Source organism: Vibrio sp. 10N.261.54.E10, from assembly GCF_002877735.2.
In the GTDB taxonomy this organism is placed as follows: Bacteria; Pseudomonadota; Gammaproteobacteria; order Enterobacterales; family Vibrionaceae; genus Vibrio; species Vibrio crassostreae_C.
Window position 1 is genome coordinate 1,498,002 of sequence record NZ_MCXE02000001.1, and the last position, 57,671, is coordinate 1,555,672.

The 57,671-nt window shown below is 43.1% G+C and carries 52 protein-coding genes, 4 pseudogenes and 1 riboswitch (2 of these 57 cut by a window edge); of the genes and pseudogenes, 26 read left to right on the forward strand and 30 right to left on the reverse strand.

Going from position 1 to position 57,671, the window contains the following annotated elements:
• The 3 genes from BCU07_RS06620 to BCU07_RS06630 all read left to right on the forward strand — a co-directional run.
• Positions 1-263 carry the 3' portion of a tripartite tricarboxylate transporter permease gene (locus tag BCU07_RS06620; RefSeq protein ID WP_004733593.1) on the forward strand. 1,258 nt of this gene lie to the left of the window's left edge, so 263 of the gene's 1,521 nt are visible here — the last part of the coding sequence; the start codon falls outside the window, past its left edge; its stop codon occupies positions 261-263.
• 192 nt (positions 264-455) lie between these two features.
• Positions 456-1,214 carry a sulfite exporter TauE/SafE family protein gene (locus tag BCU07_RS06625; protein WP_102333369.1) on the forward strand — a complete coding sequence of 253 codons (759 nt, stop codon included), beginning with the start codon at positions 456-458 and terminating at the stop codon, positions 1,212-1,214.
• Positions 1,215-1,440: 226 nt separating this feature from the next.
• Positions 1,441-1,632 (forward strand): hypothetical protein, encoded by a 192-nt coding sequence (locus tag BCU07_RS06630; protein ID WP_102333370.1) that lies wholly within the window; start codon positions 1,441-1,443, stop codon positions 1,630-1,632.
• 132 nt (positions 1,633-1,764) lie between these two features.
• On the opposite strand, the gene BCU07_RS06635 is transcribed toward BCU07_RS06630, so the two are convergent.
• A complete protein-coding gene (locus BCU07_RS06635) occupies positions 1,765-2,178 on the reverse strand; it encodes a VF530 family DNA-binding protein (RefSeq protein ID WP_010438513.1) in 414 nt (137 codons plus the stop codon).
• 239 nt (positions 2,179-2,417) lie between these two features.
• Between BCU07_RS06635 and BCU07_RS06640 the strand changes: the two are divergent.
• Positions 2,418-2,624 (forward strand): annotated as a pseudogene (locus BCU07_RS06640) (metal-dependent phosphohydrolase); the annotation flags it as partial.
• Between the two features lie 138 nt (positions 2,625-2,762).
• Here BCU07_RS06640 and gnd read toward each other — a convergent pair.
• The 5 genes from gnd to BCU07_RS06665 form a co-directional block, all read right to left on the reverse strand.
• A complete protein-coding gene (gene gnd, locus BCU07_RS06645; protein ID WP_017059712.1) occupies positions 2,763-4,211 on the reverse strand; it encodes a decarboxylating NADP(+)-dependent phosphogluconate dehydrogenase in 1,449 nt (482 codons plus the stop codon).
• Between the two features lie 29 nt (positions 4,212-4,240).
• Positions 4,241-4,957 (reverse strand): 6-phosphogluconolactonase, encoded by a 717-nt coding sequence (pgl, locus tag BCU07_RS06650; protein WP_102428963.1) that lies wholly within the window; start codon positions 4,955-4,957, stop codon positions 4,241-4,243.
• Complete coding sequence (zwf, locus tag BCU07_RS06655) at positions 4,954-6,456, reverse strand: glucose-6-phosphate dehydrogenase (RefSeq protein ID WP_065583601.1); 1,503 nt, start codon at positions 6,454-6,456, stop codon at positions 4,954-4,956. The genes pgl and zwf overlap by 4 nt, the downstream gene beginning before the upstream one ends.
• A 410-nt stretch (positions 6,457-6,866) precedes the next feature.
• The gene (locus BCU07_RS06660; protein ID WP_017059715.1) at positions 6,867-7,562 is read right to left on the reverse strand and encodes a response regulator; all 696 of its coding nucleotides are present in this window, start codon (positions 7,560-7,562) and stop codon (positions 6,867-6,869) included.
• A 69-nt stretch (positions 7,563-7,631) separates the two neighbouring features.
• On the reverse strand, positions 7,632-9,284 hold the full coding sequence (locus BCU07_RS06665; RefSeq protein WP_102428965.1) for a sensor histidine kinase: 1,653 nt from the start codon (positions 9,282-9,284) through the stop codon (positions 7,632-7,634).
• A gap of 621 nt (positions 9,285-9,905) precedes the next feature.
• On the opposite strand from BCU07_RS06665, the gene BCU07_RS06670 reads away from it, so the two are divergent.
• From BCU07_RS06670 to BCU07_RS06695, 6 genes are all read left to right on the forward strand, one after another.
• Complete coding sequence (locus BCU07_RS06670) at positions 9,906-10,133, forward strand: hypothetical protein (RefSeq protein ID WP_009846577.1); 228 nt, start codon at positions 9,906-9,908, stop codon at positions 10,131-10,133.
• Positions 10,134-10,348: 215 nt separating this feature from the next.
• Positions 10,349-11,788, forward strand: a complete 1,440-nt coding sequence (locus BCU07_RS06675; RefSeq protein ID WP_017063805.1) for a TolC family protein — start codon at positions 10,349-10,351, stop codon at positions 11,786-11,788.
• 3 nt (positions 11,789-11,791) lie between these two features.
• Positions 11,792-12,766, forward strand: coding sequence for an HlyD family secretion protein (locus tag BCU07_RS06680; protein WP_102333372.1), 975 nt, complete (start codon positions 11,792-11,794; stop codon positions 12,764-12,766).
• A gap of 7 nt (positions 12,767-12,773) precedes the next feature.
• Entirely contained in the window at positions 12,774-14,093 is a 1,320-nt protein-coding gene (locus BCU07_RS06685; protein ID WP_102428966.1) for an ABC transporter permease, read from the forward strand.
• Entirely contained in the window at positions 14,090-15,262 is a 1,173-nt protein-coding gene (locus BCU07_RS06690; RefSeq protein ID WP_102428967.1) for an ABC transporter permease, read from the forward strand. The genes BCU07_RS06685 and BCU07_RS06690 overlap by 4 nt, the downstream gene beginning before the upstream one ends.
• Positions 15,263-15,835: 573 nt before the next feature.
• Positions 15,836-17,377, forward strand: coding sequence for an alanine/glycine:cation symporter family protein (locus BCU07_RS06695; protein ID WP_017059723.1), 1,542 nt, complete (start codon positions 15,836-15,838; stop codon positions 17,375-17,377).
• 143 nt (positions 17,378-17,520) lie between these two features.
• Here BCU07_RS06695 and BCU07_RS06700 read toward each other — a convergent pair.
• From BCU07_RS06700 to BCU07_RS06710, 3 genes and pseudogenes are all read right to left on the reverse strand, one after another.
• A pseudogene (locus BCU07_RS06700) lies at positions 17,521-17,700 on the reverse strand (hypothetical protein); the annotation flags it as partial.
• Positions 17,701-17,740: 40 nt separating this feature from the next.
• A protein-coding gene (locus BCU07_RS06705) for an IS3 family transposase (RefSeq protein ID WP_413286081.1) occupies positions 17,741-19,275 on the reverse strand; the annotation gives its coding sequence in 2 pieces (ribosomal slippage) (positions 17,741-18,822 and positions 18,822-19,275; 1,536 coding nt in all).
• 436 nt (positions 19,276-19,711) lie between these two features.
• A complete protein-coding gene (locus tag BCU07_RS06710) occupies positions 19,712-20,446 on the reverse strand; it encodes a chromosome segregation ATPase (protein ID WP_017066271.1) in 735 nt (244 codons plus the stop codon).
• A gap of 609 nt (positions 20,447-21,055) precedes the next feature.
• Positions 21,056-21,190: riboswitch (glycine riboswitch) on the forward strand.
• A gap of 128 nt (positions 21,191-21,318) precedes the next feature.
• Here BCU07_RS06710 and BCU07_RS06715 point away from each other — a divergent pair.
• The 4 genes from BCU07_RS06715 to BCU07_RS06730 all read left to right on the forward strand — a co-directional run bounded on the left by BCU07_RS06715 (position 21,319) and on the right by BCU07_RS06730 (position 26,380).
• Positions 21,319-22,689, forward strand: coding sequence for an alanine/glycine:cation symporter family protein (locus BCU07_RS06715; RefSeq protein WP_017059726.1), 1,371 nt, complete (start codon positions 21,319-21,321; stop codon positions 22,687-22,689).
• Positions 22,690-23,073: 384 nt separating this feature from the next.
• Positions 23,074-23,886, forward strand: a complete 813-nt coding sequence (locus tag BCU07_RS06720; protein ID WP_102429273.1) for a winged helix-turn-helix domain-containing protein — start codon at positions 23,074-23,076, stop codon at positions 23,884-23,886.
• Positions 23,883-24,344 (forward strand): hypothetical protein, encoded by a 462-nt coding sequence (locus BCU07_RS06725; protein ID WP_017059728.1) that lies wholly within the window; start codon positions 23,883-23,885, stop codon positions 24,342-24,344. Before BCU07_RS06720 ends, BCU07_RS06725 begins: the two co-directional genes overlap by 4 nt.
• 560 nt (positions 24,345-24,904) lie before the next feature.
• Positions 24,905-26,380, forward strand: a complete 1,476-nt coding sequence (locus BCU07_RS06730) for an aerolysin family beta-barrel pore-forming toxin (protein WP_102429272.1) — start codon at positions 24,905-24,907, stop codon at positions 26,378-26,380.
• A 106-nt stretch (positions 26,381-26,486) separates the two neighbouring features.
• Here BCU07_RS06730 and BCU07_RS06735 read toward each other — a convergent pair whose 3' ends face one another.
• Positions 26,487-27,122, reverse strand: a complete 636-nt coding sequence (locus BCU07_RS06735; RefSeq protein ID WP_102429271.1) for a LysE family translocator — start codon at positions 27,120-27,122, stop codon at positions 26,487-26,489.
• Positions 27,123-27,418: 296 nt separating this feature from the next.
• Between BCU07_RS06735 and BCU07_RS06740 the strand changes: the two genes are divergently transcribed.
• A complete protein-coding gene (locus tag BCU07_RS06740) occupies positions 27,419-28,891 on the forward strand; it encodes a carboxypeptidase M32 (RefSeq protein WP_102429270.1) in 1,473 nt (490 codons plus the stop codon).
• Positions 28,892-29,237: 346 nt separating this feature from the next.
• Here BCU07_RS06740 and BCU07_RS06745 read toward each other — a convergent pair whose 3' ends face one another.
• Both BCU07_RS06745 and BCU07_RS06750 read right to left on the reverse strand, forming a co-directional pair.
• A complete protein-coding gene (locus BCU07_RS06745) occupies positions 29,238-29,780 on the reverse strand; it encodes a hypothetical protein (RefSeq protein WP_102429269.1) in 543 nt (180 codons plus the stop codon).
• 556 nt (positions 29,781-30,336) lie between these two features.
• Positions 30,337-30,615: a hypothetical protein gene (locus BCU07_RS06750; RefSeq protein ID WP_017063787.1), complete on the reverse strand. Its 279-nt coding sequence runs from the start codon at positions 30,613-30,615 to the stop codon at positions 30,337-30,339.
• A 391-nt stretch (positions 30,616-31,006) separates the two neighbouring features.
• Here BCU07_RS06750 and BCU07_RS06755 point away from each other — a divergent pair.
• The 5 genes and pseudogenes from BCU07_RS06755 to BCU07_RS06775 all read left to right on the forward strand — a co-directional run.
• Positions 31,007-31,276, forward strand: a pseudogene (locus tag BCU07_RS06755) (carboxypeptidase M32); the annotation flags it as partial.
• A gap of 461 nt (positions 31,277-31,737) precedes the next feature.
• On the forward strand, positions 31,738-32,943 hold the full coding sequence (locus BCU07_RS06760; RefSeq protein ID WP_102429268.1) for a DUF1611 domain-containing protein: 1,206 nt from the start codon (positions 31,738-31,740) through the stop codon (positions 32,941-32,943).
• Positions 32,940-34,076: an alanine/ornithine racemase family PLP-dependent enzyme gene (locus tag BCU07_RS06765; RefSeq protein ID WP_102429267.1), complete on the forward strand. Its 1,137-nt coding sequence runs from the start codon at positions 32,940-32,942 to the stop codon at positions 34,074-34,076. Before BCU07_RS06760 ends, BCU07_RS06765 begins: the two co-directional genes overlap by 4 nt.
• A complete protein-coding gene (gene gspS2 / locus BCU07_RS06770; RefSeq protein ID WP_372035815.1) occupies positions 34,033-34,398 on the forward strand; it encodes a type II secretion system pilot lipoprotein GspS-beta in 366 nt (121 codons plus the stop codon). The genes BCU07_RS06765 and gspS2 overlap by 44 nt, the downstream gene beginning before the upstream one ends.
• Positions 34,399-34,629 (forward strand): hypothetical protein, encoded by a 231-nt coding sequence (locus BCU07_RS06775; protein ID WP_065584872.1) that lies wholly within the window; start codon positions 34,399-34,401, stop codon positions 34,627-34,629.
• 164 nt (positions 34,630-34,793) lie between these two features.
• Here the strand turns inward: BCU07_RS06775 and BCU07_RS06780 are convergent, their stop codons facing one another.
• The 4 genes from BCU07_RS06780 to BCU07_RS06795 all read right to left on the reverse strand — a co-directional run bounded on the left by BCU07_RS06780 (position 34,794) and on the right by BCU07_RS06795 (position 38,639).
• Positions 34,794-35,390, reverse strand: coding sequence for a tyrosine-type recombinase/integrase (locus BCU07_RS06780; protein WP_016792302.1), 597 nt, complete (start codon positions 35,388-35,390; stop codon positions 34,794-34,796).
• Positions 35,391-35,517: 127 nt separating this feature from the next.
• A complete protein-coding gene (locus BCU07_RS06785) occupies positions 35,518-36,255 on the reverse strand; it encodes a hypothetical protein (protein ID WP_102332665.1) in 738 nt (245 codons plus the stop codon).
• A 342-nt stretch (positions 36,256-36,597) separates the two neighbouring features.
• Positions 36,598-37,602 (reverse strand): metal-dependent hydrolase, encoded by a 1,005-nt coding sequence (locus BCU07_RS06790; RefSeq protein ID WP_102429252.1) that lies wholly within the window; start codon positions 37,600-37,602, stop codon positions 36,598-36,600.
• A 227-nt stretch (positions 37,603-37,829) separates the two neighbouring features.
• Entirely contained in the window at positions 37,830-38,639 is an 810-nt protein-coding gene (locus BCU07_RS06795) for a sulfite exporter TauE/SafE family protein (protein WP_017066225.1), read from the reverse strand.
• Between the two features lie 343 nt (positions 38,640-38,982).
• Between BCU07_RS06795 and BCU07_RS06800 the strand changes: the two genes are divergently transcribed.
• Positions 38,983-39,960 carry a DUF1852 domain-containing protein gene (locus BCU07_RS06800; protein WP_017064213.1) on the forward strand — a complete coding sequence of 326 codons (978 nt, stop codon included), beginning with the start codon at positions 38,983-38,985 and terminating at the stop codon, positions 39,958-39,960.
• A 45-nt stretch (positions 39,961-40,005) separates the two neighbouring features.
• Positions 40,006-41,034 carry a methionine synthase gene (locus tag BCU07_RS06805; RefSeq protein WP_017062410.1) on the forward strand — a complete coding sequence of 343 codons (1,029 nt, stop codon included), beginning with the start codon at positions 40,006-40,008 and terminating at the stop codon, positions 41,032-41,034.
• Positions 41,035-41,245: 211 nt separating this feature from the next.
• Here the strand turns inward: BCU07_RS06805 and BCU07_RS06810 are convergent, their stop codons facing one another.
• From BCU07_RS06810 to BCU07_RS06855, 10 genes are all read right to left on the reverse strand, one after another.
• Positions 41,246-41,647: a hypothetical protein gene (locus tag BCU07_RS06810; RefSeq protein ID WP_017062409.1), complete on the reverse strand. Its 402-nt coding sequence runs from the start codon at positions 41,645-41,647 to the stop codon at positions 41,246-41,248.
• Positions 41,640-42,089: a GNAT family N-acetyltransferase gene (locus tag BCU07_RS06815; protein WP_102429251.1), complete on the reverse strand. Its 450-nt coding sequence runs from the start codon at positions 42,087-42,089 to the stop codon at positions 41,640-41,642. Before BCU07_RS06815 ends, BCU07_RS06810 begins: the two co-directional genes overlap by 8 nt.
• 69 nt (positions 42,090-42,158) lie before the next feature.
• Complete coding sequence (locus BCU07_RS06820; RefSeq protein WP_017064207.1) at positions 42,159-42,659, reverse strand: hypothetical protein; 501 nt, start codon at positions 42,657-42,659, stop codon at positions 42,159-42,161.
• A 61-nt stretch (positions 42,660-42,720) separates the two neighbouring features.
• The gene (locus BCU07_RS06825; RefSeq protein WP_017062406.1) at positions 42,721-43,161 is read right to left on the reverse strand and encodes a hypothetical protein; all 441 of its coding nucleotides are present in this window, start codon (positions 43,159-43,161) and stop codon (positions 42,721-42,723) included.
• 199 nt (positions 43,162-43,360) lie between these two features.
• A complete protein-coding gene (locus BCU07_RS06830; protein WP_017062405.1) occupies positions 43,361-43,861 on the reverse strand; it encodes an opioid growth factor receptor-related protein in 501 nt (166 codons plus the stop codon).
• Positions 43,862-44,322: 461 nt separating this feature from the next.
• On the reverse strand, positions 44,323-44,796 hold the full coding sequence (locus BCU07_RS06835) for a response regulator (protein ID WP_017070648.1): 474 nt from the start codon (positions 44,794-44,796) through the stop codon (positions 44,323-44,325).
• Positions 44,783-46,138 carry an ATP-binding protein gene (locus tag BCU07_RS06840; RefSeq protein WP_102429250.1) on the reverse strand — a complete coding sequence of 452 codons (1,356 nt, stop codon included), beginning with the start codon at positions 46,136-46,138 and terminating at the stop codon, positions 44,783-44,785. The genes BCU07_RS06835 and BCU07_RS06840 overlap by 14 nt, the downstream gene beginning before the upstream one ends.
• 6 nt (positions 46,139-46,144) lie before the next feature.
• Positions 46,145-47,563 (reverse strand): SLC13 family permease, encoded by a 1,419-nt coding sequence (locus BCU07_RS06845; protein WP_102429249.1) that lies wholly within the window; start codon positions 47,561-47,563, stop codon positions 46,145-46,147.
• 426 nt (positions 47,564-47,989) lie between these two features.
• Positions 47,990-48,547 carry a cysteine hydrolase gene (locus BCU07_RS06850; protein ID WP_102429248.1) on the reverse strand — a complete coding sequence of 186 codons (558 nt, stop codon included), beginning with the start codon at positions 48,545-48,547 and terminating at the stop codon, positions 47,990-47,992.
• Positions 48,548-48,587: 40 nt separating this feature from the next.
• Positions 48,588-49,037, reverse strand: a complete 450-nt coding sequence (locus BCU07_RS06855) for a hypothetical protein (protein ID WP_102429247.1) — start codon at positions 49,035-49,037, stop codon at positions 48,588-48,590.
• A gap of 344 nt (positions 49,038-49,381) precedes the next feature.
• Here BCU07_RS06855 and BCU07_RS06860 point away from each other — a divergent pair, with 344 nt between their 5' ends.
• Positions 49,382-50,338, forward strand: a complete 957-nt coding sequence (locus tag BCU07_RS06860; RefSeq protein ID WP_206360870.1) for an IS110 family transposase — start codon at positions 49,382-49,384, stop codon at positions 50,336-50,338.
• A gap of 28 nt (positions 50,339-50,366) precedes the next feature.
• Here the strand turns inward: BCU07_RS06860 and BCU07_RS06865 are convergent, their stop codons facing one another.
• Positions 50,367-51,134, reverse strand: coding sequence for a hypothetical protein (locus BCU07_RS06865; RefSeq protein WP_102428449.1), 768 nt, complete (start codon positions 51,132-51,134; stop codon positions 50,367-50,369).
• 529 nt (positions 51,135-51,663) lie between these two features.
• Between BCU07_RS06865 and BCU07_RS06870 the strand changes: the two genes are divergently transcribed.
• Together BCU07_RS06870 and BCU07_RS06875 are read left to right on the forward strand one after the other, a co-directional pair.
• Positions 51,664-53,487: a M4 family metallopeptidase gene (locus BCU07_RS06870; RefSeq protein ID WP_102428448.1), complete on the forward strand. Its 1,824-nt coding sequence runs from the start codon at positions 51,664-51,666 to the stop codon at positions 53,485-53,487.
• A 324-nt stretch (positions 53,488-53,811) separates the two neighbouring features.
• Entirely contained in the window at positions 53,812-55,023 is a 1,212-nt protein-coding gene (locus tag BCU07_RS06875; protein WP_102428447.1) for a DUF3103 domain-containing protein, read from the forward strand.
• Between the two features lie 92 nt (positions 55,024-55,115).
• Here the strand turns inward: BCU07_RS06875 and BCU07_RS06880 are convergent, their stop codons facing one another.
• On the reverse strand, positions 55,116-55,433 hold the full coding sequence (locus tag BCU07_RS06880; RefSeq protein ID WP_009846539.1) for a Dabb family protein: 318 nt from the start codon (positions 55,431-55,433) through the stop codon (positions 55,116-55,118).
• Positions 55,434-55,647: 214 nt separating this feature from the next.
• Entirely contained in the window at positions 55,648-55,887 is a 240-nt protein-coding gene (locus BCU07_RS06885) for a hypothetical protein (protein WP_017081013.1), read from the reverse strand.
• An 83-nt stretch (positions 55,888-55,970) separates the two neighbouring features.
• On the opposite strand from BCU07_RS06885, the pseudogene BCU07_RS06890 reads away from it, so the two are divergent.
• Positions 55,971-56,081, forward strand: a pseudogene (locus BCU07_RS06890) (LysR family transcriptional regulator); the annotation flags it as partial.
• Between the two features lie 174 nt (positions 56,082-56,255).
• On the opposite strand, the gene tnaA reads toward BCU07_RS06890, so the two are convergent.
• Positions 56,256-57,671, reverse strand: the 3' portion of a protein-coding gene (gene tnaA, locus BCU07_RS06895) for a tryptophanase (protein ID WP_102428446.1). Its footprint extends 57 nt past the window's final position; only the last 1,416 of its 1,473 coding nucleotides appear in the window; its start codon lies beyond the right edge, outside the window; the stop codon is at positions 56,256-56,258.

Here is a 57,671-nt window from a genome sequence, read left to right on the forward strand (position 1 = left end):
TTGTAATGCTCATTGTTGCTATGGTTGCGATTGCGCTGAGGTTAGCTAACTTCCCACTTGCCCCATTACTCCTAGGTTTTATCCTTGGTGGATTAATGGAAGAGAACCTACGACGTGCATTGATGATCAGCGATGGCGAGCTGAGCTTCCTATGGGAACGACCAATCACGATGACGTTCACTATTCTGGCTGTGCTGGTACTATCTAGCCCAATCTTAGTAAAACTATTTAGAAGCTTTAAATCGAAGCCAGTAGAAGTGTAAAACTCTACCATTTCAACGAAACCTCAACGAAAGGAGCCATTGGCTCCTTTTTTCATTTAAAGCCTCAATTAAAACCAGCGGTTAAAGATGGTAGCAAACTCACAAACCTATCTTTACAACACACATGGCGCTGATATTCATAACAAATTCAAGTAAGGTAACCAGTTAGTTAACGTATTGGATTCTAAAACTATGGATTGGTTGATTCTATTCTTATCAGGGGTGGTTGGCGGTGTGCTTAACTCCATTGCGGGTGGCGGCAGCTTCATCACTTTCCCTGCTTTGTTATTTGCTGGCGTTCCACCAATAGCAGCCAACGCGACCAACACCTTTGCTTCATGCGCTGGTTACATCAGTGGTGCTTACGCACTGCGCCACGAAATTCAATCTGGTACCAAACAACTCAAGCTCGTTGTTGGGCTATGCGTAATTGGCGGCGGCATTGGTGCATTTTTACTACTACACACGCCAGAAGCGCTATTTACCCAATCCGTACCTTGGTTATTACTGTTCGCCGCTCTGCTTTTTACCTTTGGTGGCACTCTCAACAAATGGCTAAAGAAAGTAACCGCTAAACATAAGCACGCCACCAGCGCAGGGGCGTTCTTTTCCGCTGTATTGCTTTTGATCGTGTGTGTTTATGGTGGTTATTTTAATGCAGGCTTAGGCATTGTGACATTGAGCTACTTGGCGCTGGCTGGTTACACCAACATCAACGTGATGAATGGCATCAAACTGCTCGTGTCCGCGTGTGCTTCCCTCGCAGCGATCGTATTTTTTATCGTCAATGGTTCGATTGATTGGCCGTCTGGCATGGCTGTATTATTGGGTACATTGGTTGGTGGTTATTATTCAGCAAAAATCTCTCGCCGCATCCCTCAACACTATGTTCGAACCACAGTGATCATCGCGAGCTTTTTGATCACCGCTTACTTTTTCTATGCTAATTAGACGTTCGGTTTAATAAGACTTGCAACTGAAAAGATAAAGCCAAAAGACTCCACCCTGCTCATACCGATTTGGCTATTTTATTACTTATAAAATAGCCAAGCCAAAATGTGTGAGACGAGTCCTTCAATTAGCAAATTTGATAACAATTTAGACTGTTTTTTAGCCTTTATTTTGCCAAAGGTAGGATAATTCTCCTGTCGAAAGTGAGACTTCATTAGGAGGCGTTATGAACACTAAACTCGGTCATGTCATGTCATCAAGTCGACTCATTTGCTTTGTCGCTTTTCTTGCTGTCACATTCGCGTGGATCTTAAAAATGCCCGCTCTGTTTTCTGTGTCAGCGCTATTCTTACTGGTCAGTGCGATCGTTTATGTCACCGATCTTTGGAAGAATCAAAGAAAGAACCGCGAAGCTTAGCCAATTACGGTTTAATCGAACGAATTAAAAAAGGAGCTCATAGGCTCCTTTTGTGTTTTTCGCTTATCTAATTAGCCGTGCTAATCGCCGACGCCTTATTTAGCGACGGTTCTTTCTAGCGACGCCTTCTTATTAACGACGGAAGTTACGACCGTTACCGCCGCGGCGCTCTTTAAATGCAGACGCAGCTTTAGCTTGAGAAGCGTGGATAGACTCAACCGTTAGTTCCATTGGCTCACGAGGCTCTAGCCCATGGCGGAATGTACGTGAACGCGGAGGCATCTGATATTCGATGTCCGATGCTTTAGGCATGCGCTTGAAACGGTAAAGGTAGAAGTTTTCAACCTTCTCACGAGCCCATTCGGTTTTCTTCAGGTATTTAACTGCGCTTGCCACTGTAGGCTTAGTGTTAAAGCAGTTCATACGCATTGCCGCATCTAAAATTTCCCAACCATAGTGATCCACTAATTCAGTGATCATGGTTTCAAGCTTTAAGCCGTGTAGCGGGTTATTTTGTTGCAGTTCGATTCTTTCTTCTTCAGTCATAACATTACCTTTTTCAAGGCAACTAAAGGCCTTGAATTTACTCTAGAACACCGTCATCACTGACCATTTCTAGCTCAATCACTTGGGCATTACATCCATTGCCCTTATTTATCCCTTTATGATGGCATAAAGCATACTCGTTATCCTATTTATCTTTGAAATTAATTTTAAAATGGTTATTTAACGTCCAGATCATCATTAACAACACTTTAGTTAAGCAATAGCGCATACGCTATTAACTGGCAGACGTATTCGATGCGTTAATGAGTAAAAGAGCCTATAAACACGCTTGGTCACTGAATGAGGTGATGGCCTATATAGAAGCAAACACTGGTTCAATGTTTGACCCAGAGTGGGTTGAAGCGCCTAAACAAAACCTAGACAGCTTTATGGCCATTCGAGATCAATACAACGACGATGTACAACCACATATCATGACCGCCTAAGCGATAATTAGTTGTGTGTTTGAAGTGACCATCTAAAAATACGCAAACCAACAAAAAAGGATGCCAGTTGGCATCCTTTTGTTTTCTAGTTTACAGCTAATAAGAACAACAAGGTTCTTAACTGATTCTAACTAACGATTATACGTCGTAAGTTGTAGAAGCAGTATCGCCGCCTGTACCAGTCCAGTTTGTGTGGAAGAATTCACCACGTGGACGGTCAGTACGCTCGTAAGTGTGAGCACCGAAGTAGTCACGTTGAGCTTGAAGCAGGTTCGCTGGTAGACGTGCAGTTGTGTAACCGTCTAGGAAAGATAGCGCAGAAATCGTACATGGCATTGGGATACCAGACTCTAGAGATTTCGCTGCTACTTTACGCCATGCCACTAGGCTGCCTTGTAGGATGTTTTTGAAGTACTCGTCAGAACCTAGGAACGCGATGTCTGGGTTTGCTTCGTACGCATCACGTATGTTGCCTAGGAATGCAGAACGGATGATACAACCACCACGCCACATTAGCGCTACGTTACCGTAGTTTAGGTCCCAGCCGTTTTCGTTCGACGCTTCACGCATTAGCATGAAACCTTGAGCGTAAGAGATGATCTTAGAAGCCAGTAGAGCTTGACGTAGTGCATCAACCCACTCTTGCTTGTCGCCTTCAACTGGAGTGATTGTCTTCTCAAACAAAGCTTCAGCTTCAACACGTTGGTCTTTAAGAGCAGACAGGCAACGAGAGAATACAGACTCAGAGATCAGTGTTAGTGGGATACCTAGGTCTAGTGCGTTGATACCAGTCCACTTACCCGTACCTTTTTGGCCTGCAGTGTCTAGGATCTTCTCAACTAGCGCTTCACCGTCTTCATCTTTGTAGCCAAGGATGTCAGCAGTGATTTCAACTAGGTAGCTGTCTAGCTCAGTCTTGTTCCAGTCAGCGAATACTGCTTGCATCTCGTCAGCAGACATACCTAGGCCATCTTTCATGAACTGGTATGCTTCAGTGATAAGCTGCATGTCACCGTATTCGATGCCGTTGTGTACCATCTTAACGAAGTGACCAGCACCGTCGTTACCAACCCAGTCACAGCAAGGCTCACCAGCGTCAGTTTTTGCCGAGATACCTTGGAAGATTGGCTTAACCGCTTCCCAAGCTTCAGCCGCACCACCTGGCATGATTGAAGGACCGAAACGAGCACCTTCTTCACCACCAGATACACCAGTACCGATGAAGTGGATGCCTTTCTCACGACAATGCGCTACACGACGGTTAGTGTCTGGGTAGTTAGTGTTACCACCATCAATGATGATGTCGCCTTCGTCTAGAAGTGGGATTAGGTTTTCGATGAACGTGTCTACAACGTCACCAGCACGAACCATAAGCATCACTTTACGTGGCGCTTCTAGCTTCTCAACTAGCTCTTCTAGAGAGTAAGCACCAACAATGTTAGTACCTTTAGCTGGGCCTTCTAGGAACTCGTCTACTTTAGCAGCAGTACGGTTATGAGCCACAACTTTGAAGCCGTGGTCGTTCATGTTTAGGATAAGGTTCTGACCCATTACTGCTAGGCCAATTACACCGATATCACCTTTCATTATTTATATCTCCTTGCGGCTAGTCGCACTTATGCGATAGCACTTGCTGCATTTGAATCTAGGAACCACTCTGTTTCGCCAGTTTTAGACTGGATTTTCGCTGCCGGGTAAGGCAGCTCTGAAGCAGGAGTTGTATGAATTTCTTTAACGATCTCAACTTTACCTGCACCTAGTACTAGGTAGCTGATTCGTTTTGCTGCTTCTAAAACTTTCGCTGTTTTAGAAACACGGATTTGACCAGACTCCGGATGAGAAGCGAGTACAGACAGGTTCTCATCTTGGTAATTGGTTGCACCCGGGAATAGTGAAGCTGTGTGGCCGTCTGCGCCAACACCCAGCAGAATCCAATCGAAAACTGGCGTGCCGTTTTCTGTTGGGATTACGTCTGCCATCTCTTTTGCGAAACGCTCTGCTTCTGCTTTAGGCTCATCTTCACCACGGATGCGGTGGATGTTCTCTGCTGGAAGGTTCACGTTTGAGAAAAGTAACGTATTCGCTTCACCGAAGTTGCTTTCAGCGTCGTCTGGTGCAACGCAACGTTCGTCGCCCCACCAAAAGTGAAGGTTATTCCATTGAATACCTTCTGCGTATGGTGCTTGAGCTAAAAGCTTGAAAAGCATTTTTGGCGTGCTGCCACCAGACAATGAAATGTGAACAGGTTTACCCTGCTCGCTGTACACTTTCATTTCGTTTGCTAGGTTTTCAACGACCAATTCTGGCGTTGCAAAGATCTTGTGATTGATCATAGTTCGCAGTAATCCGTGTCTGTTAAGTTTTTGCATGGGAAACGCCATGCGCGGCCATCACGTTGCAGAAGTTCATCCGCTTCCTGTGGGCCCCAAGTACCACAAGCATAGCCAAACAGCGCTTGAGGATCTTGCTTGAAGTCTAAGATTGGTTGAACGTACTTCCAACAAGCTTCTACTGCATCGGTACGAGCAAACAAAGTTGCATCACCGTTTAGTGCATCAAGAAGAAGACGCTCGTAAGCCGTTAGCATTTGAGTTTCAGGCAAGTCAGAGTAAGAGAAGTTCATTTTCACTTCTTTTGCTTTGAAGCCTGCGCCCGGCTCTTTCAAACCAAAGCTCATCTGAATTCCTTCATCCGGTTGGATACGGATAATCAGTTTGTTCTCTGGTGCATCTTGACCAAATACTGGGTGTGGCGTGTTCTTAAAGTGAATCACGATTTCAGTCACACGTGTTGGTAAGCGTTTACCTGTACGTACGTAGAAAGGAACACCATTCCAACGCCAGTTATTGATGTGAGCTTTCAAGCCGATGTAAGTCTCGGTACGAGAATCATCCGCTACACCGTGCTCTTCACGGTAACCGAGCAAATGCTGGCCGCGAACATCAGACGCTGTGTATTGACCTAAGACTAGATCTTTACGCAGGTATTCTTCCTCAAGAGGCTTAAGACACTGAAGCACTTTAACCACTTCATCACGAATAGAATCAGCGTTAATTTGTGCAGGCGGCTCCATGCCCACCATTGCTAGCACTTGTAGCAGGTGGTTTTGGAACATGTCACGAACAGCGCCAGAACCGTCGTAGTATCCGCCACGCTCTTCAACGCCAAGGAACTCAGCACCTGTGATTTCAACGTATTCAATGAAGTTACGGTTCCACAGTGGTTCAAACATCGCGTTTGAGAAACGAAGCACTAGAAGGTTTTGTACCGTTTCTTTACCAAGGTAGTGGTCAATACGGTAGATCTGGTGTTCTTGGAAGTGATGATGGATCTCTTCATCCAACGCTTGAGCTGATGCTAAGTCGTAACCAAATGGCTTCTCGATGATCAGACGACGCCAGCCGTTCGTTTCATCGTTCAGGCCATGCGCAGCAAGGTTTGCTGGAATAACACCGTATAGGCTTGGCGGGGTTGCCAAGTAGAACAGTGTGTTATGGTTTTCAAATTGGTAGTCTTGCTCAAGCTTATCTAGACGTTGTGCTAAACGAGCGTAGTCGTTTACATCTGAAGTGTTGATCGCTTGGTAATGCAGATGTTCAATAAATGCATTCAGCGTCTCTGGCTCAGTTTTTTCCATTTCCTGAAGAGACTTCTTCAGCTTCTCACGGTAAGACTCATCGCTGTACTCAGTACGGCTCACTCCAAGAATCGCAAAGGATTCTGGTAGTTGATTGCTAGCATACAGGTGGTACAAAGCAGGAATTAACTTACGGTAAGTTAGATCTCCCGACGCACCAAAAATAACGATGCTGCTGTTTTCAGGTATTACCATCATCTTTCCTATAAAAACAAGGTTTTTAGTATTCGCCAAAGGTATCAGCGACATACGAAAATAGATAATAGGTCTTAACTATTACATCAATAGTAAGCGCCTATTAAATTTGAGAATGCGTTTGGTAAACGAGGGTGAAAGCTATCACCTCTATTCGGGACAGTATTGTCTATGACTATTTGATTTACATCAACCACTGTGAAAGCAATCGATTAAATATTGACTCATTTCGAACAAATTCTAATCGATAGTTCCGTTCATTTGACTCGAGGGAGAAGCAAATCGGCATTCTCAAACAGTGTAGTCAAGAAAGAACGGTATCTGGTCGGTGGAGTGAGCAATAGGAAAGGGAGAAAAAGGTAAAACCAGCTTATTCAACTGGCTTTATATTTATTTTGATGGTGTCGTGTTTATCTTTGCGCTTTGTTGTAGCAGCGCTCCGGGCGACCTACGGTACCGTAATTTAAGTCTGCGACTAACTCACCAGTGGTAATCAAAAATTCTAAATAGCGTCTGGCGGTGGTTCGGCTAGCACCAATTCGTTCTCCGGCTTCATCGGCGGTAATATTAACGGCATCAGCTTGCTGAAAAATGGCTCTGATCTTATCCAACGTTACGCCATCAATCCCTTTTGGTAATGTTGACACTTTTCCTGAGTCCGCTTTGGCGTTGGCTTGCAGCATCTTATCGACCAAACCTTGGTTCAAATCAGACACACTTTCAAACTCTTGCAACTGCGATTGATATTTTTTCAGCGCCGCTTCCAAACGAGGGAACATTACTGGTTTCAATAGATAATCGACCACCCCACCACGCATTGCTTGCTGCAGCGTATCGACATCCCGAGCAGCAGTAATCAAGATAACGTCGCAGCCTTGATTGCTCCCTCTTACGTGATTAAGAATATCGAGCCCACACCCGTCCGGCAGATACACATCCAATAAAACCAAGTCAGGCTTTAATATGTCTAATTGCATTAACGCTTCAGACTGCGTGGTCGCTATCCCCACCACATCAAAGCCACCCATCTGTTCTAAATAACGATGGTGTAGCTCTGCAATCGCAATATCATCTTCAATGACCATGACTCTCGTGATTGCGTTCATTTATGTTCTTCCTTTAACCATGTTTTTTCCGTCACGATGATCTTCACAAGATCGCTTCGTGCTTAATTATTATTGTTCTTCTTTTGGCAAATAAACCGTCATTCGCGTGCCAAAATCTTGGTTGTCGACCATTTCAAGCTGCCCTTGATATCGGTCTGCCAGCTGCTTTATCAGATACAAACCCACACCACGATTTTGCTTCGCTTTGCTCGATACGCCTTTTTCGGTGAGTGCTTTGGTCGCCAACTCTTTCGGCAAACCGCACCCTTTGTCTTCTACTTCTACGATAATTTCATTACCAAAATCACTGATTGAAACTTCAATAACCCGACGCGCTGGCGCAATTTGACCCTCTTGCTTAATCGCCGTCATGGTGGCGTCAAAGGCGTTATCAATCAGGTTGCCAAGAATTGTGACAACGTCATCCGCGTTTAACCAGCTAGGCAGAGCTTCAAGCCTTGATCCCTCTTCCACTTTAAGCTCTAACCCAATCTCTCGAGCTCGCTCTGTTTTGCCTAAAAGCATGCCTGCAATAAGAGGGTCTTTCACCGTCTCTCTTAAGAACTCAATTAAGCTCTGGTAATGAGCGGTTTCTTGACCAATCAATTGTTGAACAGAGTCCAGCTCGCCCATCTGAATCAAGCCACTGATGGTGTTGAGCTTGTTTTGATGCTCGTGGGTTTGTGAACGCAATAGATCAGCATACTCTTTGGTTTGTGAGAGCTGGTCGGTTAAATCGTTGATTTCATTTCGTAATCGGAAACTCGATACCGCCCCGACCACCTCACCTGCCACTATAATCGGGCTACGGTTAGCAATGATTCGCTTATTGTTCAAATACAACTCTACATCGTGGTCGGTGTCGCCCGTTGATAGCAGTTGTTCTAAATCACTGCCTGGCAATACGTCAGAAAGGCGCTGTTGATTGAGTGCTTTATCCCTGTCTATCGATAAAATATCGCAGGCACTTTTATTAATAGAACGCAAAATGCCGTGCTTGTCGATGCTCAGAATGCCCTCTTTCACGGTACTCATGGTTACATCTAGCTCAACATAAAGTCGCCCTATCTCTTCAGGCTCAAAGCCTAAAATAGCGCGTTGAAAACGGCGAGATACATAACTCGAAATCAAAGCGTTGACCGCAACCACCAGCAACGCCATCACAATCAAAAAGGCTAAATAAGGTTCGATTCGATCTTGTAAAGAATCCAATAAGTAACCAACTGACACCACCCCAACAACGGTACCTTGAGTGTCTTTTACCGCGGATTTACCACGAACTGAAAAACCCAGCGATCCCTTGGCTGTCGACACATAAGACTCGCCCAATACCAATGCTTTTTGGTTATCGCCACCACGCATGGGTTTGCCGAGCCTGTCATCGTAAGGGTGAATCAGGCGGATACCTTTATCATCTCCAACAACGATAAACGCCGCGCCAATGAGCTGAGTAAGGTTACGAAATTTAACTTGGGTTTTTTCAGACAAAACGTAGGGAACGCCATCAGGGTCCAACGTTCCATTTTCTTGAATAATGCTGGTGACAAGTGGCGATTCAGATAGAAATTCAGCAACACCTAACGCTTTCAAACCCATCTCTTGTTCTTGAGATTGTTTGATGTAGTAAAAACCAGCCGCTGCAAGAATCAAAAGTTCAACGAGGCCAGTGACCGTCATGATAATCAGTAACCTTTTACGGAAACTGATACTGCTCCATTTCATATTCCACCGTCCCTAGTGTTAGACGATCAATGTTAACACCAAGTTAATCGCATGACCTTTCTAGGGACGTGAATTTGTGACTGCTACTCAACTAAATAATTGAGCAGATTGTTAATTGATAATCCTTTACGTTGTTCATCTCGATTAATCGTTCATTTTTAGGACTGATTAGCTTAAAAACCAAAATAAACGAATAAATATTGAGCTAGATCACTAAGCTTTTAGGTGTTTTTTAGGTTGTTTAAAATAAATACAATTATAATGGTTGCATATGAAGAAGTTTATTGTTGCTAAGCCATAGGTCATGATTTTCAGACCGCGCTTTGAATCGAAACTTCGATTAACAAAATAGCAACAACCCTTCGCTCGCTGGACGTATCTATAACTAAAAGTTGCACGCTCGCCGTTACGAATGATGAACAAACGGATTAAGTATTCTCCCCTATTCATCCATCGCTATTTCAAACTCGGCTAGCCAGACAACGAAGAGGTGACTGATAAAAGCATCACCCAATAATAAAACATTGATGAGCAGGAAGTATCGATCAGTCAGTGGCAACGTCCAATAGAAACAGGATAACAAACATAACGTATAAACATTGTTGAAAAGGAAACAAGGCAATGAAACGCGATAACTTTGGAATTTGTCTTACTAAGACTATGCTGTTCAAACACTTACAATCGACTTTTACTCACGTAAGAGCCTATGAGAAAGATGGCACCTCCCCTCTCGATCTCAAGGTATTGTTAGCATTCCCGCAAATGTCAGGTAGAGATTTATTACAAACAATGCAAGGTTCAAGACAATTGGTATGGCGCGCCGATCACCATTGTCCTAGCTTTAAATAAGCCACTTCATTTTGTAAAAACACTTCTATACTGAACTTAAAGAGCATGCTTATGCGTGCTTTTTAAGTTTCATTTATCTTTGATATTCACGTCACTCAATCTTATTTACACTTGATTAACGAGTTATGAGAATTTCTATTCATATGAGACAATCTATTCAAGACAAATGACTATCGCCCTGTTAACATTAGAGTTAATACTCTAATTGGTATTTAATGCAGATGACCAAACCAAAATTCCGATACCTTGCGATCGCCAGTATGCTTCTCGGCACTATGGCTTCGCCAGGCTATGCAGCTCCGCTCACTTTTTCTGAAGCGTGGCAAATTCTCCAAGAGAACAACAACTCTCTTGCGGCTCAACAAGCCAACGTTGAACGTTATCAACACCTTCAGAACTCAACAAGTAGCCTCAATCTTCCTTCTATTACCTTAGGGGCTAACTACACGCACCTTGATAGTGATGTGACGATTAATGGTGAACAGTTTTCAGATAGCTTGAGTGGAGTAAACCCTGCTATATCCGCGATTTTGCGCCCTCTAGTTGGTGGCGTTACCTCAACGATTACCGAACAAGACATCTTTAGCTCTTCCATTCGTGCTGTGTGGCCTATCTTCACTGGTGGTCGAATAACCGCTGCGCAAAATGCGGCTGAAGGTAAAAGCGAAGAAGCGCAAAGCCAACTGTTGATGGAGAAACAAGCTCGCTACGAAGACTTAAGTAAGTATTACTTCTCGGTGATCTTAGCGGAAGACGTGGTGAGAACGCGTCAAGCCGTTGAAGCAGGCTTAACTCAGCATCGTGATTTCGCCATCAAGCTTGAACAGCAAGGACAAATCGCCCGAGTAGAGCGCCTACAAGCCGATGCTTCTTTAGATAAAGCGATTGTAGAGCGCACGAAAGCTCAGAACGATCTTAAAATTGCGCAATTGGCGTTGACCCAAATCCTTGGTCAAAATGAAAGTGTAGAACCCTCTGAACAACTGTTTATCAATAAGAACCTGCCTCATATGGACGTGTTCATTGACCAGACACTCATGACCTACCCCGGCCTTAAGATTCTTGATGCAAAAGAGAAACAAGCAAGCAGCTTAATTAAAGCCGAGAAAGGTAAATACTACCCAGAGGTTTACCTTTATGGTGATTACAGCCTGTATGAAGATGACTCTCTAGCCAGTGAAATGAAACCCGATTGGTTGGTTGGCATTGGTGTGAATGTGCCACTGCTTGATACCTCTGGCCGTTCCGACAAAGTCGCTGCGGCTCACAGTGCCGTATCACAGGTTCAATTCCTTAAGTCACAAGCTAAGCAAGACTTAACCGTGTTGGTACAAAAGACTTACCTTGAAGCAAACCAAGCCATTGAAGAGGTTCAAGGCCTGAACTCGAGCTTGTCTTTAGCTCAGGAAAACCTATTACTTCGTAAAAAAGCCTTCACACAAGGGTTATCTAACTCATTAGAAGTGGTTGATGCCGAGCTTTATCTTGCGAGCATTAAAACCCAGCAATCTGCTGCTCGCTTCAAATACCTAATCTCTCTCAACAAGCTGTTAGCGCTAACCAGCGAAATGAATGCTTACTCCAGTTACTTAACCTCCTCTGTTCCGTCTGATTTCGACTCAAAAACAGACACCGTTAGCCAGTCAAAAGGATAATTCATGAAACCTATTAAGCCCCTTCTTCTATCTTTAGTTGGTATCGGCGTTATTGGCTGGGTCGGATACAGTTTCTATCAAGCTTATCAACCTCAGCCGGTTAAGCTTCAAGGTCAAATCGATGCGCAGCAATACAGCATCTCATCGAAAGTACCTGGCAGAATTGATGAAATATTCGTGCGCAAAGGCGATTCGGTTGAAAAAGGCGAATTGATCTTCTCTCTACTAAGCCCTGAGATTGATGCGAAGCTAGAGCAAGCAAAAGCTGGTCAGAAAGCCGCTGGTGCATTAGCACAAGAAGCAGAGAATGGCGCGCGTACTCAACAGATCCAAGCGGCTAAAGACCAATGGTTGAAAGCCAAAGCAGCTGCCGATCTGATGGACAAAACCTACCAACGTGTAAACAACCTTTACAACGATGGTGTGGTTGCCGAGCAGAAGCGTGATGAAGCCAAAACACAGTGGCAAGCGGCGAAGTACACCGAAAGCGCTGCATTCCAAATGTATCAATTAGCGCAAGAAGGTGCGCGTGACGAAACCAAAGTGGCCGCCACTCAAAAAGCGTTAATGGCAGCGGGTGCGGTAGCGGAAGTTGAAGCTTACGCAAAAGACACACAGATCCACAGCTGGTTTAATGGCGAAGTCTCTCAGGTTCTATTGAGCAGTGGAGAACTTGCACCACAAGGCTTCCCTGTTGTGACTGTTATCGACACCAAGGATGCTTGGGCTGTGCTCAATGTTCGTGAAGACATGCTTAAGCATTTCGAGAAAGGCAGCCAGTTTGAGGCGTACCTACCGGCTCTGGATAAATCATTAACTTTCCAAGTAACTCACATCGCCGTAATGGGTGATTTCGCAACTTGGCGCTCAACAGACGCAGCACAAGGCTTCGATTTACGTACTTTTGAAGTAGAAGCGCACCCTGTCGATACGAGCGAAACACTGCGTATGGGCATGAGCCTAGTGGTTGAGCTTTAGGTGACTTATGTCTGCTAACTCTCAATATACTGGATCGCAATCTAGAGGCTCGCAATCAACTGAGCATCATAGAGCGAAGAATACCTTGCTTCGGCAGTGGGCGATTGTCCGCAAAGACAAATGGTTGTTGTCTTGCCTAACTTGGATTCCTTTGCTGCTTGCTGCCAGTATCTGGCTGATTTTTTCACAAGGGATCGCTCGTGACTTACCGGTCGCAGTTGTCGACCTTGAGCACAGTCAAATCTCGCAACAGTTCACACGCCTTGTTGATGCGTCACCAACGCTGCAAGTCACTCAGAAATACAGCTCTGCGAGTGATGCGGCGAAAGCGATGATCGAACGTGATATCTATGGTTATGTTGTGATACCAAGGCACTTCGACCGAGACCTTCTGCTCGGCTTGAATCCGCAAGTGTCTGTATTCTATAACAGCCAATTTATCTTAATCGGTAAGCTGGTGAACTCTGCCTTGCTGCAGGCTCAAGGGACTTTTAACGCGCAACTTGAAGTCGTGAAACAGCTGTCACACGGTGATACCACGGTGCAATCCGCATTAGGCCAAGCAGTAACGGTACAAAGCCAGATCACGCCGCTGTTCAACAAGAACACCAGTTATGCACAGTTCTTGGTGTCTGCGGTTATTCCTGCACTGTGGCAGATCATGATTGTGGTGGGCACGATATTGGTTTTGACGGCGAACGTTAGAGCTCGTGGGCTTCACGCTTGGTTATCCAACGCCCCTATGAAGTCACTCGCATCAACATTAACGCCCTACCTTGTCTTGTTTTTGATGTTTGGTATCGCGTTTAGTTTTTGGTTCTATGTGCTCTTAGACTGGCCATTTAACGGCAGCTTTGTGGCATTGACTATTGCCCAACTGCTAACCGTGATCAGTTGTATCATTATGGGTTGTTTGTTTTTCTTCTTAACACTTGATCCAGCAAGGGCGATGAGTTTCGCTGGCGCATTTACGGCACCAAGCTTTGCGTTCATGGGTATTACCTTTCCAGTAACAGACATGAACACAGCTGCTCAAATTTGGAGAAGCTTATTGCCCGTGAGTCATTACATCGAAGTACAAACGGCGCAGTCTAGTTATGGTGTGAGCGCAGCACAGTCTTTGATCAGCCTCTCTTCTATGTTGTGGTACGCGGTTCCTGCTTTGGTGGTAATGTTGCTAATTAAGAAACACTTGGCGCAATCAACTCTAACTGCACAAGCAGATCCATCTACAAAAGCAGGTCTATCAGCAAAAGCAGTTTTATCTGCAAAAACAACGCCGTCAACACAGCCAGAAGCATCAGCACAACAAGGAGTAAAACGATGAGCTTTACTCAACGGCTCAAGCAAGAACTCTTAGCGGTATTGCGCAACCCTGTCGTGCTTCTTACGGTATTTGGTGGTGTGGTCTTCTATTCCTTCTTGTATCCATTGCCTTACGCGAACCAAGTTCCTCAACAACTGAAAGCTTCGGTTGTGAACTTGGATAAGAGTCAAAGCAGCTATCAATTAGAGCGTATGGTGGATGCCACCTCTCAAATCGAATTGGTTCGTCGAGACTCCACCATCGCCGATGCGAAACAAGCCGTACTTAACCAAGAGATTGGTGGGTTCCTCGTCATTCCAGAAAACTTCTATAAAGACTTGCTGCTCGGTAAGAGCCCGACACTTTCTTACGCTGGTGATGCTTCTTACTTCTTGGTCTACGGAACCATTGTTGAAGGGCTTGCCAAGGCCGGTGGTACGTTAGCTGCGCAAGTTAAGGTCAGCCATTTGTTAGTCGAAGGTGTGCCTTTAGAATCGGCAGCCAAAGGTTACAGTGCATTCAGCTTGAACCTGAAACCAACGTTTAATAGTCACATGGGATACATCGATTACGTGGTTCCAGCCGTCTTTGTTTTGATCCTGCAACAAACCTTAGCCATGGCTTCTGGTTTAGTTGGCGCGACCCAAAATGCTCAATCGACATTTGGTTACTGGAGTAAGACCTCTCCAGCGAAATTGATGCTTGCCCGCTGTTGTACCTTAGTCGGCATTTATTACCTGTTGTCGATGTACTACTTCGGCGCTAGCTTTTCGATGTATGGGATAAACCAGATCGCCTCAACAACACAGATCTTAACCTTACTTCTGCCCTTCTTACTGGCCAGTTGTTTGATAGGGATTTTGATTGGTGAGTTAGTACCACGAAGAGAACTCGTCACGGTAGTAGTGTTAATCAGTTCAATGCCACTGATCTTCTCTTCAGGTTTTATCTGGCCAGTTGAAATGATGCCTGAATGGTTAGTTCTGTTATCACAGCTATTCCCAAGCACACCGGCTATCCAAGGCTTCTTAGCACTTAATCAGATGGGCGCATCTTGGCAAGAAGTGGCGTCTCAATGGACATTGCTATGGGGACAAGTTTTGCTGTGGGGTTCATTATTGGCACTTAAGCTCTACCACAAATCCAGTAAAGGCACAGTTGGCAATAGCAATAGTCATCGGGCCGTTTAGTTTTATGTGCTAGCGGAAAGTACTCATGCTTTCCGCTAGAACATAAAAGCTCTGATAAAGGGCTTTTTTAATATCCTCAGATCCAAAGACACCTTCAGCCTTCGAATGTTTAAACACCGCCAAAACATATCGAATACTCGAACTCTCCTACGTTCGCTCTATGTCCCCCTCTATGTCCCGACAGCCCATCACTCTGAATTATCCTTCACCCGCCCCTAAAACAACTACTGCATATACTTTTCTCTGCCTAAAAAGCATCGACTTATTCCCAAATGATGACAAAACCCGAACAATTGTAAATTTATTGTAAAAATCTCTTTGTTGGCATTATTTTTATGTATAGGATTATCAGTAGGGCTTAATATCCCGAATACCATAGTCTTATTGGTGCACATACCAAAAGGATATCCATACAAAGCAAGATCAGTACTTATATTTATTTCGTTTTTCGACCTAGCTACAGCCGTTTATGTTGCCGTCGAATGAAGTAGATAAACCACTGAGATATACAAATCAAATAGAAAACAAACACAACAGCAACAAACATAATTTATTAAAAAGACAGGGAAAACCATGAAAAACATACGTGAATTATTTTTTGGGTTTATATTATTGTTTAGTTCCAGTGCATTTGCAGAAGAAGGATCATTTAACCAAGCTATCAGCAACTTAAGTCAAAGTGTTGATGGTTTTTTCAACGAATACACAGGTTGGTTCGTTGGGCTGATATTTAAAAGCGTACCGATTGGTGAAGCTAACTTCCCAGTGATTGTTGGCTGGCTGTTGCTCGCTGCGATCATCTTCACTGTTTATTTTGGCTTTGTTCAATTTAAACGTGTCGGCATGGCGATAGACATTATCAAAGGTAAGTATACCGATCCTAACTCTAAAGAGGACGGCGAGGTTTCTCACTTTCAAGCGTTAACAACGGCGCTTTCTGGTACTGTCGGACTTGGTAACATTGCCGGTGTAGGTGCTGCACTTGCGATTGGTGGTCCTGGCGCGACATTCTGGATGATCTTGTGTGGCCTTCTGGGTATGGCTTCTAAGTTCTGTGAGTGTACTTTAGGTGTGAAATACCGAACTATCCTACCTTCAGGTGTTGTTTCGGGCGGTCCAATGTACTACCTAAGCCAAGGCCTGGGTGAAAGAGGTTTAGGTGGACTAGGTAAAGTGCTCGCTATTGGTTTCGCATTAATGTGTATTTTAGGCGCATTGGGCGGCGGTAACATGTTCCAAGCTAACCAAGCACACGCCATGTTAACTTACGCATTTGATGTACCAAGTGAATACGGTGTGATCACTGGCCTTGTACTTGCCTCTTTAGTTTTCTCTGTGATTGTTGGTGGTATGCCTTCTATCGCATCGGTAACAGAAAAAGTTGTTCCTTGGATGGCTGCTCTGTATATCGGTATGGCTCTGATTGTTATCGGTTCTAACCTTGATCAAGTTGGCCCTGCGTTCAGCGCAATCTTTACAGGTGCATTTACTGGTGAAGGTGTTGTTGGTGGATTTATTGGTGCGCTAATTCAAGGCTTGAAACGTGCAACATTCTCGAACGAAGCAGGTGTAGGTTCAGCAGCTATCGCTCACTCAGCGGTTAAAACAAAAGAACCAATCACCGAAGGTCTAGTATCACTATTAGAACCGTTCGTTGATACGGTAATCATTTGTACAATGACCGCATTGGTTATCACTATCGCTGGTTTAAACGTAGGTCCATTCGATGGCTCTGGTTTAACGGGTGTAACGCTGACTGCTGCATCGTTTACTGAAACGGCAGAAGTATTCAAATACACACTCGCTCTCGCAGTAATCATGTTTGCGTTTTCTACCATGATCTCTTGGTCGTACTACGGTCTTAAAGCTTGGACTTACCTATTTGGTGAAGGCAAAACAACAGAGCTGATTTTCAAAGTGATGTTCTGTGTGTTTGTTGTTATTGGTGCCACGATTCAATTTGGTGCGGTAATCGACTTCTCTGATGCGGCTATCTTTGCGATGTCTATCTTCAACATTCTTGGTCTGTACTTCTTGATGCCAGTTGTGAAGAAAGAACTGCAATCGTTTGTTGCTCGTGTGAAATCAGGCGAAATCAAAACGTATGAGAAATAACGTTTAGTGGAATGAGGTTTTGCTCTAGTAGCTAACTGCATTCTAAGAAACGACACAGCTCTAAAAACGAAACTGTTCTAAAAATTTTTGTAAGACCCTTTGCTTGAGAAAGCGAGAACAGGACTGCAACTTATCCAAAATCCCTACCAGCTTGGCTTGTGGGGATTTTTTATGTCTGAACGATTAGGCGAATAACTACCTTCAATGCCCTGCTCACTCTTTTCACCCTTTTCACTCTGTTCATCATCGTGTTCAACATCGACACAACGAACCAACTCTTCTACTTTGATCATCTCTTTTTGCGCTAATGGCGAGCGACAATCACGGTGTTTTTCAAGGTAGTTGTCATCATTTGCTTACTTATTAAGCAGCTTCTCTTTCTGGATTTAGGTGAACGTCACCAACAGGCGCACAGTTCCTGATATCACCAGACCACCGCTCAGGCTTTCGCTGTTTTGCAGCGAGCAATACCTCTACACGACGCTTCAAGATCTCTTTATCTTTTCCATTGTGACGCTCTGAAGGCGTGACGTAATTTAGCTGACTGTGCTTGTGCTCGGTGTTGTACCAGCGTACGAAGGCTTCAACCCAACTTTGGCTACTATCGATTGTTTCAAAGCCTTTCGTTGGCCAGCTTGGCATGTACTTTACCGTGCGGAACAATGACTCAACATACGGGTTATCATCACTGACTCTTGGGCGACTATACGATGAAGTAATACCTAACTCTTCCATTTTTGCTTTGAACGTCAACGACTTCATCGGCGCACCATTATCTGAGTGAAGAACCAGTGCTTGATTGAAGCACTGCTCTCGCATCAACGTTCGTTGCAGAAGTTGTGACGCTAGCTCACCGCATTCATGCTCATACACTTCATAACCAACAATTTTTCGACTGTAGATGTCCTCAATGACATACAGGTAATAGTGTTGGCCTCGAACCTTTGAAGGTAAGTAAGTGATATCCCACGTATAGACTTGGTTTGAGTCCGTCGCTGTGTAACTGGTTGGCTTCGCTTGCTTCTGTCTGCTCCGCTGACGACCTCGCTTGTGAAGTTGCCCCTGCGTACTCAGTACTCGATAGTAGCTCGACTCAGAGGCGATATACTCACCTCTATCAAGCAGTGTCGGGACGATTTGAGTTGGAGGCAAGCTTGCGAACTCAGAGCGGTTACACACCTCGACAATCGCATCACGCTCTTCCTGAGACAGCTTGTTAGCAGGCTCAGGTCTGGTGCATATTGGCCTTTTGTCAGCTTGAACTTCTCCTTGCTGATACCAGCGACGATAGGTTCTCAAGTCAATTTGAACTTCATGGCAAGCTAGCTGTAAACGGCATCCGCATTGCTTCGCTTCAAGGATTAGAGTCACTATGGTCTGCCTTTCATCGGTTGAGGTTAGTCGTCCTCTGGCTCTTCCCCGTAAAAGGCTCTCAGCTTTTTTCTTAGTACCAAGAGAGCGGCCGTTTCAGCGAGTGCTTTTTCTTTGAGTCGTAAATCTTTCTTCAACTCTTTGATTTCAAGTTTGTCAGCTTTAGCCTGCTTCTTTGCTTCAGCTTCCTGCTCTTTACTCGACTTAAACCCTTGCATACATTCGCTGCGCCAGCTTTGGATTTGCTCTGGAAAAAGACCTTTTTCACGACAATATTGGCTGAGTTCACTTTCTGTCATTGAGTAGGTTTCAGCGACAATGGCAAGTTTAGTTTGAGCTGACCACTGCTCTGATGAAGTGTTGCTATTTGGCACGGCGGCTCCTGAACGTCTGAGTTGCTGGCGCCAATTATACAGGGTCGCAGTGCTAATTCCTTCCTCTTCCGACACTTCTTTAACTGACATTGAATAGGGAGGTAATAGCTTCTTCAATATAGCTTCTTTTCTTTCTACTGAGATACGAGACACAATTACTCTTTATCGCCCAAACTGGTTAAATTTTAACAGTGACAACTACCCTGCCAGATAGGGATCATCGAAACAATAAGCTATGGTGCAGTTCTCACAAAGATACTCTGGCATCACTCCATCCCTTGTCGTCAAAGCAGCCAAATGCGAGCTTGCAATCGACTGCGTGTTCATCCTGAACAACACTATTATGCAGCGACTCTGAGCTGAAAATATGTATGCAAAGTCATTTAATAGACAACAAGTAACATATCATTGTGGATATACGTAACTATTCACAAATATCTAAGCAAACAATGAAAACACGCAAATAATCAATAATGAGAAAGCACCGGATCTATGCTCTCGACAAACGCAAAACGCCCACATCACGTGTGTGATGTGGGCGTTTCAATATTTAGTGCAAAACTAACGTTAGGTTGGTAAAGCCTTCGGCTTATAGACCCATCTCTTCAGTGAGAGTTTTGATCTGTTTGAGGTCCATGGTGTGGACTTCAATCATTTGTCTTATATCACTCAGTCGAGAGTTAGCGTTATCTTGCTTCTCACACGCGTCAGATTTCGCATCCCATGATGTGCCATCTAAGTAAACATCACACGCTTTCTTAAGAGAACCAAGATTCTGCTCGAGTTGATCTCTTTCTTTCTCAAGTTTTTCAAGTTCTTGAGAAATCTGTAATTCTTTTCGGAAAACTTCACGCGCACGCTCAAACAAAGTCGATTGCATGTCAGCCTGACGATTAAGTTTCTGGTTGTCTTGCTGAGTTTGCTCTAACGTTTGCTTCTGTTCGTTTAGCTGCTGCTCTAACGAGTAGTTCGCTTTCTCTAAAACCGAAGACTGCTTCGCTAGGTCTTGGAGCTCTTTTTGATGTTCTTCTGTTTGTTTTACTAGAGCTGCTTCTACTTTTGCATCGATTTCGGTATCGACTTTTGCCACTTTAGTTTCAACGGATGTCATCAACTGTGTTTTGCTGTCATGCAGTTCTTGATAACGAGTTTCGAGTACCTGATAAGTGGACTCCCACTTCGAAGCCGTGATTGTAGAACCGATCAAGCCACCTAACGCCAAACCTATAACCGCAGCAATGCCGATATAAAGCTGACTGCGCTTATCGCGTTCTTCAATAACAACCACTTCATCTTGTTCGCTTTGTCCAGATTGCTGGTTCACTAGCGGGTACTCCCAAAAATTTGTTTAACGTTACACGGTCACTGACACGAATGCCAACACTGATTGTGAAGGCTCATTTAAACCTATCGCTCAAGCCAGAAGCACTTGAGCTTTACTAACACATTCATCCCACCTGTTTACAGGCAGGCTTAACGAGTTAACTCCGAAATCATCAAGCTGGCAGTATACAAAAGGAAACTGCTAACGATAACTATCACTACCCATTTTTGCAGTTTTTCGTTTGTCCGGTAACGAAATAGTACAAATGCCAAAGCCAATAAAAAAACAATCGCTATTAGTCGAGTCATAACTCCTCCTTGTTTCTCTATTTTATACCATTTAAATAAGCAAGTTACGTTAGAGACTCGTTGTTTGATCATTTAGTTGAACAACATTTGTGCAAACAGATATTTTGTAGCTGACATCACATTTTATATGATCTAGGATACGCCTACAGATTACCTAATTATTTAGGTAATTGTTCCGATGAAGACTGCAGGAGAGTGGTTTTTAACTAAACATTAACATTTAGTTAGATTGACCCGCCGAAGAAGTAAATCTTTCAGGTGCTTTATGCTGGAGAAATCCAGAAAAGTGAGGACTGTCGTTGGAGGAACCTCTGGAGAGAACCGTACTACTTTTTTTGTAGCAAGCGGTCGCCGAAGGAGCAAGCTTAGTGCCCGTTACTTATCTATAAGTGATTCGCTAAGTGAAACTCTCAGGCAAAAGGACAGAGGAGTGGAAAGCAACAGCCTTAATTAACACAAGAATTCTATCTAGAAATCCGTATGTATTAAGTAGTGCCCCCGATCCCTGAGATCTGCACTGCCTTCCCTCTTCTCCTTAAATTTTTAATTTATTAAGGGGAATCTATGAACCACCTACAAGCTACACTACAAACCATCAACCAATTCGTTTGGGGACCACCACTGCTTATTCTGCTAGTGGGTACAGGTATCTACTTTACTTTTCGCTTAGGCTTACTCCAGTTTAGACACCTCCCAACTGCACTGAAAATGGTGTTCAGCAAAGACAAATCTGGTACGGGTGACGTATCGAGTTTCGCGGCTTTGTGTACTGCACTTTCAGCAACCATTGGTACAGGTAACATCGTTGGTGTAGCGACCGCAATCAAGATTGGTGGCCCTGGTGCCCTATTCTGGATGTGGCTTGCCGCTGTATTTGGTATGGCGACCAAGTACGCAGAATGTCTACTCGCCGTTAAATACCGCAGAACCGATAGCAATGGCGAAATGGTTGGCGGCCCAATGTACTACCTGCAATACGGTGTCGGCTCACGAATCTTAGCGGTAATGTTCGCTGTCTTCGCGCTCGGCGTTGCTTGCTTCGGTATCGGTACCTTCCCACAAGTCAACGCTATCTTGGACGCAACTCAAATCTCATTTGGCGCTTCGCGTGAGATGTCTGCTGTCGTTCTTACGATATTAGTGGCAGTGGTTACCCTTGGTGGTATCCAATCTATCGCTAAAGTGGCAGGGAAAGTTGTTCCTACTATGGCGGTTATGTACGTCGTCGCGTGTTTAAGCGTTCTGATTTCAAATGCCGACCAACTACTGAATGCCATTACCCTTGTTGTGACTTCTGCGTTTACCAACACAGCAGCAACCGGTGGTTTCTTTGGCGCGAGCATCATGCTTGCTATCCAATCAGGTATCGCTCGTGGTGTGTTCTCGAACGAATCTGGCCTAGGTAGCGCACCAATGGCTGCAGCAGCGGCTAAAACAGACTCATGTGTGAAACAAGGACTTGTCTCTATGACAGGTACCTTCTTCGACACCATCATCATCTGTACGATGACAGGTTTGGCGCTTATCTTAACGGGTGCTTGGCAGACTGATCTTTCAGGCGCTGCGATGACCACTCACGCATTCGCTGTTGGTCTGAATGCAGATACCCTTGGACCTATGTTGGTTTCTGTTGGCTTAATCTTCTTTGCGTTTACAACAATTTTAGGTTGGAACTACTACGGTGAGCGCTGTGTTGTGTTCTTGCTAGGTACCAAAGCTGTATTGCCTTACAAGATCATCTTCATTGCGTTGGTGGCTTCTGGTGCATTCTTAAAGCTCGACATGATCTGGATAATGGCTGATATCGTGAACGGCCTAATGGCAATTCCGAACCTAATCGGGCTTATCTTGCTGCGCCACGTTGTTATCGAAGAAACCAAGCTATTCTTCAAACCGTTGACGTCTTCAAATGATTGTGAAGCAGTTAAAGCGTAAACTGAAGTGATTGAATACCAAGCCCGCATTCAACTGCGGGCTTTTTTATTTTCATCACATAGCGAAACGTCTTAAATTATTATGCAGCACATATGCCCTTATAAATAACAAGAATATTAAATCGACCACTATGCGATTTAATAAAGAAGATAGAAGACTACTAAAAAGAACACTAATAAAACCAACACTTAATTAGATATTACTTATATTTAACAGATTGTGCGTAGGTGTCAGGCGTTTTGTAACAAACATATTAAATTTCTTTTCGTTTCAACGACACAAAAAACCAGAAGAATAAAACATGTGACTTTAATTCATATATTAGTCAGTTTATAGTCATCTACATTGTAGAGAGAATTATAATAAAAATAAAACGTTGGCTATATGATCAGATTCGACCCGATTAAAAACCGTATTTATAACGATGAACGTTCTATTAAAGTAGGATACCGTGAAACTCGGGTCCTGGAGTTATTACATAAAAACTCACCCGATATTGTTAACAAACAAGATATTATTAGCTTCGCTTGGGGAAACGAGTTCATAGGGGATACGTCACTAGCGAAAAGTATAAGTTTACTGCGCCAAGGGTTCGTTAGATTAGGCATCAAAGAAACCCCAATCGTCACCGTTCCTAAGGTGGGCTATCGCCTTATCGATGAGTGCGTGGTAATCGACTCCCCCATCAATTATGCAGCCACAACTCCCCTTGCTGATGCGAGCAACCTGATACCCGTCGGCAATAACGGTATTGCTATCGGTGCAGCTGTTGCAGTCGAACCTAAGCCTAACCCTAAACAAAGTTCGTCGGCTTACTTTCCCACTGCTGAAAACCGAAACAAGTTGTGCTACTTCACCACTGGCTGCTTACTGTTGGCATCAGCGTTATTGGCTTTTGCTAAGGTTAATGAGAGAAACCTCAGCGATATCAAACCCGTTAACCGGCTCAGCGAGCAATGGATAGGTCAAATACAAGTTTTCCAAGCCCCTGAAATGGCGATGACGCCAGAGCTAGAAAGCATTCTCTATCATTATCAATGTGATTGCGTGGCGTACATTAGCGAAGAAGCGGAATATTCTGAGCTCTCTATTCTGAACAAAGCCACACGCCAGTCCGTCAACATCTTTTACACGCCAACCCAACTAGATCAAGCCAGTACCGAACTGGCCCTATTCCTAGAAAGAGGTCAATTATGATGCCAATCGTTGCGCTCATTTCTGCATTCGTTTTATTGGTTGGCATATGGAGTATCCCTTCGCCCCAACCAAAAGAAGAGCATCGCTACCAGCATAGCGTGGTGGACCTGATAGTGAATGACAATGTATTACGTACCGACGGATTAACGAAAATAAGTAACAACAAGGTGCTGCACCTGATGTCCGTTCAAGACGACAACATGCCCGACCCACTTGTTCTGCGATTCAGAGGAACAGCCCGTCCTTCTCAATCACTTTTCTTTTCTATTTCTGGCACCATTGACTTAGTCTCTGTGCAAAAAATAAATAAAACAATGAATGACAGCCGATTGGCGCCTTACCTGTTAATCAACAATGACCCATTAACGGTAAAGATTGATATCTTAAGTTCGAATGATTTATTTGCCATCATTAAAACGTGTAATACAGGCCGAACGCAACTTCTGGCCAAACGATAATTAGAGATAGTTTAACCACTAGCAACAAGTGCCCTATTATCAAGTAGCAAGCTTTTCCGATATTACACATAAAAAACGGATGGTTATTTTCATTATTTTATCAGTAATACAATTATTACAGTCTTCCTTACTTTAAGTGTTTGCATTTTAAAACCGATAGCAAAGCAAAATATTCAAGTTAGATTTTTACTCTTTGTCACTCACTACCTGCCCACCTTAAAACTACGAGTATTGTGAATGGTTATACCTGTTCTTCTAATTAACCATTCATACAAACGCCAAAAATAACGTCAAATAATTTTGACGTCTAAGCCCGAATAATGGGCCTTCATTTTTCTAAAAACGGTTTGAGCCCCATCAAACAATTTACGTTCAGTTGCATACTCTTTCACCGTAAAAACACTAATGACAATACAAGTCATTGAATTAACTTGGTAATTTAATTCAACCCTTTTCAGTATCTATCTATTTATCAACATGAAAAAGTGAACTTGTCTTGTTAACTGCACGGCACACAAAACATTATCAAAATAGAAAAATTACAAATGAGGGAATTTTTAATGATCACAGTAAACAGAAGTCTCTTAGCAACCGCAGTGTTGTCTGTTCTATCAACCGGTGTAAATGCGAAGATTTACCCAGACCAAATAGTGTTTGACCAACTTGGTGAAGATGTCTGTCGCTCTGGTTATCGTCCTATAGACCGTTATGAAGCAGAAGAGCAGAAGAGTACTTTGGTCGCTCGCATGGGCACTTGGCAGATCACCGGGTTAAAAGGAAACTGGGTAATCATGGGGCCGGGTTATCATGCCGAAATTAAGCAATCAAGCAGTGGGTCAACGTTCTGTTACCCAAACAACGACCAATCTGAAATCCCTAACTATTCCGCCAAATCGGTTCAGGAAGGCAGCGAAATCGATGTTCAGTATGAATTAGTGAACAACCGTAACGACTTTGTACGCCCATTAAGCTACTTAGCCCACAACCTAGGTTACGCTTGGGTTGGCGGTAATAACAGTCAGTACGTGGGCGAAGACATGACGATAAAGCGCTCTGGCAACAGTTGGGTAATACAAGGAAATAACAATGGCTCTTGTAGCGGCTATCGCTGTGATGAAAAAACCAAAATCACCGTCGACAATTTTGCCTACACCGTTAACGACGACAACTTTTGGCATGGTGATGTTGTCGAGTCGGATCGTGAACTAGTGAAAACGGTTTACGCGACGGCAAGAAACAACAGCAACATCGCGCAACAAGTGGTGGTAGACCTAAAAGTAGACGAATCAACAAACTGGTCGAAAACGAACAGCTACGGATTCTCACAGAGCGTTCAAACAGAGAACACCTTCAAGTGGCCTTTGGTTGGCGAAACTAAGCTCACCGTTAAGTTCGAGGCTAACCAAAGCTTTGCTGAAACAAATGGCAACTCCACTAGCGAACAAGTAACACTTCAAGCTCGTCCTATGGTTCCTGCGAATTCGGAGCTACCGATTCGAGTTGAGCTGTATCGTTCAAGCATCTCTTACCCGTACCGATTCAACGCCGATATTAGCTACGATGTTGAATTCAACGGCTTCCTTCGTTGGGGTGGCAACGCGTGGCACTCTCATCCAGATAACCGCCCGTACAAGGCTCATACCTTCACCATGGGCCGTGGCAGCAGTGAATCTGCCGACATTCGCTACCAATGGGATCACCGTTACATCCCAGGTGAAACTAAATGGTGGGATTGGGGCTGGGCGATTAAAGAAGCTGGCTTATCAAGCATGCAATACGCGACTGGCGGAAGCTTACGCCCCTTCCACTCTTACGTGTCTGGAGATTTCTACGCTGAATCTCAATTTGCAGGTACTATCGAAATTGGACAAGCAACACCAATTACTAGCAATCTACGCAGCAAAAGAAGTACTGATTCCGTCAACGAATCTACTGAGCGCATTGGCGACATCGAAGTTACCACCAACTTTAACGCCGATGAGTTGAGTGACTTAGGTTTCGAAGGTGCTGAGATGAACATTAGCGTCGTTGAATAACTGCGCTGTAGAATAAGATCGGTACAAAGATCTACCAGTAATAAAGCACAAAGCCCACGACACATCGTGGGCTTTCATATATTCATGTTCAACTGAAAACGGTGAACTACACAGGCTCTTCCATCAGAAGCTTAACACCCAGCCCAACCAGCACCATGCCCATCACGCCTTCCATCCACTTCATAAAACTCGCGTTTTTGAGCAAATTTTTAGCCGAGTTAAGCGCGCCAGCCAAACCACATTGCCATACCATCGCAATCATAAAGTGTACCGAAGCCATCAACATAGATTGCAATAAAGGCGAACCTTCAGGGTTTACAAATTGAGGTAAAAAGGCCAGATAGAAAACTGCTGTTTTTGGGTTAAGAACGTTAGACAGAAAGCCTTCACGCAAAGAACGCTTTGCACTGTATGCCTGCTGAGCTTGTTCTCCGACCTTCAAACCGCCACCGTTTTTCATCAATGCTCGCAAACTGCTTAAGCCAAGCCAGATGAGGTAAACCGCACCTACCATCTTAACGGCTTGAAAGAGTTCAGCGGATTGGGCGAGGATTGCAGATATACCCACAGCAGAGAAAAACGCGTGTACATACAAGCCGCTACAAATACCAAAGCTCGTCATACAACCGTCAGCTAAGCCAGAGCGGCTAGTATTGCGAATCACCAAAGCCGTATCTAAGCCCGGCGTTAGCGTTAAAATAGTGATGGCAATTAGAAATGCCTCAAAGTTCAAAATATCCATATCATTGTCATTTTTGTTCAGAGATCTATCATCAATACCGTGTATCTGAACAATTCGCAAGCAACAATTGCCACCAGCTATACAACTCACTGATTTTGTGCACAATAGAACAGTTTGATTTGTTAAGAAATAGTAAATTCAAGGCATCGTACCGCCTCATGCTTTTCTCGCTATATCTTCGACTGCGAAGGTCGGCGTCATTAAAAAGCAAAGCCATAATCAAAGTACACGAGATGAACCTTAACGCTGACGCAGCCCTAAGGATCATTTAAAGAAACCAAATTAAGAGTAGTCAAATGAGCGCATTCAAAAAACTAGTCGAACACTCTCAAAAATGTTCACGCTTTCAACACCTAGCTTCTATTTGTGGTTGGGACCAAGCTTCAATGATGCCAGCAGGTGGTAACCAAGCTCGTAGTGAAGCGATGGCCGAGCTTTCTGTTCATATTCACGGCTTAATGACTCAACCACAGCTTGGCGATTGGATTGCAGACGCTGAAAATGAAGCGCTGAACACTGAGCAACAATCGTCACTTCGTGAAATAAAACGCCAGTGGCAACAAGCAAACCTACTTCCAAAAAAATTGGTTGAAGCGAAATCTCTATCGGGTTCAAAATGTGAACATGCGTGGCGTAGCCAACGCGGTAACAACGACTGGGTTGGATTCGAAAAGAACTGGCGTGAAGTGGTTGAGCTTTCTCGTGAAGAAGCGCAGATTCGCGCAGACGCAGCCAACCTAACGCCTTATGATGCGATGCTGGATATTTATGAACCGGGCACCAGCTCTACTTCACTTGATACCCTATTTGCAGACGTTAAAACTTGGCTTCCAGGTTTAATTGATGAAGTGATCGAAAAACAATCGAGCGAGCAATTTAACGCACCATCAGGTATCTATTCGACCGAGAAACAGAAAGCACTGGGTTTAGAAGTCATGAAGCTGCTTCAGTTCGATTTTGAACACGGCCGATTGGATGAAAGTGTTCACCCATTCTGTGGCGGCGTCCCTTCAGACGTGCGTATCACAACACGCTATGACGAAGCGGAATTCGTTCAAAGCTTAATGGGTATTGTGCATGAAACAGGCCACGCACGTTACGAACAAGGCTTACCAAAACACCTAGCAGGACAACCAGCGGGGGAAGCTCGTTCTATGGGCATTCATGAATCTCAATCTTTATTCTTCGAGATGCAAGTCGGCCGCAGCGACCCGTTCATTGGACACTTAGCGAACTTGGCTGGTCAGCAATTCTCAGGCTCAGAATTTGAGAAAGAAAACTTCCAGAAGATCTACACGCGCGTGAAGAAAGACTTCATCCGTGTCGATGCTGATGAACTCACCTACCCTGCACACGTTATCCTGCGTTACGAGATTGAGCGTGACTTGATCAACGGCAAGATCAAACACACTGACGTGCCAGAGTTATGGAATACCAAGATGCAGTCTTACCTTGGTTTAAGCACTCAAGGCAACTTCACTAACGGCTGTATGCAAGACATCCACTGGACAGACGGCGCATTTGGTTACTTCCCATCGTACACATTAGGTGCGATGTATGCGGCGCAGTTCATGGCTTCAATGAAGAAAACGGTAGATATAAACTCTGTGATTGAAAGCGGTGACCTATCCCCTATCTTCACTTGGTTAGAATCAAACATTTGGAGCAAAGGCAGCCTGCTGACCACTGATGACTTGGTGAAAGGTGCAACGGGCGAAACCTTGAATGCGCAATACTTCAAAGACCATTTGAGAAGTCGTTATCTGTAGATAAAACGCCCAACTACATTGAAGGTTTCTACTTGCAGAGCTTGCTGTGTAAGTAGAACCAAGCTGAAAAAAGCATAGTACAAGTATTGTAAGTCAAAAGTCACAATTATGGCTGAAGGGTAGCTTTGGTTCTAACTAGAAAAGGGGCACTTCTGAGTTACGAAGTGCCATCTGTGAAGGTTCTGGACAATTTTGAGTTAGTGCCTTTGCTAATTTAGCAAGTCATAAATAACTACAGGTATTGTAAAGTGAGTTTTAAATAGCTAGTGCATTGAGTAAAATCGCACTAGCTAACAGGCTTGGTTGAGGTGCGTACTAAGTGACGTTATTAACTCCCCAATTTACGCTAGTTGGTCGGATTTATTCTGGTAAGTACATCCGTTGAGATTTTATCTACGTATTCTTTCCTACGTTTGTCTACGCTAAACCAGCATGAAGATTCATTGCAATAATATTCCCATGTCTTCCAACCATTAACACTGTTCTTGGTAATTTCAGTTCCTGCCCTAGAAAAAGAAGTAAACACCTTCCCATTTAAAAAAATTCCTTCGGAGTTTATTTCTGCACAAACATTAGGATTGCTCTTCCACCTAAGCTTCGTTCCAAGCTCGAACGGAATATCACGAATCCTAACCAAAATCGGTTTACTGTTAGTATTAAATTCAGAATCAAAAATTTCAAACAGTATTTTTCGGGATTCTTTATCTAGTCTTGCGACCATTCGAGCTCCCCAATTTGAAAATATAAAATCAGCAACTTCTGTTGCTATTGGATAAACCGAGGTTCGATACATACCTAAAGATGATTGAGCTTCATTAATGGATAGTCCATTCTCTTCTCTATCCTTTCTTCTTTTTTCGGCACTAAGTGACCAATCGTGTGATAGCATCCACAACTCCAAACGAATTAAAAACTGTTTTTACTGGAAAATCAAAACCTTAGCCTGGTGATTTAGATGATTATTGTTATACAAAATCAACAAAATGTGACCCATTGCAAGCGTCAATTTGACCCGACCAATAACCTTCCTAGTAAATTATTTCAAACATAGCATAAAGCCCCCAAGATTAGGTGCTCAAATGCATAGCTGTTTGTATGACTTTAGATTTCTGGCACTTTTGGTCTGTCAGGGCGATTACTAGTACCCCATGCATCCTACAGAGCAATTAGGCAAGTCTTGCATTTTGCCTTTCATTACTTTTTGTATATCAAAGTTAACTGAACATCATTGTTTAAACTTTGAGGCGTAACTCATTTTGGGGCAGATCTGAGCTAGCAGGCACTTTGCAAGAAAAGCGCCACGAGTAAAACTTCAGGCTTATGAAGCCTCTGGACATTTCCGTTTTAGCAAGATTGCCAATTAAGCAAAGCATGAATTATTAAAAGGATAGAAAAAGTCGCTTACGTGATTGTCAGGGATCATTAGACCACTACAACTTCAATTGTCAGTTATAACTAAAACGGCACCTAGCCTTTGAGCAAAAAACCCTATATAACTCATCCCCACCTTCATGCTCTCTTACTCGAAAGAAAAAAATACTCTTCCCTCCCTCCTCATACGCGAGAGCTAGCTCAGCATCATCTCTTATCAAACCTTCAGCTACTAAGTGAACTTCTAATGCATCGAGTGCTTTTTCTTCTAAGGCTTTATCGTGAATTGGTTTAAAACCTCCAAATGAAAGGGAAGAAAAAAAAAGAGCAAAAACAAAAAAAACAATTCGCATAACTATTCCTTTTTTATTAGTTCAATACTAATTCCAGTTTAGTAAGAAATTAAGATTGTCGCAGCAGTGAAACTAAATAGATAGCTCTCGTTTCATGCAATTAAAGTCGGAGTTCATCATTCTTATTATGGTAAATGGGTAAATTAGCTACCAAAAACAACCCTCAGACCGCCTCAAACGCTCTCAGCGAGGATTTGGGGCTTGTTCAAGGCTATGCTCATACTACCTTGTATGTGTGTGACTCTTTCAGTGCGATTTACAGAGCAAAAACTAGCGAATTCGTTTGAGTCAAGAACTGTACTCTGCCCCCACTTTTCGTACTTTGTGAGTTAAGTCGCCCCGTTAGCAAGAATTTGGACAGCCGCAACTACCTTAAAATGCAGGTCACATTCTCCACTGGACGGACGGCGCATTCGGTTACTTCCCACCTTACACATTAGGTGCGATGTACGCGGCTCAGTTCATGGCTTCAATGAAGAAAACAGTGGATGTGAACTCAGTGATTGAAAGCGGTGACCTATCCCCTATCTTCAATTGGTTAGAATCGAACATTTGGAGCAAAGGCAGCCTGCTTACTACTGATGATTTGGTGAAAGGCGCAACCGGTGAAACCTTGAATGCGCAATACTTCAAAGACCACCTAAGAAGCCGTTACCTTTAATGGAAAAAATTGATAGAGGCTGATCAGTTTATTGATTCAGCCTTTTTAATCACATTTTCAAAACATACTTAGATTGATTTGAAGGTTTTATCCCTTCATCGAACTTAACAATCACGGAAGATTCTGGTACCTACTAGCACGAAATTGGACAAAAACGCGTTAAACTCAAAACTCTAATTCACTTAACTAATATTAGAAAAAGTATCTTGAAACCTTAAAGCTGAGAGGTTGATACGGCGACGTTGAACAATGAGTCTTAGATCTCTAATCAATCACGTTAGTATGGGTGAAGCCTGAAAGTGATAGACTTAGAAAGCGTATTAATAATAATCAACAAAAGTCTGGTGAGTGTGTTATCTTGGTTGTTATCCCTACCGCTTAGTGGGGACTTCTTTTCTTTTCCGAACTCACATCTCGGCACTCCTTAGTTGCCCTCCTAAGCCTCACCGCAGGCTTTAATTATGTCCATTTCAACCCAAAAGTTAAGAAACATCTTCAAACTCACTAGAATTGAAAATGTAGAAATCAACAACGATGTACCCCATTTCACACCTTGGTTACCACTTGCTCAAAAAGTAAAACCTGTCATCCCTTCTGCGATTATATATTGCGAAGGTAATTTTGGTAAAATTGATGGTAAAACCGCTAATGGGTTAGTGAGACATTCGTTAAGCTATCGTATTCTATCGGTTATTGATAGTGAGTCTGCTGGCTTAGATGCTGGTGAAGTTCTTGATAACAAAGCCAATGGAATACCGATCCTTGCTAATGCTGAAGAAGCTATCATTCACGCAGAAAGCATTCCTGATTACTTCATTTTTGGCATTGCGCCATCAAGTGGCTTTTTATCTGACTTAGATAAAAGCATCATTTTAAATTCCATGTCACTAGGAATGAACATCGTAAATGGCTTACATGAATTCCTAACCGATGATCCTCTATTTTTAGAAGCCAGTTTAAAGAATAACGTTCGAATATTCGATACTCGCAAACCCAAAAGTAAAGGCGATCTGAAAACGTTTAGCGGAAAAATACACAACGTTAAATGTCCGAGAATTGCTGTAATGGGGACGGATTGCGCGCTAGGAAAACGAACAACAGCAACAATATTGGCGAATGAACTGACTAAAAAAGGCCTTAACGTCGTTCTGATTGCCACTGGTCAAACAGGCATTATGCAGGGCGCACAATACTGCGTTGCACTCGATGCTGTTCCTTCACAATTTTGTGCCGGTGAGTTGGAATCTGTTATTGTACAGGCCTATGAAAAAGAAAATCCAGATCTGATTATTATTGAAGGGCAAGGAGCCTTGAGTCACCCTGCGTTTTCAACCAGCGCTTTTATCTTACGTGGCAGTTGTCCAACGGGTGTGATACTGCAACATGCCCCTAAACGTTTATATCGTAGTGATTTTCCTGATTGCCCAATGCCTTCGATTGCCTCAGAAATCAATCTTATCGAAACGTTTTCTAATACCAATGTTATTGGACTAACACTGAATCATGAAGATATGTCGTTGGATGAAACACGTTGTGCGATAGACACTTACACTACCGAATTTGGTTTACCGGTTACTGATGTCTTGTCACAGCCTGTTGAACATCTACTGCACATCGTAACGTCAGCCTTTCCTATAATAGCAAGTAAACTGGCCGAAAAAGGGTGAACTACCCTAGGTTAGACATCGATTGTGGAAAAGTTCATCATAACGCTCAGTTCCTGGTTTCTCAGCTCTCACTGAAAAATATATCCGTTACGCCTGTAACAAAAGCCTTCCTCGGTCACCCTATCATCGCACAAGTTCTTATTGATGCTGGCGCAACAATGTTAGCCGATTCAAGAATCGAAAATCTTCAAAAGATGACTGAATCTGGCATTGCTACCCCTAAAATGCTGATACGTACACCCATGCTCAGTCAAGTGGCGAGCGTAATAAAATACAGTGATCTGAGTTTAAACTCTGAAGTTGAAGTGATTCAGAGGCTTTCACATGCAGCGGAACAACAAAATTGCTGTCACGGTATCATTATTATGGTTGAGCTTGGCGATCTCAGAGAAGGTGTGATGCCAAATCGCGTGATTGATTTTATCCGAGAGATTATTTCTTTACCAAACATAACGATAAAAGGAATTGGTACGAATTTAGCCTGTCGGTATGGTGTCGCTCCAGATGATCAAAATATGAATATTCTTTCTGATCTTGCCGATGGAATTGAAGCTACATTTGGGATCAATCTAGAAATTATTTCAGGGGGTAATTCTGCTTCAGTTAACTGGGCTCTTCAGAGAACAGGCTTAACTCGAGTCAATCACCTTCGTATAGGAGAAGCCATTTTTTTAGGCTGTGAGCCTTTAGAGCACGAAAATATCAAAGGCTTACATACGGATGCGGTTTCTTTGACCGCTGAAGTGATTGAATCCAAGACTAAACCGACTTTGCCTTGGGGGAGTCGGGGGTTAAATGCTTTTGGTGAAAAAGAAAACCTTCAAGATAGAGGGGAGGTCTCACAAGCTATTCTAGCATTAGGCCGCCAAGATGTTTGTGTCGGCGGGCTTAAGGCTCCGAATGGGATTAAGATCATGTCTTCAACTAGCGATCACCTTGTCCTTGAATCCTCACAGAAACCACTACTTGTAGGGGAAAAAGTCACATTCAGTTTAGATTACAGTGCGCTCTTATCTTCTATGTCTTCACGTTATATCCATAAATATTTTAAGGCACCTAAAGGGAGAAGAAAGGAAGAAGGAGCGCATAATGCTACGAACAACTGTAATTCTCTTCGTCAGTGTCATGCTTAACGGTTGTCAGATAAGCCCAATAAAATCTAATGGACTTGCCGATTATAGAGCGACAGTTATTTCAAGCCAACTTCCACAAGAGTTAGGCTCAATCACACTCGTAAATGCACAGTCAGAGGGCGATAGTGTCACTCTTGTTTTCGTAAAAAAGAAAACTTTGAATATGGACCGATTAGTAGAAAAAGTCGCCGTTAGTTTTTGTGACAACATCGAAATAAGACCACTATTAGAGAGGGGGGTCTCTTATCGAATCATTACCTTAGGCAAAAATGATAACGTAGAAAGCCTTAACGTCATTTCTCTAGCTAAGTGCTCTAATTGAATGCTTAGCAGTCGAATGGATAAAAGCCAATACGAGTTGTTCAATGTACTCAATGACACTATTTTATTGAGGTTTGACCGCCTTACGCCTTGGGAAAAAAACTTTATCACAGAGTTACACCATAAGGTCGTAACTAGACAACTCATTTCAATTAAACAAAAACAGCTTGCTTTAAGAATTTCAATGAAAGCCTATAAATCAAAGAAGAAAAACGCGCGTTCCAACGTTTAATTTAAGCTTGTGTATACCTAATCTGTTTAAGGCCATCTAAACCTTGGACAGATTAGTAGTATTTGCACTTAATGTATTGAAAATAATCAAGTGTAGCGGTGAATGGGTAACAACTTTCAGCGTAATAGCAATTGAAACACCTAAGTATTTAGGTTCCTTTTCGATTAACACTCAGTACCTTCTGAAAGCAACAATGCATCTTCTAATTCAACCCCAAGATAGCGGATTGTATTATCTACCTTGGTATGACCAAGTAGTAGCTGCACCGCTCGGATATTTTTCGTTTTTGCGTAGACTAACGTCGCTTTTGTTCGCCTCATCGAGTGAGTGCCATACAAGTTAGGATCCAACCCCAGATTAGAAGCCCATCTCCTCACTAAGTATCGATAGTACGAATAGCTAATCGGTTGTTGCTTTCGCCTTTGGCTTGGGAAAATAAAATTGCTGTCATGTAGCGAAGCCATCAAAATCCATTTCATTAGACTCTGTTGAGTTCTTGTCGTTATCTCAAATTGAACTTCAATATCTGTTTTGCGCTGGATATGCTTAACGCGGTTAAATATCCTATCTTGCGAAGATACATCGCAAACTCTGAGAACGAGCAAATCACTTGCTCTAAGTTTGCTATCAATAGCTAAGTTGAGCAACGCAAGCTGCATCAAATTATTTTCAATTTCTAATCTGGTTCTGATCCGCCAAATTTCCTCAAGCCGAAAAGGCTTTTTGACGCCACTTCGTTTCGTTTTGTTGAAAACTACCATGATGACCTCCTTTTTAATTTGGTCATCACGATTGTAGTTGGAAGGAAATGGACAAAAACGTTTTAGGTGTACTGCTCTAAACCGTTTCGTTCAGATTAGAAAAAGTCCTTGAAACCTTAAACGCTTGTTATGCGATTGGACACTTTTTCAGAGATCTAGCAAAGTAAAACTCTTTTGCACTTTCGATACTTTGCTTATTTACTGCTGCAACATCAGAGTAATTAAGGAAACTGTCTGGAGTATTAGCTGCAAACGCAAACTTAGGAGAGATAGGCATTAAAAAAAGATCATGATAGCTGTCCGCACATAAGAATTGACCTTTGCTTGCTTGGAGCAAGCCCCACTTTACATCTTTAAAGTCGAGCATGTGTTGGTCGATTCCAGATTGGATTAGATGCCCCGTCAATTGTCTCGCTGGAATTTCACCCTCTGAATTCACAAATCCTGCACGCTTAACCTCAATGATTTCCTGTTGCTCCTTAGTTAAACGAAGGCCGGGCACACCACTAAGTTTTGCGTTTGACAAACGATTTAGATGAGCCTGATGACGTAAACGCCATAAGACAAAATATTTAGATATTGCATGGTGGTTTCTTTCTTTTGAAATACCAAGGTTATCGATTTGCTCATGATAACCATGCTCAATATCTACCATGTAACCACGCTCAGCACGCTCATCCCAATTGCGCTTAGTACAAAATATTTTCGCTCGCTTGTTCCGAGGGAAGGTTAGAGAAGTTGACTTCTCAAATACTTCAACATTGTCGGTATGGTTATAAAATTTACCTATTGAATGCGCTGTATGAAAATGCTGTTCAATTGTAATTCCTAGTGGATTTCTCTTTCTAGGTCTTTCGTATTCCATGGTTCCCCCTTGAATCGCATAACGCTTTATAGACGGACTTTTTCCGTCTATGTTGCTGCTATTTGTTATGAAACTCAAATGTTATCAATCTGTTGTGTGAACTTGTGTATATTTACAGGGGTGAATTACGGAAAAACTCCGTATATGAGACTGAAGTACGGATTAGATTAACTTGGTCTTTTGATGTAATGGCTAGATCGTCCACTCATTTGGTCTGAGAAGCTTTGGGGCATAAATGAGCTATAGCTTCCCCTAAATTAACAATTCAGAGATAACTAAACGTATGGAAAGTCGCTTAACGTAGCATCCAGTATTGACGGTGCAGATCAGTTTAAAACTAGCTCATTTATCGCCAGTGAGCATACCGAAGAAGATCTGTCTCGACTCTGGCGTGTTGTCTCTATGAGTTTCGTATTTTACATGCGCGTTTGCATCAACTGCTTTTGATAGCTTGATGCTCCATAGTGCTTTCATTTGATTTGGTACAATTGAATATCGGACATCGATAATACGCAGCTCGTCTGTTGGGTCCTGAGCGATATAACCATTTGAAAACCAGCGGAAACGTTCTATGTCTTTGGCTTGTTGAGAGTCCGGGTCAAGCCAAGGTAAATCCCTGCTAACATTCAGCTTCGCAATCGACTCTCCGGGATACGTGCTTACCGATGTGCCAACCCGCACTGCGTCTACATGGTAATGAGCCTCTGTTTCGTACACCACTTTCCAAACCAAGATATTCGCAAAGCTTGGTTTTGCCTCTAATCGAATCGGTGTGTGTTGCCTTTCTTGCGCTAATTGCCACCCAATCGCCTCTGCCCTGTCTCGCTGAATCATCCCTAATGTTGGATAAATTAGCGCCCAAGTAAACGCAACACGCGCTAGCCAAGGCGCTCGTTTTAACGTCGCAAACACAAGCAACACTAGAATGGGAAGCGTATAAACAGGATCGATGATTGATATGGTATTCCAAGAAAAACGCGCGTTGGTGAAAGGCCAAAGTAACTGCGTGCCATAGGTGGTACAAGCGTCTAACAGTGCATGAGTACCATAGCCCAGAGCACAAAACAGCCAACTTTGTTTGAAAGAAAGCCCACGTTTTTTTGCAATCAGGTGATGCAGAACCAAAGCGCAGATCAAACTGCCAATGGGAATAAAGAAGAGTGAATGGGTAAATTGTCGATGAAATTCCAAAGCCAACAAAGGGTCACTTTGAGACTTAATCAGTGCATCCAAATCTGGTGCTAACCCGGAGAGCAGCCCTAATACCCCAGCAACAACCAAATGTTGTTTTTTGCTGGCCGATTGTGACAAAGAAGCGCCTAACACGCCCTGCGTTAAAGGATCCATAAATCACTCATTGATAGCATTCCGTTGAATCAAACAAAATACATTTAGCTATAGCGGTGAACTGTTCATAACTAAACGGTTTTATCAATATACTCATGTACATAGCTGTATAAGCATAGACCGATAAACAAAAAAAGAGCAGTTATGAAACTGCCCTTTTCTAATTATTGGTGGTTGATCAATTTATTCGTTTTTGTTCTGTATATTCACACTTGAACGATCTTTTATTAACGAGCAACCATGCTTGCTGCGATAACCACCAGCAGTACTGAGAAGATTTTCTTAATCGTTGGAACCGGTAAATGGTTGGTGGCTTTTGCGCCTAACGGAGCCGTAAACCAAGACGTGCACACAATACCCAACAGCGCAGGCAGATAAACAAAGCCAGCAAAGCCATCTGATAGAGCAAAGTGGCTGCTACCTGAACTGATGTAACCTATCGAGCCAAACAACGCGATCACAATGCCACAAGCCGAGGCACAACCGATGGCCTTTTTCATACCGACAGAGAAGAACGTTAATAGCGGAACCAGCAATGCTCCGCCACCAATACCTATCATGGCAGATAAGCCACCCGTAATGGTTGTCAGCACAGTGAGCACACCTTTGTTCGGCAGTTTTCGTTCCTTAGGCGCATCATTTTTGCTGCTTAAGAACATCTTGATCGCAATAAGAACCACACTCACAGCAAACACAATACGAACGACTTTTTCCGGTAACAACGCCGCCATAAAACCACTAACCAATGCACCCAGAGCAACACCGAGCATGATCCAAGGCGCCAGATCCCAAGGCACGTTGCCATTCTTGTGGTGAGCGAGTGCAGAAGATGTGGAAGTGAACAGTATCGATGCCAACGAGGTAGCAATCGCAGCGACAACAACTTGGTCGGAAGGTAGAACTTCTAAATACAGTAAAATGCTGCTTAACACAGGAACAATGATCAGCCCTCCGCCAATACCTAACAAACCGGCTAGAAACCCAACACCACTGCCCAGTAACGCACAGTAGAAAATCAACAACAGCAATTCACTCATTTCATCCATCTCTTAATTAAATTAATCGTCTTAAATAACACACTATTAATGCGGTTATATTTCCATCAAGCTAATTAATATAACTGACACCGACTAAAATATTCAAACAGAATAGATCATGAATATTCCTCATGTTGAATGTGAAGTAATACCATTGTTAATGGTCAACCTATCAACGTATAAAAACCTTAAGCGATTAACTTTATACGACATTAATTCTACTAAGCATTAATTTCAGACAGCATAGCCTTCGATTCTTAATCCGGTCACAAGCAAAAAATAAAAGCCGTTTTAATACTAAAGACCGAGAGAATCAGAAAAAAAATTGGGATACCAAATCAGCATGAATAAAGAATTTAATTTTACGATTAAGAGCATTAGCCTCGACGAAAACTACCAGCCTGCAGACAGCACGCGTATCACTACCAACTTTGCTAACCTGGCTCGCGGTGACAGCCGTCAAGCGAACTTACGCAATGCACTACAAATGATCGATAACAGTTTCAACGCGTTAGCGCACTGGGATAACCCTAAGGGCGACCGCTACTCTGTTGAGCTTGAAATCATTTCTGTTGATATGGATATTGAAAGCAACGGCGAAGCATTCCCTTCAATTGAAGTGCTGAAAACCAATATTGTAGACCGTAAAACTAACGAGCGTATTGAAGGCATTATCGGAAATAACTTCTCTTCTTATGTTCGAGATTATGACTTTAGCGTACGTCTATTGGATCATAATAAAGGCCAAGATAAATTCAGCATTCCAGAAGATTTTGGTGACTTACACGGTAAGCTTTTTAAATATTTCGTTAACTCTGACGCTTACAAAAAGAACTTTAATAAAAGACCTGTTATTTGCTTAAGCGTGTCAGATAATAAAACCTATTACCGCACTGAAAACCAACACCCAGTATTAGGTTTTGAATACCAACCGAATGAGTCTTCTTTAACTGAACAATATTTCAAAAAGATGGGCTTACAGGTTCGTTATTTCATGCCGCCTAACAGTGTTGCACCTTTGGCCTTCTATTTCTTTGGTGATCTGCTGAACGATTACTCTAACCTAGAGCTTATCAGCACCATCAGTACCATGGGTACGTTCCAGAAAATCTACCGACCTGAGATTTACAACGCGAACGCGGTTGCGGGTAACTGTTACCAACCAAACTTGAAAAACTTGGATCACTCGCTGACTCAAATCGTGTACGACCGTGAAGAACGAAGCCAGCTAGCTGTTGAACAAGGTAAATTCGCAGAAGAGAAGTTCATTAAGCCATACCAATCAGTTCTAGAGAACTGGTCGGCAAATTACGCACTTTAATCGTCTATTGCGCTCTCAAACCACCCAAGGATAGGCAATATTATTATGAAAACACTATTACCGACTTCAACAGCGGGCAGCTTGCCGAAACCGTCTTGGCTTGCACAACCAGAGACGCTTTGGTCGCCATGGAAACTTCAAGGCGATGAACTCACAGACGGCAAACAAGATGCGCTGCGTGTCTCTCTGCACGAGCAACAGCAAGCAGGCATTGATATTGTGAGTGACGGCGAACAAACACGTCAACACTTTGTAACGACCTTCATTGAACACCTGAATGGCGTTGATTTTGAAAAGCGTGAAACCGTTAAAATCCGCGACCGTTACGATGCGAGTGTACCGACGGTTGTAGGCCCAGTTTCTCGTCAGAAATCTGTGTTTGTTGAAGATGCGAAGTTCTTACGTCAGCAAACCGACCAACCGATCAAATGGGCTCTGCCGGGGCCTATGACCATGATTGATACACTTTACGATGCGCATTACCAAAGCCGTGAAAAACTGGCGTGGGAATTTGCAAAGATCCTCAACGAAGAAGCCAAAGAACTTGAAGCGGCAGGCGTGGATATTATTCAGTTCGATGAACCTGCGTTTAACGTGTTTTTTGATGAAGTGAACAATTGGGGCATCGCTTGTTTGGAAAGAGCCATTGAAGGGCTTAAGTGCGAAACAGCAGTCCATATTTGTTATGGCTACGGCATTAAAGCGAATACGGATTGGAAAAAGACATTAGGCACCGAGTGGCGCCAATACGAAGAAGTCTTCCCTAAGCTGCAGCAATCGAATATCGACATTATCTCTTTAGAGTGTCACAACTCTCATGTACCTCTTGAGCTGCTTGAGCTCGTACGAGGCAAGAAAGTAATGGTCGGTGCGATTGATGTTGCAACCGATTCGATTGAAACACCGGAAGAAGTGGCTAGCACTCTACGTGAAACACTTAAGTACGTTGATGCCGACAAGCTCTACCCTTGCACCAACTGCGGCATGGCTCCCCTACCTCGCGAGATAGCCTCAGCGAAGCTTAATGCGCTAAGTGCTGGCGCAGAGATCGTTCGTAAAGAGCTTTCAGCGTAACGCTTTCCTAAAGAACAAAAACTATGCCTTTAAGCCTAAGTATCATATTGATGCTTAGGCTTTTTGTTATGTGAGTTAATGAGCTTTACGCGCTGCTTACCAGGTTTTATCTAGGTCTTGAGCATATAAAGAGATCGCTCGTTGGTACTCTTTAATCGCATCGCTATTCGTCGTGGAAACTAAAAGCTCAAGTAACAGCGATGTCGCTTCTTTATGGCGACCTAGTTCGACACGCTAACATACGGCTCCATTCTTCTTTGCTCATTGCGCCTTTAGAAAGGTAAATATTGTGTTTCTGCATTGCACCTTTCGTGTATGAAAGCTTGATGAATGAGCCAATTTCAAACGGAAGAAAGCTACGCTGTAAAGTCACATCACAAGCAACGCCATTTAAACGTACATGACCGTTCGTGATTTCAAACGAGCTATCGCGAAGCTTCCACCACAACATTAGAATTTTTATTAATGGAGGAACACAAATTATCAGCCCTATGGTTAGCAGCGATGAACGATCACCGTCTGATATCCAATAGACAAGACCTAGTGCAATAACAATAAACAGCAACTCTGAAAATAAGTATTTAACAAAATTTAGTTGGATACGGTTATCCATGACACTCTCTCAATGATGACCCTAAAGGCAGCTCCATTTCAAAGAGCCCTTTCACTTCAGACAACTGAGTAAAACCTTTTGATTGATAAATCTTAATGGCGGGGTTCTCACTGAACACGCGCAACACTAACTGAGCCGATGCTTGATTGTTCGCATGTTCAATAGCCAAATCGAGACACTTAGAGCCAAAACCTTGACCTTGACAGTCAGCTAATATCTGCAAGTCCCTAAGAAACGTTGTACCACTAGCGTAACTGAAGCGAACAACACCAATACGGCGATCCCCCACATAAATTTCATAGTTATCCAGCTCATCCCAGCTGCGTAAAAACTGGCTATGACCCCAAGCGATTCCACGAGCTTGATAGTAACTCGCCATATTCGTTTTGGTGATCGATTCAGCGAACTTAGGCTCTGAACCTTTGACCAACCTTACTTCCATATTGTGTCCTTTGTTTTCAAATCACATCTGAATACGGCATAGCAAAATGCCGTATATGTTGAATCATTTTTAGGTACATACTGGTTTCACTTCCTTCCATTGTGTATCCCATTCTTCGCCTAACAAATTAGAAAGTTTTTCACAGTCGTATAGATAGCGAAGACTATCTTTACAGTACGCAGTAAGTATTTCAGTTAACTGACCAGACGCTTTTTCGTTGTCTTTGAGTTTTCCGTACATCATCAAACCAGTCCTAAAGGTGTCTTGATCGAGGTCAGACGCTTGCTTCGATAACATCCCAAAGGAAATAGCGTTAATAGATAGGGCTAATGCAATCGCATCGCCTTCATCTCCCTCTAATTCACAAGCACTATAACGAGCTAACAAGTTCGATGTTTTAATTAATGGGGCAAGGTCTTTTGTATTTGCATATTTATAGGTTTCAAAACCTTGCCGCACCGCAGCTTTATGACTGTCTTCAATGCTCACAACATAGTCTGTCAAAACATGTAAGCTCGCATATGCACCTAGCCCGAAAGCCACAATGAACACGGCGATTAATCTGATCACTTATCTCTCCTAAAAGAACCTTGTGCTGGTTAATTTTAAACGGCGTCTTGTAGTAACAACCCTACTTGCCATCGACCTTTTCTAGAAACCAACTTCCTTGGCACGGCCCATTGGTTAAGTGCCATCGGCCGTCAAATCTACTGCCACTGCCACGTGCGGAAAAACGATAATCCCATTGGCGATGTTTAGCATATAAACGTAAGTCGCCGTTTTCCGTCACCCAACCCTCTAACGGTGTTCCATTGTAGGTAAGCCTTAGAGTAGCCTTACCCTCACGAATAGTTCCGGTGATGGTTGTGCGTTCACACATATTATTGCCAGTGGTGTTAATACGGCGGCCTAGCCACTCACCGTCGAAATCGATAGAAGGAACAAATTGGGGACTATCCGGAAGTTTAGGAAACGACTCGGAATTACTGGACCCGAACCACTGAAGCTCACGACCAACAAGGAAGAAGACAACAAAGCCGATTGATATCGCTATCACAAATCCCTTTTTCATTAGCCTCTTCCTAATCCGCTGACCTTAAGAAAAGAACCCTAACATAATGAAAAGTAATAACTTACCATCAGTTTAATTAACTTTGATATATTCCACAAATTGCATTCAAATGTTGAATATAGAGAAAGCGGCATCGTACAAAATACCGCGCATTGAGAATCAATTATGAGCAGTGCCGGAAGCTCTGCACAGAAAAACCCTAACCTTCCAAGGCATTGCGCCAATACTGAACGGTTTTATCCGACACCAACCCTGTCTCGGTCGCCGCTGATACTAAAAAGTCACATAACCGAGCCGCAACCTCTTCATTACCCAACAAGTACAAACTGCGAATGGCTCGCGTTAACCTTAGCTGGTTATGGTCATGATTCTTTAACCATACGTGATTAGCCGGGCTAAGTGGTAACGATGAAGATATTTCACTCCCGTTTCGCTGCATACCCCAAAACTCAAGCATCAGGTCAAGCACTTGTAGATGAGCTGTGCGGAGCGCTTCTGAATTAGCAAAAAGCACCTTATCTTCTTGAGTAACCAACGGGGCATGTTGATTAAACTTAGTCCCCTCATCTATTGGGAAGAACACTTGAATGTACTTATGGTCATGCTCCAACCAAAAATGATTGTAAGCCAATAACTGTTCTATATTTCGACCAAATTTGTCCGGCGCTTCACCAGATATAAAGCGAGCAATCTCACTCATTTTAAAATCCTACTGACTATAAACCCCCACTTGTGGGCGAATGCATTATTACGCAGTAAGCCGTCAAAAGCCTAGTCCTTTACGTTGTAAGTACCGATTTGGCTTAGAACTCCACGTCCCACGCGTTAGGAATCACTTTTGAATAATTTCGACTTACTTTTCTAACAAACGACACGGGAACTCTGCGACACATTTTAGCTCTGCTGTATGTTCAGGGAATCGTTCCTGAAGAAAACACAATGCATCCGTTGGCGTTGGCGTAGCGTATGAGTTTTAGACTAAAGCCAGCAACCAGTGTGTTAATAACTGAGTACCAAAACCTGAACGACTAAAAGAGGTAGGTAAAATAAGCAGCGAAAGATTACATCTTTCAAAGAAAAACCCTTCAGAAAGCGTCCTTCGGTGCATAGAATTTCAAGCGACTTACACTAGTGAATAATGTAAGTCGCTAACATAAGAGGCTAACGCAAGCGTCTCAACACAACCTGCTGGTCGAGCTCATTCTGATAGTCCGTGTAATCAAGCCCTTGATCAAATATGTACTCAGTGACAAGAGTACGAATGCACTCAACCAATGTGCTTGCTTGCCAAGGCTTTTCAAAGTAACGGTCGATGCCTGCTGCATTAATCGCATTGATGGTATCAGTATGAGTGGCCTGCCCCGTAAGAAGAATTTTCTTGGTATTCGGAAAGCGACTGTCATGGAACACTTCAGTGAGTAACTCCACACCCGTTTTCCCTGGCATCACATGATCAGACACGATGACGGTAATGTGTTCGCCTTCTGCGTCAAGTTCATCAATGAGATCAAGCACTTCTTGCGCTGATTCACAATCTTCAATATTCAGCCAACTCGCCAGCGGCTCTAAATCTTGTATCACTGCGCTCAGTACTTCTCTCTGGTCATCGACACAGATTAAATTAAGCTTCTCCATGTTCACCCTCTATTGGTAACTTGATTCTAAATACCGTTTTAGAAGCATCACTTTTCACAATAATACTTCCGCCATAACCTGCCACAATCCGCTTAACTACTGATAAACCCAAGCCCAATCCAAACGATAAACCACCTTTTTTAGTGGTGAAGTTGGGCTGAAATACCTTTCTGCGAGTCGCCTCGTCTATCTCAGGGCCGTTATTCGCGATCGTAACTAATATCCTTTTCTTACTTAATCTGGTTTGAATCTCTATTGCGGCATCGTCTGAATTCGACATTGCATCACAAGCATTCTTTATAATGTTGACCCAAATCTGAACGAGCTCTGTTTTCGAGCCTTTAAAAGACGGTAAATCCGCAGGGCTCAATCGCACAGACACTCTACGTAACTCACTTTGTAGCAACGATAAGGCATGGTTAATGGAGTCGTTAATATCAACCGCTTCTTCGGTGTCGATATCAACTCTGCCAAGTTGTTTAACCGATTTTACGATGCCGACGGTGTGTCTAGATGCCAAACGCAAATCATGTAAATCACAGCCCATCTGCCAAAAACGAATCGCTTCTTCTGGTTTTTTCAGCCAATGCTTTGAAATAACGTCTGTTGCAGATAAAGCATCAATTGGAATCGCCTTTGCAAGAGAGCGAGCAATGTTTTTGTCTAAACCATATTTTCTTTCAAATTGTCGCCCACGTGTTCGCGCTTCTGACGACGACGTTTTCTGACCATGCATTAACCCAAAATCGAAAAATTGACTGGCTTCTGGATGCACTTCTTCAAGCAGATCCATGATGACCGTTTCAAGTCGACCAGATTTACTATTTACTACACCAATAGCGTTGTTAAGCTCATGGGCAATCCCTGCAGCCAATTGACCCAAGGTCGTCATTTGCTCAGCAGTATGTAACTTCTCTAGCGCTTTTTGTTTCGCTATCGCTTCTTGTGTTGCGCGGCGTTGACGACGCGACAACTCATTGACAATCACAGGTGTGAACTGTGCGGTAAGAGGACCAAATTTACGTTCATCTTCTGCAGGCGTGTCTTTATCGATCCACGCTAACTCAACATCGGTTTTAGCAACAACCGTTGAAGATGCTGTCCAATTACCTGAAAAGAAGCTATGAACGCCTATAAAAGCCCCACTACCCGCGCTAAATACTCGCACTTGCGGTGTATTCGCATCGGTATAAAACCCTTCCAGTTCTCCACTAAACACATAATATAAACGAGTGTTTAACGCTGATTGTTCAATAATGGTGTTACCGGCACAGCACGTCACCCGACGTTCTGTTTGGTTAAAATAGCGCTCGATCAGTGCTTCTAGCTTTTGTTGATACACGTATCGTTATCCTATGTGACCAATTGAATGTAGCACCCACACCATAACAAAACTCAGTAGCACACCAACCACACCCAAAATAATACCGATTCTGGCCATTTGATTACTTTGCACATGACCAGTGGCATGAGCCAACGCATTCGGTGGCGTACTGATTGGCAGCGACATACCTAATGAAGCGGCAAAAGTCACAACCAAAATTAACGTTAGCTCACCGCCTAGTGGCGTGAGTGAAGCCATAGACGAACCTAATGCCGCCATAATTGGCATTAACAAGTTAGCCGTTGCGGTATGAGACATAAAGTTTGCCATTACCAAACACAAGAACGCCGCTCCGAACAACACCACATAGGGTGAGTAGCTATCAAACGGAATACTGTGTACCACGAGCTTTGCTAAGCCAGTTTTATCGAGCGCTAAACCAAGCGCAATACCACCTGATACAAGCCACAATACGTCCCAAGAAATTTTCTTCAGGTCTTCTTTATTGATGATCCCTGTGAGTGAGAACACAGCGACAGGAATCAGAGCGACGGTGTAAGAGTTCATGCCATGGCTTGAACCCATTAACCAAAGAATGATGGTCAGCGCAAAAGTGACGTACACCGCAATAGCTTTGGGTGTTTTAAGGAATTTACCTTTAATACTTAGTTCGATTTTCTTTTGGTCAGCTTTGTACATAAAGCCGATTAAAAACCACGCTAACGCCATCATAATAATGACAAACGGCACACCAAATGCCATCCATTCGCCGAACGTAATTAGGTTATCGCCAACTAAATATTTAAGTGCGATAGCGTTCGGAGGAGTACCGATTGGGGTACCAATGCCACCAATGTTAGCGGCAACCGGGATACAAAGCGCAAACGCTACACGACCGGGGTCTTTCGGACCAAACACAGCCAGTACCGGCGTTAAAATAGAGAGCATCATTGCCGTTGTTGCCGTGTTAGACATAAACATCGAAAAGATACCAGTGATCAACATTAAGCCGAGCATCACAAACTTTGGGTCTTGTCCAAATGGCTTCAACAACACGCGAGCTAAGTTTACGTCTAATCGATATTTAGTGGCGGCCATTGCTAAGAAGAAACCACCCAAAAACAGCATGATGATTGGGCTAGCGAATGTCGCCATGATATCGCTGTATTTTAACAGCTCACCAAAATGTTCTTTCCCATGCTCAAACCTTAAAAAGATCAGCCCTTTATCCGACAACATCAATAATTGCAGAACGATAATAACAACAGACGTCGCGTAAATAGGGATAGGCTCGAACACCCAGCACAATGCCGCTAACAAAAAGATCGCAATAACGCGTTGTTGAATAATCGTAAGGCCTTCAAATGGAAACGCTGATAGCGGCATTACGAGGATAATGAAAGGAATTAAAATAGGGATAATGTATTTTATATAGGGGCGCATAGCACAAAAACTCTTCCTGAGATAACAACTACTTAGAAATTAGATTTAAAGTTCTAATTTAGTCCGACAACGAATTATCGACCTCTTATCACTATCTCACTATCGGCTAGATCAATGATTATGTGATCACGATATCCCCTTTTTCGATTCTGTGCGCTACCTCTACGTTTGTATGCCATTTATTGTTGCAATTAAATTCAGGAGAGTGGTTTCTGCGTTTCTAGTCATGTCCATAAATTAAGAGCCACTTCTGATAAAAGCGTTGAACAAGCTCACTGGGGTAGGTATACCTGAATGAACTATTGATGCCATAGCGACAAGTTAATATATGGACCACGCTAACCCTGACCTAAAGTATCGGCCATAAGTACTAAACTTACTTGTAGTGAGAGTACCAAGCGTTATGAATCAATCTTAGATTTCTTATTAACTTTTCAATCTATCGATGATCTCAGCATTAGATAATGGAACCCCAATACCACTATTTACCATGTACCCAAATGATTCATCGTGGCAACCTTGATCGTATGAATCGATACACTCTTTTGCCAATATTAAATGGTAATCGCGTTGGTATGCATCGATAGCAGTAACTCTTACACATGCGTGGGTATTTACACCTGCAATTACAATTTCACTAGGTGCCATTTCATTTAAAATTTCATCAAGCTTTGTTTCGAAGAAAGCACTATAACGCTTTTTGATAACTTCATACTCTTGCGGGTGTCGAACCAATTCGTCTAATAGCTCACAACCGCTAGTACCTTCGATAGTCCATTTTTGACTCGATTGTCGTAAGGCTAAATAAGTATCTGACAAGTCTTCTTTGAACACTTGACGTACCCAAATAATCTTCTGACTTTCTCTACGAAATGCGTGTATAAGCTTGTTCAATGAGCAAGTAAATTCTGTTCTTTTTTTAGCAAGCCTACCCTGCTGGAAAAAGTCCTCTTGCATATCAATAACTAGTAGCAATTTAGTCACGATGACCTCCCTGAAAACCGAATGCCTTATTATATGCGTACTAACCTAGCGTTCGGTTCCATGAACGATAATGCCAAGGTAAGATACTCTCTAATGTAGTTAGCTTAGGATAAGGCATATTATGTGTTTTGATCGTTAATAACTTTTCTTCATACTTTTGTTGAAGATGCTCTGGAATAAATGCCCACGGAATCACCTCCCAGTCAACTGGCAAACCACAATCACGTACTAAGGCAGCTTTGAGGTCGCACCAATGCTCATCCCATAAGGCAAAACGTTTCAGTAAACTAGCTAAAGTTTTCGAGTATGTAACCTCACAAAGATACACCCGTTTCTCTTTGAAATTAACAGCAACTAAGTCGCAATACCAATGAGGGCCACTTGTATCAGGGTTTGGTGAGTCGAATAATTGTATGCAGCATTGCGTGTTTACAAATACAGATCTATCTGCCCTTAAATATTCCAAAACTAAGCTTTCGCAGTTATCCATTTCTATGTTTCCCTCACAGGTATACGCCATGTAAAGAGTTCTGCAACGCAATGCCAAAGCCGCCGCAAGCCACCTTAATCACTAATCGCAACGCATGGTAAAAGTGCCACGCGTTGCAAATCAACCTTAAACAGATTGTATGGATAATAAGCGCTCCAATCGGGTAATGTGAGACCCAGGCTTTAGCTGCAACTAAAGCTTTCTATGTAGCAGTTCGTTTAAACGCTGGCTCCTCTATCGAGAGACCGATAACAAACATGAACGCTACATAGGACTTCAAGCATAAACCTCGAATAGTCGACTGGGTCTCGAACCCGCATTACGCAAGCATGAGTTAGCTTATTATGAATACTAAAATCAATCAAAGCATCAACGTTGGAGTTGATACCGGCAAAACACAATTAGACATCCACATCAGGCCACTAGACCTATTTTTCTCAGTAGAGAACAATGATAAAGGCATCAAAAAAGCACTCAAAACGATTAAGAGTCACAGTCCTGAACGAATCGTTATTGAAGCTACAGGCCGATTAGAAATGCCTTTTGTTCTTGCATGTGCAGAGGCTCAATTACCTATTGTCAGAGCAAACCCTGTCCACATAAAACGATTCGCTGGTGCTATTGGCCGCAGAGCCAAAAATGATCGTTTAGATGCAGAATTGATCGCTCACTATGGAGAAGCAATCAAACCAGCTCTTACTGTCATAAAGCCAAAAAACATACGCCTAATGAGTGACTTAGTCATTCGCCGAAACCAGTTGTTATCCATGCAAACCATGGAAAAGAACCGAATCCAGATACTTCCCGCCTCTCTCCATCCGACTATCAAACCAATGCTAACCACGATAAAAAATCAAATCACCAAGTTAGAAGAAAAGCTCGTTAAACTCATTGAAGATAGCCCTGAATACCAAGCTAAAAACACAATATTGCAAAGCGTCCCAGGAATAGGAAACATTGCCGCTGCATCAATAATTAGCAACGTACCTGAACTTGGTTACATCACGAATAAACAAGCAGCATCACTGATTGGTGTCGCTCCAATAACACGCGAAAGTGGGCGCTACAAAGGTAAGCGCGTGATCCAAGGCGGTCGAGCGCAAGTACGAACCGTTTTATACATGGCGATGATGTCAGCCATGCAATGTAACCCCATATTCAAAGCGACTTATGCTCGACTTTTAGCTGCTGGGAAACCTAAAAAAGTCGCAATAATCGCGTGCGTACGAAAGATGGTTGTGACACTTAACTCTATGCTCAGAGATGGCGCCATGTGGGATGAAAACACAGCCAAAAATTAATCATTGACGCCATAGTCGTTTGTTAGGTTTAGTTGACCATTGTGACTGCTTTATCAACTGTGTTCCTACTGAACATCTTTGATTCAATGTCGTCGTTCCCTGTAATTCTTCTGGCACGATATAGCTGCGGTTCCTTGCTGCATAAACCGAGACAATAAGAAAAAACCTCATATTGTTTGTTATCTGATAGCTCGCTTACTAATTCATCATCGGTGACGTAAATTAACTCTTCGTTATTCACGACTCTTTCGATGGTACTAAGCTTTGAATCAAGGGAGTTAATCTGCTTCTTTAACTCTGCATCAGCTTTTTTTCGTTCAATCGTTTCTTGAAGTTGTAATCTCAGCATAGTTTCAACATCAAAGTCTTCATTTGATGGCACAGTTGAAGCATTTTTAAGGTTTGGATGAGTATACTGACCTGTTTCTAATATCTGAGGAAGGACATCTTCCAATACCCACTCTTGGAATTTTAAACAAGCTGGAGAATTATCTTGCAATACAACCCTCAAAAGACCAGCTTTCGTTACATAACTTTCACGAAGGGGATCATCTATGTTTTTAGGAATATCATCACGAATATAAATTTCGTGTGGAAGTAAATGTGTAATATGGGCTCTAAGTAACGTGAGTATTGTCTTAGAGTTCTGACCAGGGGCCAAAACACGGTTTTCTCGTTGAATTGTACGTACAACATCGAACAAAGAGAAATATAACTTACCTTCATAATGAAGGGTTCTTATGCCCTCTTCACCTGCTGCACTGTCATATGAAAACATGACCTCGGATAAACTCATTCAAAATATTCCTTTTAACTGATGACTAGACGATATTACTAGCTGTCTTAATTGAGAACAAGCTACGAGTTAGCGGATTAAATCTAGCGAAACAAAATGAAGAAAACTTGATAACTGCTCTGACTGATATTGTTAAAACAAGTTTACTATTGACAATAAAGACAATATTTCAACTTCCAAAAACCTGCTTATTTACTCATTTGTAGTTAAGGTGAAAACAGAAAAATATCTAAGTTAACTTAGAAACTTTCATTCTATAAATTAAAACAAAGCGGATTTTAATAACTCCAGACCCTTCATACGTTTACGATAAATAATAAAATTAGATTTTATAAAAACAATTTGATCAATAGGGATTTTTGTAAACTTTGAATTACATACTCTAAAATTTAATCTCTAATAAAAACTTGTCATAAGCCGAAATGCTCTTCCAATCTTGATTCGCAACACATGGCACAAGTGTGTTGCATATAGACTTCCTATAAAGCCGTTGGGAAGAAGGAGTTTATATTAAAATCAGGAACGAAAAATGAACCAACAACGTCAACTAAGCTGGAAAATAGCAGCCATTCTAGGTACGTCTTTCGGCTTTACTGCACACGCTGCGGAAATGGTCAGAATCGATAATGATACACTGCTACAACAAAGCCTCGTCGCGCAGTCGAAGAGTGTTGCCCCACTAGAATTAGGTTTTTCTGAAGTAAAACGGGTGGTATTGCCCAATGGGAAAACGAAAGTCCGCTACCAACAAACTCACCTAGGCTTACCCGTCTTTGATACCTCCGTTGTCGCCACCCTTTCCAAGAACCAACCCACTCAGGTATTTGGTTCAATGGCACAGGGGATCAGTGGTGACCTATCCGGCATCGCGCCAAAACTGAATCAAGAGCAAGCGATTGAAGCCGCACTGTCTGCTCATCGCACGTTTACTGTCGGCAAAAAGTCGATTGAAAATAAAAACGCGAAACTGATGGTGAGATTGGATGAGAACCAAGTCGCCCAAGTGGTGTATCTGGTCGATTTCTTTATCGCGTCCTCTATGCCAGAGCGCCCTTTCTATTTTATTGATGCCACGACTGGCGATGTTCTCCAAAAATGGAATGGGCTAAACCACGCTAAAGCATTAGGTACTGGCCCAGGTGGTAATATCAAAACCACTCGATATGAATATGGCAGTGACTTCCCTAGCTTTCCCATCGACAAAACAGGTACCACGTGTAAGTTAGAAAATGAATCAGTTAAGACAATCGATTTGAGGAACGGAACGTCCGGCAGCGCAGCCTACAGTTACAACTGTGCTGATGGAACCAACTACACCGATCATAAGTACATTAACGGGGCTTACTCGCCTCTTAATGATGCGCACTACTTCGGTAATGTCGTGTTTGATATGTACAAAGAGTGGATGAATACGTCGCCTTTAACTTTCCAGCTGACGATGCGAGTTCATTACGGCACGGATTATGAAAATGCCTTCTGGAATGGTACATCCATGACTTTTGGAGATGGCAAAAATACCTTTTACCCATTAGTCGATATTAACGTGAGTGCTCACGAAGTCAGCCACGGGTTCACAGAGCAAAACTCCGGTCTTGTGTACCGAAATATGTCGGGCGGTATGAATGAAGCCTTCTCAGACATTGCGGGCGAAGCGGCTGAATACTACTTACGTGGCAATGTGGATTGGGTGGTCGGTAGCGATATCTTCAAATCTGAAGGTGGTTTGCGTTACTTCGATCAACCTTCAAAAGATGGTCGATCGATTGATCATGCCTCTCAATACTACGATGGTTTGAACGTTCACTTATCTAGCGGTGTTTACAACCGTGCCTTTTACCTTTTAGCGAACAAATCGGGTTGGAATGTACGTAAGGGCTTTGAAATATTCACAGTCGCAAACCAATTGTATTGGACGGCAAACAGTACCTTTGATACCGGAGCTTGTGGCGTAGCGAAAGCCGCAGCAGACATGGGCTATGTGGTTGCCGATGTTGAAGATGCATTCAACACTGTAGGCGTGAATGCAAGCTGTGGTGGAACGCCTCCAACTGGCAATGTGCTGACGAAAGGCACACCGATTGCGAACCTAAGCGGGAATCAATCTTCAGAGAACTTCTACACGTTCACCGTAGATTCTGCATCAAGCGTGACGGTTTCAATGTCTGGCGGTTCAGGCGATGCCGACCTTTACGTTAAATCGGGAAGCAAGCCAACAACATCAAGTTACGACTGTCACCCTTATCGTGCTGGAAACAATGAGCAGTGCAGTGTAAGCGCTCAACCGGGCGTAACCTACCATGTGTTACTGCGTGGATACTCGAACTACTCTGGCCTAACGTTGCGTTTAGATTGAGTTAGAGCGAGCCTCTCAAACAAGTTGTAAATCGAGAACTAGCGGTTAACCGCGAAATAAAAACCTACTCACTTTGAGTAGGTTTTTTTATGACACACCGTAGTAGCTAATAATATTGTAAGTTATTTACTGATACGTTTATTAATTTATAAATATCAAGGTTACTTAGGCATTGTTTTATAAAAACAGTTTAAATTGAGATCCTGTGCTGCACAACGAAACAAAAATAACTGACTAACTTTTGAACACATTCACGTTACTGATAGGTTAATCCTTATAGGGCAAATGCTCTATTAATGATAAAAATTAAAATAAGGATTATTTATGAGACCATCTTTTCCTATCAGTATGGTGCTTGCAACGACAGTGGTTGGCTTCCAGTCTTTTGCGCAAAATATTGAGACAACTGATTCATTAGGTATTGCAGAAAGTAGCGCAGCGCAAAAGCAATCTCTGGCGTTGCAAATCAGCGAGCGTTATTCCGATCTTGAGCTTTCATTGAAGGCTCAGATCTCAGAAAATAACTTATCCGCGCCTGTAGATAAATTGAGCTCTACTCAGCCCTACTCTGCATTTTCAAGCCGGATGCAGAAAGCGGATCTTGGTTATCGCAAGATGAAAGGGATCAACGACTTCAGCAACTCCGTGTTAGAGATTCGCATGGCTGATGAAGCGATGATTGAAGCTTGGAAGAATGGTGAAAACCCGCTGTTTGCGTTTGAACCATCAGGCGACGATTCGAATTGGCAATACATTGAAGCGTATGACGTGTACGGACAGGTTCATGAACTAGATGTGTACCAAATGCCAGACGTCCCAGTGTTTGTGGTTGATAGTAACGGTGCTGAAGAGCTCAAAGCTGGCTTAATGGCAATGCAGGCAGAGATGCAAAAGCTGGGTACTACAACGCAAATCAATGCCGTTAGCGATACCAATGCCGACGAGAGTAAACCTCAAAAACCGTCTTTGATGAACAGGGCACGTCGCTCGATGGCCTTGTCGGAACCTGAGCCGTTGAATACCACACAATTAACCAAAATCCGTTTAGCCGTCGACCAAGAACCTTGGATCTCTGGTAAAGCGGAAATCTACGCTATCGTGACGGGTGTCGATTCAAGTCGTTTAGAGCCCCAGATCGACCTCGTTGAGATGCCTTATCTGGACTACGACAAACAAACGTACTACCCGAACCAGACCGTCATCTTCTGGCCTCGCTACCGTTGGGGCGCTGCAGACATGATCTTAATGGAACACGATGATGGCACAGACTACAAAGCGCTAGCAAAACTCTTAGTTCAAGCCGCAGAAGAGATACTGAAGATGATTCCTGATCCAGAAGTTCAAGGTTATGCGATCATCCCTCAGATCACAGGCAAGATTATCGATGTGATTCCTGATGGCGTATTAGTGAATGATGATGACTTCGTGGATGTGTACTACACCTTAATGCAGAACACGCCTTATGTAGACCGTCCGGGCGCTGGCGGAAATGCTGTCGCATCGTTTGCACCAGTCACGATTTCGCCAACAGAGTAAGTCGTTTCTTATTCAGTTAGGGCTTAATCGCTAGGCCCTAACTCTTCATTATCGAAGGTAAGTCAAACACAAGAGACCTACTCAGAACCTAATTACAGGGAGTAATCAAACACAATGATGTCTTCTAAAAGCGGACGAAACACATCTTTCAGCGCATCATGCTCAGGGTGCGGAAGGTAATTCTGGCGGCCTTCTTCATCGGCGAACGTCATTAACACCGAGTGGGTATAACCTTGATTCTTGTTTTCAGGGCTGTCATTTAATCCCCATTCTACTGAAGTGACCCCTTCAACCTTGTTTGGCATCGCTTCAAACAGCATCTTTAGTTTTTGAACCTCTGAAGCTTCAGCGTTTTCTTTAAACTTAATCAGTAGAATATGACGAATCATTCCCGTTTCTTTTTGAGTCATTCCTTGTCCTTTCGAGTCGTTCGCTTACTGGTTTGTAATGCTTAACCAACACCCAATAGCGATCTAAATTAGAGAACAACAAAATGCCACACGTTACACAACATGCCAAGGCTAGATCGCTAGAGTTTATAAAATACTCCACAACCCAATAACGAAAAATGCTGCACCCAAGGGCGCAGCATTTCTCATGACAATGGTAAGCACATCTTTAACGTTAATCACGACGACCTGTAAGCTGGATCGTTTGGTCTTGATCTACGTTCTTTTGGAATTGGATTCCGCCGTTAGACGCTTCATTTCTTCCTTCCAGTGTTAAGTCAGATTCAACACGCTCAGCCTTTACTTGATTACCTTCGCTTCTTGTCATGTCGATAGTCCCTGTATACGTACCGTCAGCAGCAAAAGCAGTATTCATTGAAAGAGCCATTAAGCCTAGTGCGATTAACTTTTTCATACATCACCTCATATTATTTTTAATTATTTGTTCGTTTGGTATCTGTGTTTCTTTGTTGAGGTAACTTTAACAATCGAACATGAACCATAGATGTGAGCTATGTGATGAGCTGCCGCCGCTCGCCAAAAGACGCACCTTTGAATCAGTGGTTATTCCAAATGTTGAAGTCTACCCTAAAAAACAAACAAGCGTAGTTCAGCATCTAAAGGCCTAAATGATTACCGGGTTAACCGCTTAACTGCTTAGCTGCTTAGCTGCTTAGCTGCTTAGCTGCTTAACGACATAACTCCCCTATCATCCAATAAAGAAAAGGCTCCCGAGGGAGCCTTTGATTAGGGTTCTAGTGACTATTCGCTTATGTTTTTATTTTAAAATGCTTCTTCGAGCGTTTGTTCGTTCTTTTTTTCGGTTTGTTTTTCAACGGTTTCAACCTCTTTCAAGCGCGCAGTGAAGTGTCTTAACACCGGCGGTTCGTAGGTAAAATCGAGCCCTTTCACTTGTCCTGCATTCTCTTTCACTTTTTCGAATGCTTCGATAATGAAGTCCATGTGTGTTTGTGTGTAGGTCGCGCGAGGAATGGTAAGGCGCAACAACTCAGCAGGACATGGGTGTTGTTCACCTGTTGCTGGGTCGCGTCCTTGCAGCAAAGACCCAATCTCAACCGCTCTGATACCCGCGACTTTATAGAGTTCGCACGCCAAAGCATGTGCGGGAAACTGACCAGCCGGGATATGAGGCAGCAATTTACCCGCATCGACAAACGCAGCATGACCGCCTGCTTGCTGGCACACGATGCCCATCGCTTCTAAGCCATCAACTAAGTATTGAACCTGGCCAATGCGGTACTCTAACCAATCTTGGCGCATGCCGTCATAAAGGCCAACCGCAAGACGCTCCATTGCGCCACCTTCTAAACCACCATAGGTTGGGAAGCCTTCTTGCACCACACATAAGGTTCGACACTCTGTGTACACATCCATGAAAGAGTCGTCTTTAAAGCACAGCAAGCCGCCCATTTGTACCATGGCATCTTTCTTGGCAGACATGGCTAAGCCATCCGCGTATTTGTAAGACTCACGAGTGATCTGTTCGATTGTCCAATCTTGATAACCCACTTCTCGTTGTTGAATGAAGTAGGCATTTTCAGCGTAGCGTGCCGAGTCCATGATCACAGGAATATCGTACTTCTGAGCAATTTCATAAACGGCTTTTAGATTGGCGATAGACACTGGCTGTCCACCAGCAGAGTTACAAGTAATGGTGCTCACAATGTAGGGAACATTGGCTGCGCCCGCTTCTAAGATCGCTTCTTCCAGCTTCACCACATCGAAGTTGCCTTTGAAATCCGCGTTCACTGAGGTATCGAACGCTTCTTTGGTATAAACGTTCTTCGCCACACAGCAATTCACTTGGGTGTGGCCTTGTGTTGTATCGAAGAAGTAGTTCGACAAGGCGACCATTTTGCTGCGATCGAGCCCTTTCTCCATTTCACGCTTCTTAATAAGAACCGGAATGTAGATCTGCTCTGCACCGCGTCCTTGGTGTGTTGGAATCGTCAACTCGTAACCGAAGATATCCTTAACCGCATTCGACAATGCGTAGTAACTGCGGCTACCACTGTAAGCTTCATCACCCATTAACATCGCGGCTTGCATACGCTGAGTGATAGATCCTGTTCCGCTGTCTGTCAGTAAGTCGATAAACACATCATCACTGTCGAGCAAAAATGGGTTCATGCCCGCGTCGACAATGGCTTGTTCACGATAGGCGCGAGTTGTTCTTTT

What these genes read in the sequence shown, in the direction of transcription:
- BCU07_RS06885 (WP_017081013.1), bottom strand. Translation starts at nt 55,887, where the DNA reads ATGAAAAAGTTAATCGCACTAGGCTTAATGGCTCTTTCAATGAATACT.
- BCU07_RS06845 (WP_102429249.1), bottom strand. Translation starts at nt 47,563, where the DNA reads ATGCGCCCCTATATAAAATACATTATCCCTATTTTAATTCCTTTCATT.
- BCU07_RS06780 (WP_016792302.1), bottom strand. Translation starts at nt 35,390, where the DNA reads ATGGTAGTTTTCAACAAAACGAAACGAAGTGGCGTCAAAAAGCCTTTT.
- BCU07_RS06690 (WP_102428967.1), top strand. Translation starts at nt 14,090, where the DNA reads ATGAGCTTTACTCAACGGCTCAAGCAAGAACTCTTAGCGGTATTGCGC.
- BCU07_RS06720 (WP_102429273.1), top strand. Translation starts at nt 23,074, where the DNA reads ATGATCAGATTCGACCCGATTAAAAACCGTATTTATAACGATGAACGT.
- BCU07_RS06875 (WP_102428447.1), top strand. Translation starts at nt 53,812, where the DNA reads ATGAGACCATCTTTTCCTATCAGTATGGTGCTTGCAACGACAGTGGTT.
- BCU07_RS06665 (WP_102428965.1), bottom strand. Translation starts at nt 9,284, where the DNA reads ATGAAATGGAGCAGTATCAGTTTCCGTAAAAGGTTACTGATTATCATG.
- gnd (WP_017059712.1), bottom strand. Translation starts at nt 4,211, where the DNA reads ATGAAAGGTGATATCGGTGTAATTGGCCTAGCAGTAATGGGTCAGAAC.
- BCU07_RS06670 (WP_009846577.1), top strand. Translation starts at nt 9,906, where the DNA reads ATGAAACGCGATAACTTTGGAATTTGTCTTACTAAGACTATGCTGTTC.
- BCU07_RS06880 (WP_009846539.1), bottom strand. Translation starts at nt 55,433, where the DNA reads ATGACTCAAAAAGAAACGGGAATGATTCGTCATATTCTACTGATTAAG.
- BCU07_RS06790 (WP_102429252.1), bottom strand. Translation starts at nt 37,602, where the DNA reads ATGGATCCTTTAACGCAGGGCGTGTTAGGCGCTTCTTTGTCACAATCG.
- BCU07_RS06870 (WP_102428448.1), top strand. Translation starts at nt 51,664, where the DNA reads ATGAACCAACAACGTCAACTAAGCTGGAAAATAGCAGCCATTCTAGGT.
- BCU07_RS06855 (WP_102429247.1), bottom strand. Translation starts at nt 49,037, where the DNA reads ATGGATAACTGCGAAAGCTTAGTTTTGGAATATTTAAGGGCAGATAGA.
- BCU07_RS06805 (WP_017062410.1), top strand. Translation starts at nt 40,006, where the DNA reads ATGAAAACACTATTACCGACTTCAACAGCGGGCAGCTTGCCGAAACCG.
- BCU07_RS06630 (WP_102333370.1), top strand. Translation starts at nt 1,441, where the DNA reads ATGAACACTAAACTCGGTCATGTCATGTCATCAAGTCGACTCATTTGC.
- pgl (WP_102428963.1), bottom strand. Translation starts at nt 4,957, where the DNA reads ATGATCAATCACAAGATCTTTGCAACGCCAGAATTGGTCGTTGAAAAC.
- BCU07_RS06660 (WP_017059715.1), bottom strand. Translation starts at nt 7,562, where the DNA reads ATGAACGCAATCACGAGAGTCATGGTCATTGAAGATGATATTGCGATT.
- BCU07_RS06785 (WP_102332665.1), bottom strand. Translation starts at nt 36,255, where the DNA reads ATGGAATACGAAAGACCTAGAAAGAGAAATCCACTAGGAATTACAATT.
- BCU07_RS06675 (WP_017063805.1), top strand. Translation starts at nt 10,349, where the DNA reads ATGCAGATGACCAAACCAAAATTCCGATACCTTGCGATCGCCAGTATG.
- BCU07_RS06830 (WP_017062405.1), bottom strand. Translation starts at nt 43,861, where the DNA reads ATGAGTGAGATTGCTCGCTTTATATCTGGTGAAGCGCCGGACAAATTT.
- BCU07_RS06795 (WP_017066225.1), bottom strand. Translation starts at nt 38,639, where the DNA reads ATGAGTGAATTGCTGTTGTTGATTTTCTACTGTGCGTTACTGGGCAGT.
- BCU07_RS06865 (WP_102428449.1), bottom strand. Translation starts at nt 51,134, where the DNA reads ATGAGTTTATCCGAGGTCATGTTTTCATATGACAGTGCAGCAGGTGAA.
- BCU07_RS06725 (WP_017059728.1), top strand. Translation starts at nt 23,883, where the DNA reads ATGATGCCAATCGTTGCGCTCATTTCTGCATTCGTTTTATTGGTTGGC.
- BCU07_RS06715 (WP_017059726.1), top strand. Translation starts at nt 21,319, where the DNA reads ATGAACCACCTACAAGCTACACTACAAACCATCAACCAATTCGTTTGG.
- BCU07_RS06730 (WP_102429272.1), top strand. Translation starts at nt 24,905, where the DNA reads ATGATCACAGTAAACAGAAGTCTCTTAGCAACCGCAGTGTTGTCTGTT.
- BCU07_RS06685 (WP_102428966.1), top strand. Translation starts at nt 12,774, where the DNA reads ATGTCTGCTAACTCTCAATATACTGGATCGCAATCTAGAGGCTCGCAA.
- BCU07_RS06860 (WP_206360870.1), top strand. Translation starts at nt 49,382, where the DNA reads ATGAATACTAAAATCAATCAAAGCATCAACGTTGGAGTTGATACCGGC.
- BCU07_RS06680 (WP_102333372.1), top strand. Translation starts at nt 11,792, where the DNA reads ATGAAACCTATTAAGCCCCTTCTTCTATCTTTAGTTGGTATCGGCGTT.
- BCU07_RS06625 (WP_102333369.1), top strand. Translation starts at nt 456, where the DNA reads ATGGATTGGTTGATTCTATTCTTATCAGGGGTGGTTGGCGGTGTGCTT.
- BCU07_RS06825 (WP_017062406.1), bottom strand. Translation starts at nt 43,161, where the DNA reads ATGAAAAAGGGATTTGTGATAGCGATATCAATCGGCTTTGTTGTCTTC.
- BCU07_RS06740 (WP_102429270.1), top strand. Translation starts at nt 27,419, where the DNA reads ATGAGCGCATTCAAAAAACTAGTCGAACACTCTCAAAAATGTTCACGC.
- BCU07_RS06750 (WP_017063787.1), bottom strand. Translation starts at nt 30,615, where the DNA reads ATGCGAATTGTTTTTTTTGTTTTTGCTCTTTTTTTTTCTTCCCTTTCA.
- BCU07_RS06745 (WP_102429269.1), bottom strand. Translation starts at nt 29,780, where the DNA reads ATGCTATCACACGATTGGTCACTTAGTGCCGAAAAAAGAAGAAAGGAT.
- BCU07_RS06835 (WP_017070648.1), bottom strand. Translation starts at nt 44,796, where the DNA reads ATGGAGAAGCTTAATTTAATCTGTGTCGATGACCAGAGAGAAGTACTG.
- gspS2 (WP_372035815.1), top strand. Translation starts at nt 34,033, where the DNA reads ATGCTACGAACAACTGTAATTCTCTTCGTCAGTGTCATGCTTAACGGT.
- zwf (WP_065583601.1), bottom strand. Translation starts at nt 6,456, where the DNA reads ATGGTAATACCTGAAAACAGCAGCATCGTTATTTTTGGTGCGTCGGGA.
- BCU07_RS06815 (WP_102429251.1), bottom strand. Translation starts at nt 42,089, where the DNA reads ATGGAAGTAAGGTTGGTCAAAGGTTCAGAGCCTAAGTTCGCTGAATCG.
- BCU07_RS06735 (WP_102429271.1), bottom strand. Translation starts at nt 27,122, where the DNA reads ATGGATATTTTGAACTTTGAGGCATTTCTAATTGCCATCACTATTTTA.
- BCU07_RS06760 (WP_102429268.1), top strand. Translation starts at nt 31,738, where the DNA reads ATGTCCATTTCAACCCAAAAGTTAAGAAACATCTTCAAACTCACTAGA.
- BCU07_RS06695 (WP_017059723.1), top strand. Translation starts at nt 15,836, where the DNA reads ATGAAAAACATACGTGAATTATTTTTTGGGTTTATATTATTGTTTAGT.
- BCU07_RS06775 (WP_065584872.1), top strand. Translation starts at nt 34,399, where the DNA reads ATGCTTAGCAGTCGAATGGATAAAAGCCAATACGAGTTGTTCAATGTA.
- BCU07_RS06635 (WP_010438513.1), bottom strand. Translation starts at nt 2,178, where the DNA reads ATGACTGAAGAAGAAAGAATCGAACTGCAACAAAATAACCCGCTACAC.
- BCU07_RS06800 (WP_017064213.1), top strand. Translation starts at nt 38,983, where the DNA reads ATGAATAAAGAATTTAATTTTACGATTAAGAGCATTAGCCTCGACGAA.
- BCU07_RS06810 (WP_017062409.1), bottom strand. Translation starts at nt 41,647, where the DNA reads ATGGATAACCGTATCCAACTAAATTTTGTTAAATACTTATTTTCAGAG.